Source organism: Streptomyces turgidiscabies Car8, assembly GCF_000331005.1.
Classification (GTDB): Bacteria; Actinomycetota; Actinomycetes; order Streptomycetales; family Streptomycetaceae; genus Streptomyces; species Streptomyces turgidiscabies.
This window is the reverse complement of sequence record NZ_AEJB01000016.1, coordinates 1-57671: the sequence shown is the minus strand read 5'-3', so window position 1 is coordinate 57671 and position 57671 is coordinate 1. Positions and strand designations below refer to the sequence as shown.

The window sequence follows — 57671 nt, the reverse complement described above, 5'->3', positions numbered from 1 at the left end:
TGGACGACGAACGGCCCGATGTGCTGCTGACCGGGCTGCTCTTCTTCGACCTCGTCCTCACCGGCCTGGGTCAGCCCCCGACGCCCGGCGAGGAGATCTGGACGTCGGGGATGGGCACCAGCCCCGGCGGGATCGCGAACCTCGCCGTGGCCGCCGCCCGGTACGGTCTGAAGACCTCCCTGGCCACCGTCTTCGGGGACGACGCGTACGGCGCCCACTGCCGTGGCGTCCTCGCCGGCCAGGAGGGCGTCGACCTCTCGCTCTCGCGCACCGCGGACGACTGGCACACCCCCGTCACCGTCTCGCTCGCCTACGACGGCGACCGCGCACTGATCACCCACGGGCAGCCGCCCCCGTACTCGCAGGAGACCCTGCTGGGCGACCCGCCCGAGGCACGCACCGCGCTGGTGCACCTGGAGGCCGAGCCCCACCGGTGGCTGGCCAAGGCGGCGGCGAACGGCACGCACATCTACGCGGACGTCGGCTGGGACCCCACCCAGGTGTGGTCCTCCGACCTGCTCGACCAGCTCGCCCTGTGCCACGCCTTCCTCCCCAACGAGACCGAGGCGATGGCGTACACCCGCACGGACACCGCGGTCGCCGCGCTGGGCACACTCAGCGAGCTGGTCCCGGTGGCCGTCGTCACCCGGGGCGGTGACGGCGCGATCGCCGTGGACCAGACGACCGGCGAGTACGCGGAGGCGCCGGCCCTGCCCGTGGACGTCGTGGACTCCACGGGCGCCGGTGATGTGTTCGGCGCCAGTTTCGTCGCCGCCTCGCTCGGCGGCTGGCCGCTGGAGGAACGGCTGCGGTTCGCCGTACTGGCCGCCTCCCTGTCCGTACGGCACCACGGCGGGGCGCTCGCCGCACCCGGCTGGTACCACATCCACCGCTGGTGGCACACGCTCCGCGACCCCGAGCTGCGGCGGACCTACGGCTTCCTGGCCGACCGGCTGCCGGCCGATCCGGGGCCGCCGGTGCGGTTCGCACCCGTCACCCCCTGAAATCGGTCACCCCCCGAGACCCGTCACCCCCCGAGACCCGCCTCCCCCACTGCCCTGTCCCTCACGCGCCCCCCACTGGCGTTTCCCCTTACGCACGCACCGAACATCCGAAAGGCGGTGGGAGCTGTGCAGCTCTCACGAAGAGGCCTGCTGCGCGCGGGTCTGGCCGGCACGGCCGCCACAGCGCTCGGCGGCCTGGCGAGCGGCTGCGCCGTTCCGACCGGCTCCACCGGGCGCAACATGGTCCTGTGGTACTGGAGCGGCGGTCTGAGCGACACGGTCGTCAAGAACGCGAAGGCCCGGTACGACAGCTCCGTCGACCTCCGGGCCATCCAGATCGGCGGCCAGTACCGCTCCAAGCTCATCACCACCATCACCGGCCAGGCCCACATCCCCGACATCGCGGGGCTCAAGGGCGAGGACATGGCCGCCTACCTTCCGAACGCGGACCAGTTCATCGATCTACGGACGCTGGGCGCGGAGAAGTACAAGAGCCAGTACCTGCCCTGGAAGTGGGACCAGGGCATCGCCGACGACGGCACGATGGTCGGCTTCCCGATCGACTGCGGACCGGTCGGGCACTTCTACCAGTACGAGATCTTCCGCAAGGCGGGGCTGCCGTACGAGCCGGACGACGTGTCCCAGCAGCTGAACACATGGGAGAACTACTTCGCCGCGGGTGAGCAGCTCAAGAAGCGGATCCCGGGGACCATGCTCCTCACCGACGTCAACTCCGTGTTCGAGAACGTCGTACAGCAGGGTTCCAAGCGGTACGTCGACAAGGAGCGCCACTTCATCGGTGACCAGGAGCACGTACGCGATGCCTGGGCGCTCGCCGTGGAGGCCAAGCGCCGCGGGATCGTCTCCGACCTCGTCAGCGGCACCCCGGACCAGTTGTCGGCCAAGCAGGACGGCAAGCTGCCCAGTGAACTGGGCGCCTCCTGGGCGGCCTTCGACATCAAGAACGGTGTTCCGAAGGCCAAGGGCAGGTACCGGGTCGCCCAGATGCCGGTGCGGCCCGCCAACAACGGCGGATCGTTCCTGGCGATCACCAAGGCGTGCCGGGAGCCCGAGCGGGCCTTCGAGATCATCACCTGGATTCTCGACGCCTCCAACCAGGCGCAGGGTTACGTGGACGCGGGCCTCTTCCCCTCCACGCCCGCCTCGTACGGCCTGAAGCAGATGCGGGAGCCCGATCCGTACTTCGGCGGCCAGGTCACCACCGACATCTTCGGGCCCGCCGCGCAGAAGATCGTGGTCGCCTACAACAGCCCGTTCGACATCGCGCTCGGGACGCCCATCAAGGACGAGATCAAGAACGTCGGTGTCCTCGGCAAGGACCCGAAGAAGGCATGGAGTGACGCCATGAGCAAGTGCCGTCGCATCGCGAAGCACCTGGGGGTGAGCTACTGATGGCTGTCATCGAACAGACCCCGTCCGTGGTGACCCGGCCCGCACCGGTGGGGCCCAAGAAGGGCCTGCGCAAGTACTGGCACCTCTACGCCGCCATCTCCCCCTTCTATCTGATCTTCCTCGGCTTCGGCCTGTTCCCGGTCGGCTTCTCGCTCTATCTGTCCTTCCACCGCTGGGACGGCCTCGGCTCGATGGAGTGGGCCGGACTCTCGCAGTACCAGTACCTGCTGAGCGACAGCGACTTCTGGAACTCGATCGGCAACACGATCATCATCTGGGCGCTGGCCACCTTCCCGATGATCATCCTGGCGATGGTCACGGCCGTGATGCTCAACTCGGCGGTCCGGTTCAAGAGCCTGTACCGCGTCGCGTACTTCCTGCCGAACGTCACCTCTGTCGTCGCCATCGCGATCGTCTTCGGCTCGATCTTCTCCACCAACGCCGGCATGGTGAACGCCGTCCTGCACTGGGTGGGGATCGACCAGGTGGCGTGGCTGAACACACCGTGGGGCATCAAGGTCACCATCGCGGCCCTGATGACCTGGCAGTGGACCGGCTACAACGCCATCATCTTCCTCGCCGGGCTCCAGACCGTCCCGAGCGAGCTGTACGAGGCGGCGCGCATGGACGGCGCCGGCCCCGTCCAGACCTTCTTCCGCATCACGCTGCCGCTGCTGCGGCCGACGCTGCTGTTCGTGCTCGTCGTCTCGACGGTCACCGGCCTGCAGAGCTTCTCCGAACCACAGGTCCTGCTGCAGACCTCGTCGAACGACTCGACGTTCGCGGGCGGGCCGGGCCACTCGGGCCAGACGATGGTCCTCTACTTCTTCCAGCAGACCTTCGACAACAACGACTTCGGGTACGGAGCCGCGGTGGCGTGGGGCATCTTCCTCGTCGTCGTCCTCTTCTCGATCATCAACTGGCGCCTCGTGCAGCGCCGGGGCGACTAGGAAGGGCGCGCATCATGGCATCCATCAAGGGGTCCCGCCGCAGAGGGATCGCGCTGCACCTCCCGCTGATCGTCGGCACGCTGATCTCGGCCTTCCCGTTCTACTGGGCCGTCATCATGTCGACGCACAGCTCGACGGAGATCTTCTCGTACCCGCCGAAGCTGCTGCCGGGCACACACTTCCTGGAGAACGTCCGCAACCTGTTCGACGCCATCGACTTCTTCGGGTCGATGTGGAACTCGCTGCTGGTCGCGGTGTCGGTGACCTTCCTGGTCCTGCTCTTCGACTCGCTCGCCGCCTTCGTCTTCGCCAAGTTCGAGTTCCCCGGCAAGGGGCTGCTGTTCGGGCTGCTCATGGTGATCTTCATGGTCCCGGCGCAGCTGTCGGTCATCCCGCAGTTCGTCGTCATGGCGAAGATCGGCTGGATCGGCTCGATGACCGCGCTGATCGTGCCGGCCGCCGCCAACGCCTTCGGCATCTTCTGGATGCGCCAGTACATGAAGACGGCGATCCACGACGAACTGCTCGACGCCTCCAAGCTCGACGGCGCGAACTTCCTGCGCCAGTACTGGCACGTGGCGCTGCCGGTGGTCCGCCCCGGTCTCGCGTTCCTCGGCATCTTCACCTTCATGGGCCAGTGGAACGACTTCGCCTGGCCCCTGATCTCCCTCACCAACCCCGACAACGTGACCCTCCAGGTCGCGCTGTCCCAGCTCAACGGCACCCACGGCACCACCGACTACGGCATCGTGATGACCGGCGCCCTGCTCGCCCTCGTCCCCCTGCTGATCGTGTTCGCGATCGGCGCCAAGCAGATCATCGGCGACCTCGCGAAGGGGGCCGTCCGCGGATGACCATCGATCCGCTGCTGGCACTGCGCCCCTGGGAGTCACCCGAGGTGACCTCCTGGGGGCGGCTGCCCATGAACGCCGTCGACCGGCGTGCCCAGGCCCGCTCCCTGGACGGCGACTGGCGCTTCCAACTGCTCCCCACGCCGACCGCCGAGGTGGGCGACGACTGGTCCTCGGCCCGGGTCCCCGGCGCCTGGACCCTCCAGGGCACCGACGACCTGCCCTGGTACACCAACGTCCAGATGCCGTGGGCCGACTTCCCGCCCGGCTCCCCCGTGGCCAACCCGACGGGCGTGTACGAGCGTGAGTTCGACATTCCGGCCGAGTGGGCGGGCCGGCGGATCGTGCTGCAGTCGGCGCCGCCGAGAGCGTGCTGCTCGTGCACGTCGACGGGCGGCCGGTCGGCATCTCCAAGGACTCCCATCTGGCGGCCGAGTTCGACCTCTCCGACCTCGTCTGGCCCGGCGGGTCCGCGACGCTGCGGCTGACGTCGTCAAGTGGTCCGACGCGACCCACATCGAGGACCAGGACCAGTGGTGGCACGGCGGTATCACCCGCTCGGTGCTGCTGTACGCGACGGACCCGCTGTATCTGGCGGACGTCACCGTGCGGGCGCCGGCTCCGGTGAGCTGCGGGTCGACTGCCGGGTCCGGGACGCGGGCGGCGCGCTGCCCGAGGGGTGGTACGTCACCGGCGAGATCGACGGCCAACTCCTCCTCCAGGACGCCGAGTTCGACCGCGTCAACACCGAGGACGACCGCGTCTCCGACTTCCTCGGCGAGCCCCGGCTGGGCGCGCGGGTGACCGACGTCCGCACCTGGACCGCCGAGACACCCGAGCTCTACGGCCTGACCGTCCGGCTGCACCGCGCCGACGGAACGGTCACCGACACCGCGTACCAGCGCGTCGGTTTCCGGGACGTCGAGATCGTCGGGCGGGACCTGCTGGTCAACGGCGAGCGGATCTACGTCCGGGGCGTCAACCGGCACGACTTCCATCCGCTGACCGGGCGGACCGTGTCGTACGACGACCAGCGCGCCGATCTCGTCCTGCTGAAGCGGTTCGGGTTCAACGCGATACGCACCGCGCACTATCCGAACGACCCGGCGCTGTACGACCTCGCGGACGAGCTGGGTTTCTACGTGGTCGACGAGGCGGACATCGAGTCGCACGACCACGCGCACGAGATCGCGGACGACCCGCGCTATCTGAACGCCTTCGTGGACCGGGTCTCGCGGATGGTCCTGCGGGACAAGAACCACCCGTCGGTCATCATCTGGTCGCTGGGCAACGAGTCCGACTACGGGGCGAACCACGACGCGGCGGCGGGCTGGCTGCGCCGGCACGACCCGACCCGGCCGCTCCAGTACGAGGGCGCCGCCAAACTCGGCTGGGCCGATCCGGCGGTCGCCTCCGACATCGCGTGTCCGATGTACGCGCCGCTGGAGGACTGTGTCGCGCACGCGCTGTCCGGCGAGCAGACCAAGCCGCTCATCCAGTGCGAGTACTCGCACGCCATGGGCAACAGCAACGGCACGCTCGCGGACCACTGGGCCGCCATCGAGTCCACGCCGGGACTTCAGGGCGGGTTCATCTGGGAGTTCTGGGACCACGGAATTCTTCAGTGCGTGAACAGCGGCAGACCTGCCGGGCGCGCGGGCGCCGGGCTCTATGACAACGGTGTCGCCGCCCCCGGCATGCGCTGGGCGTACGGCGGCGACTTCGGCGAGACGATCCACGACGGCGCCTTCATCGCCGACGGAGTCGTCTTCCCCGACCGCACCCCCAAGCCCGTCATGTACGAACACCGGGAGATCGCGGCTCCGGTGCGCCTGGAGGCGTTCCGGCACGAAGGGCTCGTGGTCGCCAACCACCAGTGCTTCCGGGGCCTGGACTGGCTCACGGGCACCTGGGAACTGGCGCTCGCGGACGGCCGTACGCTCACAACGCCCGCCGAACTGCCGGATCTGCGACCGGGTGAGACGGCGGCCGTGCCGCTGCCCTTCGAGCTGCCGGCGGACGGCGGCGAGGCCTGGCTGACCCTGCGGGTGACGACGGCCGGCGACGAGCCGTGGGCCCCGCGCGGCACCGAGATCTGCGTGCCCCAGCTGCTGCTGCGGCCGGCCGACGAGATGCCGGAGACGGTGGTCGCGGGACCGCGGGTCCGGGTCGACGGTGACGGACTGCTGATCCATCCGCTGCTGAGGTCGGCGCCGGTGCTGTCCCTGTGGCGGGCTCCGACCGACAACGACGAGCTGGGCGGTATGGCGGCCCGCTGGCAGGACTGGGGCCTCGACACCCTCGTCCGCAAGGCCGTCGACGTGCGGCGCGACGGCGGGAGCGTCACCGTGCTCGCCGAGTACGCCGCGAACGCGGGCGTGATCCGCCATGAGCAGGTGTTCACTCCGGTACAGGGCGGCATCCGCGTCGAGGAGACCGTCGAACTGCCGGACGCGTACACCGATGTGGCGCGGGTCGGTTCCGTGTTCGAGACGGTGTCCGGGCTCGACCTGCTGGAGTGGTACGGGCAGGGCCCCTGGGAGTCCTATCCGGACCGCTCCGCCGGAGCACCCGTGGGGCATCACTCGGCGCCCGTGGACTCCCTGTTCACCCCTTATCTGCGACCGCAGGAGAGCGGCGGACGGCACGGTGTACGGCGGTTCACGCTGTCGGCGCCGGACGCCACCGGTCTCTCGGTCGTGCTGGACCGGCCGCGCCAGGTCTCCGTGACCCGGTACCGGGCCGAGGAGCTGGCCGCCGCCACACACCACGACCAGCTGCGGCCACGGCTCGGCTGCGTGGTGCACATCGACGCGGCCCACCGCGGGCTCGGCACGGCGTCGTGCGGTCCCGACACCTTCCCCTCCTATCTCCTGCAGCCGGGCACCCATCGCTGGGCCTGGACCCTTCGCACGCTCTGACGAAAGCCCCTCCCCCACACACCTCCTCTCACCTCACAGAACCTCATACGGAGTCAGTTGTGTGCACCTCGCACGGATCCGGGCACGAGCCTGCCCTCGAAGCACCCCAGGCGGGCGCCGGTCGGCGTACCTTCCTGCGGGCGACCGCGCTGATCGGGGCGGCGGCGACCACGTCCGTCGCCCTGCCGACGACCGCCGAGGCCGTGCCGGACACGGCACGTTCGTCGTGGCGGCCCGACACCGACAGCCGCCGGTTCACGCTCGCCGTGATGCCCGACACCCAGTACCTCTTCGACGGGCCGAGCATCGACAAGGCGCCCGTCGAGGCGTCCCTGCGCTATCTGCTGGAGCACGGGCGGGACGAGAACATCGTGTTCCTGTCCCACCTGGGTGACCTCACCCAGAACGGCGCCGCGCCGGAGGTCGCCGCGATCGGCGAGGCGTTCCGGCTCCTGGACCGGCGGGGCGTCGGCTACAGCGTCCTCGCTGGCAACCACGACGTGAGGTCCTCCACCACCGACCAGCGGGGCGCCTCCCCGTACCTCGACGTGTTCGGGCCCGACCGGTTCAAGGGGAAGCGGACCTTCGGCGGAGCCTCGGCCGACGGCTACAACACCTTCCATGTGTTCCGGGCGGCCGGGCGGGAGTGGCTGGTCCTCGCGCTGGACTGGCGGCTGTCGGACCAGGGGTACGCGTGGGCGAAGGACGTCCTGGCGAAGCATCCGGCTCTGCCGGTGATCCTCACGACGCACGAACTGGTCGTCGAGGACGACTCCCTGTCCGACTACGGGCAGCAGTTGTGGGACCGCCTGATCGCCGACCACGACCAGATCTTCCTCACTCTCAACGGGCACTACTGGCCCGCCGGGCGCGCGACCCGCAAGAACGCGGCCGGACATGACGTCGAGCTGCATCTGACGAACTACCAGAACCGGTACTTCGGCGGTGCGGCGATGATCCGCCTCTACCGTTTCGACCTCGACCGGAACACCATCGACGTGGAGACGGTCTCCCCGTGGATCCTCGGCCGGGCCGGGAAGGGCCTCAACGAACTGGAGCGGCAGGAGATCGAACTGAGCGGCGACGCCGACCGGTTCTCCGTCGACATCGACTTCGCCGAGCGCTTCGCCGGGTTCGCCCCGGTGCCCGCGCGGCCCGCCCGCCCGGCGTCGAAGATGGTGATCCCGGGCACGGTGGCGTACTGGCGGTTCGACGGACAGCCGGACGGGGCCGCCCTCACCGGCACGGTCCGCGACCGGTCCGGCCGGGGCAACGACCTCACCCTGGTGTCGGTGGGCGGCGCCACGCTGAACTGGTCCAGCGACCACCACCCGGACCAGCCCGGTCACGGCAGCCTGGACGTCAACGGCTTCAAGTCACCGCTGAAGGGCGCCTATCTGCGTACCGTCGACGGCGCACCCCTCAACTCGGCGACTTTCAGGGCCGGTTACACCATCGAGGCGTTCTACCGGCTGCCCGCCGACTGGGACCCCGACCATCATGCCTGGGCCGGAGTGGTCAGCCGTACCGGCACGGGCGGCGCCGCGGGCAAGACCGGCGACGACCCGGACGAGCCGCTCGCCACGCTGTCCCTCTCCAACGACCGCGAGCCCCAGTGGGCCATGCGGCCGCTCAACCAGCAGGGCATCGCCACCAACTGGGGCCAGGAGACACCGCTGGAGACCTGGTGGCACCTCGCGGTCGTCAACGACGGCCATCACACCACGCTGTACGTCCAGGGCTGCCCGGTGGTCCGCAACCCGACGGCGACCTCGACCGGCATCACCTCGGTCGGGCTGCCGTGGCTGCTCGGCGGCTACGAGTACGCGGGGAAGATCGACCAGATCCTGCACGCCCGCCTCGGCGACGTACGGATCGTCGAACGGGCGCTGCCCGTCAGCTCGTTCATGAACCACTGACCCACACCGTCTGGCTCCGCCAAGCCTCCTGGGCTCCACCCCTCTCCAGATCGCAAGGAACTCACAGACATGACAGAACAGCAGCTGCCTGCCTGGGCCGACCCCGCCGTCTCCCCCGCCGGGCTCGACGCCCAGGGCGTCTCCCGACGTCAACTCCTGCACCGGGCGGGCCTGTTCGGTGCCGTCTTCGCCGCCGGGTCACTGGCGACACCCGCCGCCGCGGCGTCCGGTCCGCGCCGGCTGGGCGGCAGCGACCCGCGGCTCGCCTACCTCGTCGGCGACCATCACATCCACACCGTGTACAGCCACGACGCCAAGTACACGTTCTCCCAACTGGCCGCCGCCGGTGAGAAGTTCGGCCTCGACTGGATGGTGTTCACCGAGCACTCCAACTTCGGGCACGCCCAGTACGGTGCCCCGCTGGAGCACGCCGAGATCCTCAAGGCACGGGCGGAGAACCCGCGTCAGCTGATCTTCCAGGGCCTGGAGTGGTACATCCCGGGCGCCGAGCACTGCACGGTCTTCTCGCCGCCCGGGCGCCACGAGGTCGATCTCCTCACCAGGTTCGAGAGCGCCTACGACGGCAAGCTGCTCGGCTACACCGAGGGCTCGGCCGGCGCGACGGACACCGCCCGCAACGAGGCACACGCCGTCAAGGCGATTCGGTGGCTGGCGGAGCAGCGCCGCACCGGGTACGTCGACGACGTCCTGGTCCTCGCCAACCACCCGATGCGCCTGGGCATCGACTCCCCGCACGAGATGCGGGGCTGGCGGGACGCGGCCCCCGAGATCATGATCGGCATGGAGGGCGCGCCCGGCGCCCAGGGTGCGGCCATCCCCGGCTGGCGCGGGGCCACCTCGATCCGCGGCGAGTACGAGAACAAGCCGACGGCGCAGTCCTGGCAGGGCTATCCGGCGGACGGGTATCTGACGTACGGCGGTTTCGACTGGGCGACCGCGACGGTCGGCGGTCTGTGGGACTCGATGCTGGCCGAAGGCAGCCTGTTCTCGATCACCACGAACTCCGACGCGCACCGGATCGTCTTCGACACCTGGAAGAACGGTGACTGGCCGGCCGGGCAGAACTTCGACAACACCGGCAAGCTGCCAGACCCGGTGAACACCGACACCCCGCAGCCCGGCAGCGACTTCTGGCCCGGCCAGTTCAGCCGCACCCACGTGGGCGTCACGCGCTACGGGTACCGCGCGGTGATGGACGGTATGCGCGCGGGCCGGGTCTGGCTGGACCACGGCCATCTGCTGGACGGCCTCGACGTGCGGCTGACGCGTGACTGCGAGTTCGGCCGGGGTGTCACGCTGGGCGGCCGGATCCGGGTCCGCAGGGGCGACAAGCTCACGCTGAACATCACAGTGACCACCGCCTCCCGTCTCAACCCGCAGGGAATCCTGCCCGAGTTGGCGCACGTCGACGTGATCCGGGGCGCGGTGCGCGGTCCGGTCGCCGACCGGGACACCTGGAGGGCGCCGGACACGAAGGTCGTGAAGTCGAAGGACGTGACAGGGCGCACGGGGACGTACACCCTCCGCGTGCCGCTGACCGCCGGTGACGAGTCGTTCTACGTCCGGCTGCGTGGCAGCGACGGCAACCGGCACGGCGCCGGTTACCTCGGCGCGTCGGTCGACCCGCACGGGCCGATCGTCCACGAGCCCGGAAACGGTGACCCGTGGGCCGATACGTGGTTCTATTCGAACCCCGTGTTCGTCGACGTCGTAGGTGGCTGACTGATGAAGCGTCAACTCCTGTCCCTGGCCGCGTTATCAGTCCTTTCCGGAGCGCTCGCGCTCGGTGGTGGTGGAACAGCTTCCGCCGCCGACGCGCAGTGGACGGAGACGGGCTCCGCCCAGGTCGACTCCCTGGGCAGCGGTCAGGGGCTGGCCTCCCGCGCGGACGGCACGCTGCTGTACCGCGGGCTCACGTCGATCCCGCTGGACCTGCGTATCGCCGGCTGGAACCACATCGGTGACCCGGACATCGCGGGCGGGTACGTGTTCGACGCCTACCAGGGCTCGGACACGGCCACGTCCAAGATGTTCGCGGTCACCACCCCGGCGGGGCAGCGGTACCAGTACGTCCACCAGCTCGACTCCGGCGAGAAGCTGAACAACTCCTTCGCCGCGGTCTCGCCCGACAACCAGTGGCTGGTGTCGGGCGAGTGGGGCGACCAGGGGCGTCTCCAGGTGTTCCCGGCCCCGCTCCTCAACGCGTCCACCCCCGCCACGGGCGGCGCGCTGGCACAGGCGGGCCAGATCACCCTGGACAGGACCGTCCGGGACATCCAGGGCTGCGACTTCGTCACCGCGACCCGGCTGCTGTGCGCCTCGGACGACGACTCGGGCACCCTGTTCCCGGAGGTCCGCCCGGTGCTCCAGGTGGACCTGTCACGCGCGGTGGACGGCAAGCCGGTCACCGGGCACGTGACGAGCCTGTTCGCCCTCCCGCAGCGCAGCACCTGCACGGGGACGGCGTACGAGGCGGAGGGCGTCGACTACGACACGAACACCGGCACCCTGCGCGCCCAGGTCGTCCAGCCGGGCGTCTGCGCACTGGCGACCACTGTCTACTCGTACCGGCAGGTCACGGGCTGACGGAACACCGACGTGTTCGCGCGGGCCGGCGGTGTCGGTGAACCGGGGATCCGTTCGACGCCGGCCCGGACGGTGCGCCGCGCTCTGCCGCGCCGGCGGCACGACGGCCTCCGGATCTGGTTCGGGCAGACCAGGGGCGTTCGGCCGGCGGACGGCGCGTCCGGCGCACCGGCGCGGTCAACCGGCCGGAACCGGAGGGATCAGGCGTAGAAGCGGGACAGGCTCTGCAGGACGGCCGCCGGCTTCGGGGCGCCCTCGATCTCGATCGTGCCGTCGACGGTGATCTGCACCCCGCCCGGTACGTCCTCGACCTCGGCCAGCCTGCCGACGAGGCGGATCTTCGAACCGACCTTCACCGGTGAGGGGAAACGCACCTTGTTGAGGCCGTAGTTGACCTTCGTGGTGACGCCCTGGACGTCCAGCAGCTCGGTGAAGAGCGGGATGAAGAGGGAGAGGGTGAGGTAGCCGTGGGCGATCGGGGCGCCGAAGGGGCCCGCCGCCGCCTTCTCCGGGTCGACGTGGATCCACTGGTGGTCGCCGGTCGCGTCGGCGAAGGTGTTGATGCGCTCCTGCGTGACCTCGATCCACTCACTGGTGCCGAGGTCGCTGCCGGCGAGCTTCTTGAGTTCGTCGATGCCGTTGACCGTGATGCTCATGTCGTGTTCCTTCAGTGGGAGTTGAGCCGGAAGTGGTGGTGGACGCCGGTGCGGGCTACGAACCGGCGCCGAAGGCCTTGCGCACCCGGGCCTTGAGGAGCTTTCCGGAGGCGGTGCGCGGGAGTTCGTCCGCGATGACGACCGACTTCGGGATCTTGTACTTGGCGAGCCGCCCGGACAGCGAGGCGAGCACCTCGTCGGCGTCCAGGGCCGCGCCCTCGCGGGGTACGACGACCGCGCGCGGCACCTCGCCCCACTTCTCGTCGGCGACGCCGATGACCGCGCACTCGACGATGTCGGGGTGGGCCAGGAGAAGGTCCTCGATCTCGGCGGGGTAGATGTTCTCCCCACCCGAGATGATCATGTCCTTGATGCGGTCGACGACGAAGACGTAGCCGTCCTCGTCGATCCGGGCGGCGTCCCCGCTGCGGAACCAGCCGTCCGTGAAGGAGGCGGCCGTCTCCTCGGGCAGCCCCCAGTAACCCGGCATGACGTGCGGTCCGCGGACCACGATCTCGCCGGGCTCGCCGACCTCTGCCGGCGTCAGGTCGGGCCGTACCACCCGTACGTCGCTGAAGAAGTGCGGTACGCCCGCCGAGCCGGCCTTGCTGACCGCGTGCTCGGCGTCCAGGAACAGGGTCCCGGGCGAGGCCTCGGTCATGCCGTAGCCCTGGAGGAAGGTGAGCCCGCGCTCCTGGAACCGGGCGATGAGCGGGGTCGGCACCGGTGAGCCGCCGCAGGAGAGCATGCGCAGCGACGACAGGTCGGCGTCGGCCCAGCGCGGATGTCTGGCCACCTGGTCGAACATGGTCGGCACCCCGAACATGAAGGTGATCCTGTGCCGTTCGATCAGGTCGAAGGTGTCGTCCGGGGCGAAGGCCTCGACCAGGACGCAGGTGCCGCCCTTGAGGAGCACGGGCAGGGTGAGCATGTTCAGCCCGGCCGTGTGGAACAACGGGGCGGAGACCAGGGCGCGTTCGTCGGTGACGACGTCCTGGTCGACGAGCACGTTGACGGCGTTCCAGGTGAGGTTGCCGTGCGTGAGCATGGCGCCCTTGGGCCGGCCCGTCGTGCCCGAGGTGTACATGATGATGCAGGTGTCGTCGGCCGTGACCGGTGCGTCGACCGGTTCGGCGGAGGCACCGGTGAGCGCGTCCTCGTACTCGGCGCCGACCTCGACGTACGTCCGCACGTCCGTGTTGCCGGGCAGTCCGGCGACGAGGCCCGCGTGCGAGGGGCCGTAGACGAGGGCCTTGGTGCCGGAGTCGGCGAGCTGGTAGGCGATCTCCGGGCCGGCGAGGCGGGTGTTGAGCGGTACGAAGACCGCGCCGAGTGTGCCCGCCGCGAAGAGTGTCTCCAGGTAGGAGGGGTGGTTCGGGCCGAGGTAGGCGATCCGGTCGCCGCGGCGCACTCCCCGGTCGCGCAGGGCGTGCGCGAGCCGGGTGGTGCGTTCGTACAGCTGTCCGTAGGAGAACGTGGTGTCGCCGTGGATCAGGGCGGTGCGTTGGGGGGTCTTGCGGGCCCGGCGGGCGGGCCAAGACCCCAGTCCCTCGTTGCGCATCGTTGCGCCCCTCTACGAGTAACGAGACATGGGTTACGGAGTCAGGGCTTCGTGAGTCCGAGCAGCCGGGCCGCGTTCTCCTTGAGGATCTTCGGCCTGACCTCGTCCTTGATCGGCAGCTTCTCGAAGTCGGCGAGCCAGCGGTCCGGGGTGAGGACCGGGTAGTCCGAGCCGAAGAGGACCTTGTCCTTGAGCAGCGTGTTGGCGTACTGCACCAGCTGCGGCGGGAAGTACTTCGGTGACCAGCCGGACAGGTCGATGTGCACGCCCGGCTTGTGTGTGGCGACGGCGAGCGCCTCGTCCTGCCAGGGGAACGACGGATGCGCCAGGATGATCTTCATCTCGGGGAAGTCGGCGGACACGTCGTCGATGTGCAGCGGGTTGGAGTACTTGAGCCTGATCCCGCCGCCACCGGGGACGCCCGCGCCGATGCCCGTCTGGCCGGTGTGGAAGAGCGCGATCGTGCCGGTCTCCTCGATCACCTCGTACAGCTCGTACGCGACCGAGCGGTCGTTGGGGAAGAAGCCCTGGATGCTGGGGTGGAACTTGAAGCCCCTGACCCCGTACTCCTCGACCAGGCGGCGGGCCTGCTTGACGCCCGCCCTGCCCCGGAAGGGGTCGATGGAGGCGAAGGGGATCAGCACGTCCGGGTTGGCCGCGGCGGCCTCGGCGACCTCCTCGTTCGGGACGGGCGCGGTGCCGGTCGCGGACTCGGCGTCCACCGTGAAGATGACGGCGGCCATCTTCCGCTCGCGGTAGTACGCGGCGGTCTCCTCCAGGGTCGGCTTCCGCTTGCCCTCGACCTTGAAGTAGGCCGACGAGGCGTCGTGGAGGTCGTCGGCCAGGGACGAGGTGCCCTTGGAGGAGATCTCGGCGTGGGTGTGGACGTCGATCGCGACGAGTTCCTCGACATTGAGGTTCGCCATGGTTACGCCTCCGGGAACTTGGGGGCGGGGATGCCCACCGACTGGAGCTCGGCGCCGACCGAGGTGGACCAGGCGTCGGCCAGGGCCTCGGGGGTCCAGCCACCGTCGGCATACGCGGTCTTGATCTCCTGCGGATGCGACCAGAGTGCCACCTTGTCGCCGCCGATGCCGATGGCCTGGCCGGTGATGCCCCGGGCGGCCTCGGAGGCGAGGAAGGGGACGAGGCCCGCGCAGTCCTCGGGGGTGCCGAAGCCCTCGCCCTTGCGCAGGAAGGCCGGGAACGGCTCGCCGTTCTTCAGCGCCTCGACGTAGGGGGCGAAGGCGGGGATGGTCTCGGTCATGGCGGTGGCGGCCACCGGCACGATCGCGTTCACGGTGATGTTCGCGCGGCCCAGCTCCATCGACCAGGTGCGGGCGAAGGCGGCGATGCCCGCCTTGGCGGCCGCGTAGTTCGTCTGGCCGAAGTTGCCGCGCTGGCCGGCCGGGGAGCCGACCAGGATCAGCGTGCCGCCCTCGCCCTGCTCACGCATGCGTACGGCGGCGGCGCGGGCGCAGGTGAAGGTGCCCTTGAGGTGGGTGGTGATCACCGCGTCGAAGTCGTCGTCGGTCATCTTCCACAGCACCTTGTCGCGCAGGATGCCCGCGTTGGTGACCAGGATGTCGAGCCGGCCGAACTCCTCGACCGCACGGTTCACCAGCCGCTCGGCGGCCTCGGTCGTACCGACCGGGACCACCTCGGCGACGGCGGTGCCGCCCGCCGCGGTGATGGACTTCACGGCCTGCTCGGCCACGTTCTCGTCGACGTCGTTGACGACCACGGAGGCGCCGGCGGCGGCGAGAGCGTGCGCGTAGGCGAGGCCGAGGCCACGGCCGCTGCCGGTGACGACGGCGACCTTGCCGGTCAGATCGATGCTGGGCACGAGGGAGGTCCCTTCACAAGACGACTGCGTGAGATCGAAGCTAAGAGCAATAATTGTTGACGTCAATAGTTGTTGCCGTCAGATGTGTGAGCCATGCTGGAATCTGTACATGGAGCCGCCCCGCCCGGGGCCACGACGAGGGAGCCCGCCATCGCCCGCCAGCAGGACGTCCATAACCCCGCCCCGATCGACGCGCACGAGCCCTGGATGCGCGGCCTGCACGCGGACACCGGCTACCTGCTGTACCGGCTGGGCCTGCGCTCCGGCCAGTTGTTCAACACCTTCCTCCAGGAGTCGGGGCTACGGCTGCGCCACTACGCGGTGGTCCGTTTCCTGGCCACCTCGACGGGTGCGCTCCAGCGCGAGCTGAGCACCGCGCTCGGATACGACCCGAGCGCGATCGTCGGCCTGGTGGACGACCTGGAGAAGCTGGGCTTCGCCGAACGCCGCCCCTCCCCCGACGACCGCCGCAGCCGGATCGTCGCCCTCACCGAGAACGGCCGCGCCTTCCTCCGCGACACCGACGAGGCCGGCCAGCGCGTGACCAACGAACTGCTGAGCCCGCTCGACCCGGCGGAACGGGAGTCCCTGCACACCCTGCTCCAGCGGATCACAGAGGACGGACCCCACTGACGTGGGATGTTGTGCAGCTTCTTGACTGCCGCGCGATTGATGCCTAACTTCACCCAGGCACCGGTACGGTCCCCCACCGGTGACGTCCCCCCACGGCATCGGCATCAGGGAGTCTCCCGTGCGGCCAACCCGCTCGTCCTCCGGCTCATCCTCCGGCCCTTCCCCCCAACTCGCCTCAGACACAAGGGAGTTGCGCCGCGTCGCGCTCTCCGGACTGCTCGGCACCACTGTCGAGTTCTATGACTTCCTCGTGTACGGCACACTCGCCGCGCTCGTCTTCGGCGACCTGTTCTTCCCCCAGGCCGACCCCACGGTCGGCACCATCGCCGCCTTCGGCACCTTCGCCGCCGGCTATGTCGCCCGGCCGCTCGGCGGCATCGTCTTCGGCCACTTCGGCGACCGGCTCGGCCGCAAGTCGATGATGCTGCTGACGATGACCCTGATGGGCTGCGGCAGCTTCCTCATCGGGCTGCTGCCGACGTACGACGCGATCGGCGTCTGGGCCCCGGTCCTGCTGGTCGCCCTCCGGGTCGTCCAGGGCCTCGCGATCGGCGGGGAGTGGGGCGGCGCGACCCTGATGGTCGTCGAGCACGCCGAACGCACCCAGGGTTCCCGGCGCGGCCTGTGGTCCAGTTTCACCCAGCTGGGCGCCCCGCTCGGTTCCGTGCTCTCCGCCGGAGTGGTCACCCTCGTCTCCACGCTCCCCGACGACCAGTTCCGCTCCTGGGGCTGGCGCATACCGTTCCTGCTCAGCTTCGTCCTGCTCGGCGTGGGGCTGTTCGTCCGGCTGCGGATCGCGGAGAGCCCACTGTTCACCGAGGTCAAGCGGGAGACCTCCGCCAAGCCGCCGATCTTCGAGGTGCTGCGCCGCCCGAAGCCGGTGCTGCTCGCCGCTTGCGTCGGCATCGGCGCCTTCACCGCCCAGTCACTGCTGACCGGCTTCATGATCTCCTACGCCACCGACAACGATTACAGCCGTCCCCAGGTGCTCACCGCCGTGACCATCGCCTCCTGCGTGGCGCTGGTCGTCCTGCCCGCCGCCTCCGCGCTCACCGACCGCGTCGGCCGCCGCCCGGTGGTCCTCGCCGGCGCCGTCGCCTCGGCCGCGCTCGCCTTCCCCGTGCTGTGGCTGGTCGACTCCGGTTCGCCCGGCCTGCTGATCCTCGCCCTCGTCCTCGGTCACGGCATCGCCCAGTCCACGATGTACGGGCCGCTGGGTGCCCTCTTCTCCGAGATGTTCGGCACGAAGGTGCGCTACACCGGCGCCTCGCTCGGCTACCAGGCGGCGACCCTGGTCGGCGCCGGGTTCTCGCCGCTGATCGCGACCAGCCTGCTCGCCTCGAACGGCGGTGGCAGTACGCCCGTGTCGCTGCTGCTGTGCGGCGGCGCGCTGATCACCGCGGTCACCGTGTGGCGGATGCCCGAGACCCACACCGACACGCTCGGCTCCCCCGTCGCCCTCCCGCGACAGACCACCCCCGCCGAAGGGATTCGCCCGTGAACCCCCGCACTCCCGCGCCGGACACGGGCACCGGCCGCTCGCGGCGGCGCACCGGTCCTCGGTATACAAGGACGTGACGTCGACACTCCGGGGAGCTGCCCGCCCATGACCACCCGCTCGGCGCCCGACCGGCTCCTGTCCGTGCTCAGCGCCTTCGACCACGAGCATCCGGCGCTGACCCTCACGGACATCAGCCGTCGGGCCGGGCTGACCCTCACCACCACGCACCGCCTCGTGGGCGCCCTCACCCAGTGGGGCGCGCTGGAGCGGGACGAGACGGGCGTCTACCACGTCGGCCTCAGACTCTGGGAGGTCGCGGCGCTCGCCCCGCGCGGACTGGCGCTGCGGCAGATCGCGCTGCCGTATCTGGAGGACCTGTACGAAGCGACGCACGAGAACGTGCAGTTGGCGGTACGGGACGGCGGCGAGGTCGTCTACATCGAGTGGCTCTCGGGCCGCTCGGCGGTCGGGGTGCACATCCGGGTCGGCGCCCGCTGGCCCCTGCACGCCACGGGTGTCGGCCTGGCCCTGCTCGCCCACAGCGACCCGGCGCTCCAACAGGATTACTGCGAGGGCCCGTTGGCCGCCTTCACCCCGCACACGATCATCGACCCGGCCACCCTCCGCCGCGTCCTGGCCGAAGTCCGGCGCACCGGCGTGGCGGTGAGCAGCCGTCAGGTCACCGACGACGCCCTGTCGGTGGCTGCCCCGGTGCACGGTCCTGGCGGCGCGGTGATCGCCGCGGTCTCGGTCGTGGTGCCCCAAGCCGACGCCCAGGTACCGGTGTTGGTACCCGCGGTACGACTGGCGGCGCGCGGCATCTCACGGGCCCTGGGGTGGCAGCCGGGCGGGGGCTGAGCGGCGGCTCGGCGAAGTACCGTACGGCTCGACACTGCCCCGAACGATCCGGGGCGCGAGCCGGCGGGGACGGAACCCGGAGCCCCGCACCCGTGACCGGCCACCTGCCCGGCTCGGCGGCACCGCGTCGTCGACGCCGGACAGCCCGACGAGGAAGGCCGCGCGCCCCGGCAGCAGTGGCGCGCCAGGGACGCCGGGTCCGGTGACGCAGCCGGAGCCGGAGCCCTCGGGACGATCAACGCCCGCGTGCCGCCCGAGAAGGGCTCCCTGACAGGCCACCCCTGGCATCCTCACCGGAATCTCAGACACCAGACCCCCGTTTCAAAGAACAAACCCAGGCAGAAGGCGCACGATGCACGCGCATCATCGATCGTTCCTGGTCGTTCCAGAAAGGCGTGCCGTGGGTGTTCCGCACATATCCAACCCGTCCGAGCAGGGGCGGGGGCAGCAGTCCCCGGGGTGGTCCCGGCGGGGGATCCTCGCCGCGCTCGGGGCTGTCCCGGCCGCCGTACTGACCGGTTGCGGCAGCTCGGCGGACGCCTCGGCGGCGACGACCGGGGCGAAGGCGAGCGCGAGCGCGTCCGTGGAGGCCGCCAGGAACGCCGTCGTCACCGTCACGCCCGCCGACGGAACCCAGCACGCCGGTTTCGCCACCCCCGTCGAGGTCACCGTCACCGACGGCACCCTCGCCGGCGTCACGGTCACCGGTGACGGCGCCACGCTGGCCGGGACCCTCAACGATGCCCGTACGAAGTGGACCTCGACCGGGAACCCGTACTCCGGGACGACGTACACGGTGTCGGCGCGGGTCACCGGGGGCGTCGCGCGGACGGCGACCTTCACCACCGCCTCACCGTCCGCGACCTTCGTCGGGTACTTCACGCCGGAGGCGGACTCCACCTCCGGCGTGGGAATGCCGGTGTCGATCAACTTCACGGAGGCGGTCACCGACCGGGCCGCGGTCCAGACGGCGATCACCGTGACCGCCGAGCCGGCCGTGGAGGTGGTCGGGCACTGGTTCAGCGACACCCGGCTCGACTTCCGGCCGGAGACCTACTGGGCCGCCGGCACGAAGATCACCCTCGGGCTGCGGCTCAAGGACGTACAGGGCGCGGACGGGGTCTACGGCACCCAGTCCAAGGACGTCACCTTCCACATCGGCCGCGAGCAGATCAGCACCGTCGACCTGGCGGCGAAGACCATGACCGTACGGCGGGCCGGTGCGACCACGGCCACCTATCCCGTGTCCGGCGGCGACGCCGACCACACCACCTGGTCCGGGATCATGGTCATCAGCGAGCGGTTCAAGCAGACGCGGATGGAGTCCTCGACGGTCGGGCTCGGCGACGAGTACGACATCTCCGACGTCCCGCACGCCCAGCGCCTGACCACCTCCGGCACCTTCGTTCACGGCAACTACTGGGCCTCGACCTCGGTGTTCGGCGCCAGCAACACCAGTCACGGCTGCGTGGGCCTCCACGACACGAAGGGCGCGAACGACACCTCCGTACCGGGCTACAAGTTCTACGACAGCTCCATGCTCGGGGACGTGGTGATCGTCAGGAACTCGGGCGAGGTGACGGTGGACCCGGCCAACGGGCTCAACGGCTGGAACCTGTCATGGGCCGACTGGAAGGCCGACAGCGCGGTCTAGGACCTGCCCGGCCAGGACCGCGCCCCCTTCCGGGGCGCGGGGAACCGCGCGGCCGGCCACAGCGGAGCTTCAGTGCTCGGCATCGCCCAGCCGGCGGAGCGCCTAGCACATTCATGTCTTCATCGGGTGAACTCACCTGCGACGAAAGGAAATTCTGGGTTTCACCTCTTGACGGCCGGAGCCACCGGGAGCACATTGGGCCCACTTTGAGAGCGCTCTCACACTCTCTCGAAGGCACCCCCGCATCCCCACCCCGTACCCGAAGAGGCACCCATGAGGGACACTTCAGGCACTTCGCCCACTCCGCTCACTTCAGGCCCACCCGCCACACGCGGCCCGCTCCGGCGCGTGCTCGTCGCCGTCGGCGCCGTCCTCAGCCTCGCGGCAGCCGCCGTGTCGGTGGCACAGGCGGACGCGCCGACACCGCCGACCGGCTGGACACAGGTCTTCCTCGACGACTTCAACGGCACCGCCGGGACCGGCGTCAACACCGCCAACTGGCAGTACGCGACCGGAACCTCGTATCCCGGCGGCCCCGCCAACTGGGGAACCGGCGAGATCGAGACGATGACGAACAGCACGAACAACGTCTCGCTCGACGGCAGCGGCAACCTCCGGATCACCCCGCTGCGCAACTCCGCCGGCGCGTGGACCTCGGGCCGCGTCGAGACCAACCGCACCGACTTCCAGCCCCCGGCGGGCGGAAAACTGCGCGTCGAGGCCCGCCTCCAGGTACCGAACGTCACCGGCGCCGGCGCCCTCGGCTACTGGCCCGCGTTCTGGATGCTCGGGGCGCCCTACCGGGGCAACTACCAGAACTGGCCGAGCGTCGGCGAGCTGGACATCATGGAGAACACCCAGGGTCTCAACACCATCTGGGGCACCATGCACTGCGGCACCAGCCCGGGCGGCGCCTGCAACGAGACGACCGGCATAGGCGGCACCACCAGCTGCGCCGGCACCACCTGCCAGGCCGGCTTCCACACGTACCGCATGGAGTGGGACCGCTCGGTGAGCCCGGAGGCGATCCGCTTCTACGTCGACGGCACCAACTACCACACGGTGACCGCGAACCAGGTCGACGCGACGACCTGGGCCAACGCCACCAACCACGGCTTCTTCATCATCCTGAACGTGGCGATGGGCGGCGCCTTCCCGGCCGCGTTCGGCGGCGGCCCGGACGCGAACACGGTCTCCGGACGCCCGATGGTCGTCGACTACGTGCAGGTACTCCAGTCGACCACCGGCGGCGGCACGACCACACCGCCGCCGACCGGGACCCGGGACGCGTACAGCGCCGTCCAGGCCGAGTCCTACAACAGCCAGTCGGGCACCAGCACGGAGACCACCACCGACACCGGCGGCGGACAGAACATCGGCTCGCTCGCCAACGGCGACTGGGCGCTCTACCAGAACGTCAACTTCGGCTCCACGGCCGCCACCCAGTTCGTCGGCAGGGTCGCGAGCGGGGCCGGCTTGGGGGTGAGCGGGCTGGTCGAGGTGCGCCTCGACAGCCGTACGAGCACACCGGTCGGCAGTTTCTCGATCGGCAACACGGGCGGCTGGCAGAGCTGGCGCACGGTTCCGGCGAACATCAGTTCCGTCACCGGCACCCATGACGTCTATCTGACCTTCACCAGCGGCCAGGCGCAGGACTTCGTGAACGTGAACTGGTTCAACTTCGGTCACTGACACCGGCGTTGCCGATGCCCCGCGAGACCTCCGGGCCTCGCGGGGCGTCGGCGCGCGCGGGCACCGGCCGCTCGGCACCGTTCCGGTCGTCTCGGAGTTCCTCCGCAGGTCCGCCCCGAGTGACCTCAGCTCAGTTCCGCCCGGAACGCCACCGGTGTCGCGCCCGTGTGCAGGTGGAAGAACTTGGAGAAGTTCGCCGCGTCGGGGAAGCCGACGGCCGCGCCGACGCGGCCGATCGGCAGGGTGGTGTGGGCCAGCAGCCGCTTGGCCTCCAGGATCACCCGCTTGTCGATGAAACCCTTGGGCGTCTCACCGGTCGCCGCGCGCACCGCGCGGACGAGGGTGCGGCGGGAGTAACCGAGGGCGTCGGCGTAGGCGCTGACGCTGTGATTGGTGGCGAAGCCCTTCTCCACCGCGTCCCTGAAGAGGGTGAACGTGGTGTCGGCCTGCCCGCGCGCCGCCTCCGCCGAACTCGTGGCGAGGTGGGACAGCCGCAGCAGGAACGCCGTGAGCGAGTGGCGCAGTACGGAGGTGTGCAGGCCGATCGGGAGGGTGGCCGTGTCCTCGTACTCGCGGCCCAGCTGGGCCAGGGCCGCCCGCAGGCCCGCGAGTTGGGGCCCGTCCGGGCGCAGCAGCGGGGGCAGGCCGTAGTGGTAGAGGCCGGTCGCCTCGACCGTGGGCCGGGGCAGGAAACCGGGTTGCATGGTGAGGACGGTGCCGCGGTACTCGCTGGTGCGTGAGAAACGGTGAACCTGACCCGGGCGGATCCACAGCAGGTCGCCCGCTGCCGCCTCGTACTCGGCAAAGTCGATCATGTGGGTGACGGGGCCGTCGTCGAACAGCAGCACGACGTGGAAGTCGATGCGGTGGACGCGCTCCAGGGGTGCTTCGTCGTGCCAGGTGCGGTCGGGTGACATCGGCCCGACCTGCATACCGACGCCCAGGACGCTCAGATCGACCGGGAAGGGAAACGTCCTGATGGCGTCTCCGCTTTGGACGGCACCCTGGATGCCGTCTTGGATGGTTCTGTCCGTCATGTCCTTCTCTTGCCGTCCGGGCCCCGCCGTCCGTGTCCCACTTTCACCAAAGGGTGACACACAGGCACCTGGCCCCGTAAAAGTCAGACTTTTAAGTTTGAACACGTCAGAGCAGTTCCTCCACCTCTACCGAGGACTTCTTGAAGATGAGTACGCAGACATCCGACAGCCTCCAGTGGACCGATCTCGACCAGCGTGCCGTCGACACGGCGCGGATACTCGCGGCCGATGCCGTGCAGAAGGTCGGCAACGGGCACCCCGGCACCGCGATGAGCCTGGCGCCCGCCGCGTACACGATCTTTCAGAAGGTGATGAGGCACGACCCCGCGGACCCCGAGTGGACGGGCCGTGACCGCTTCGTCCTCTCCCCCGGCCACACCTCGCTGACCCTCTACACCCAGCTGTTCCTCTCCGGGTACGAACTGGATCTGGACGACCTCAAGGCGTTCCGCACGCACGGCTCGAAGACTCCGGGGCACCCCGAGTACGGTCACACGGCCGGCGTCGAGACCACCACCGGCCCGCTCGGCCAGGGTGTCGCCAACGCGGTCGGCATGGCGATGGCCGCCCGTTACGAGCGCGGCCTCTTCGACCCCGAGGCGCCCGAGGGCGAGTCGCCCTTCGACCACACCGTCTGGGCGATCGTCTCCGACGGCGACCTGGAGGAGGGCATCTCCGCCGAGGCCTCCTCACTGGCCGGTCACCAGAAGCTCGGCAACCTCGTCTTCGTCTACGACGACAACCACATCTCCATCGAGGGCGACACGGCGACGGCGTTCTCCGAGGACGTGCTGAAGCGGTACGAGGCGTACGGCTGGCACGTGCGGCGCATCGAGCCCGAACTCGGCGGAGACATCGACGTCCGCGCGCTGTACACGGCGCTCAGGGAGGCGCAGGCCGAGACCGCGCGCCCCTCCATCATCGCCATGCGCACGATCATCGCCTGGCTCGCCCCGAACGCCCAGAACACCGAGGCGGCCCACGGCTCGGCGCTCGGCGCCGACGAGATCGCGGCCACCAAGCGCGTCCTCGGCTTCGACCCGGAGCAGACCTTCGAGGTCGCCGACGAGGTTCTCGCGCACGCCCGCCAGGCCCTCGACCGGGGTGCGGAGGCGCACGCCGCCTGGGACAAGCGGCTCACCGAGTGGCGTACCGCGCAGCCCGAGCGGGCGAAGCTGTTCGACCGGGTCGTGGCAGGTCAGCTGCCCGAGGGCTGGGAGGACGCGCTGCCGGTGTTCGAGGAGGGCGCCTCCGTCGCCACCCGCGCGGCCTCCGGCAAGGTGCTCCAGGCCCTGGGCCCGGTCCTGCCCGAGCTGTGGGGCGGTTCCGCCGACCTGGCCGGCTCGAACAACACGACCATCGACAAGACGTCCTCCTTCCTCCCGAAGGGCAACCCGCTCCCCGAGGCGAACCCGTACGGCCGTACCGTCCACTTCGGCATCCGTGAACACTCGATGGCCGCCGAGATGAACGGCATCGCGCTGCACGGCAACACCCGTATCTACGGGGGCACCTTCCTCGTCTTCTCCGACTACATGCGTAACGCCGTACGGCTGGCGGCGCTGATGCAGCTGCCGGTGACGTACGTCTGGACGCACGACTCCATCGGCCTCGGCGAGGACGGCCCCACCCACCAGCCCGTCGAACACCTGGCCTCCCTGCGCGCCATCCCGGGTCTGAACGTCGTCCGCCCGGCCGACGCCAACGAGACGGCCGTCGCCTGGGCCGAGATCCTCAAGCGGCACGCCACGAACCCGGCCCCGCACGGACTGGCGCTCACCCGGCAGGGTGTACCGGCGTACGCCCGCGACGAGAACGCCGCGAAGGGCGGGTACGTGCTGCGGGAGTCCTCCACGGGCACCCCGGACGTCGTCCTGATCGCCACCGGCTCCGAGGTCCAGCTCGCCGTCGCCGCGCGCGAGGCGCTGGAGTCGGAGGGTGTGGGTACGCGAGTGGTGTCGATGCCGTCCGTGGAGTGGTTCGAGGAGCAGACGGCCGAGTACCGCGCGAGTGTCCTTCCGCCGACGGTGAAGGCGCGCGTGGCGGTCGAGGCGGGCATCGGTCTGACCTGGTACCGCTACGTCGGTGACGCAGGACGCATCGTCTCCCTCGAACACTTCGGCGCCTCCGCCGATGCCGACACCCTGTTCGCCGAGTACGGCTTCACCGCCGAGAACGTCGCCCGGGCCGCGCGGGAATCTCTCGCAGCCTCCCGCGGTTGATCCGCCCGCCAGAAGGAAGATGATCACAGTGAGCACCGAAACAGCCCGCACCGCGGGAACACTCAAGCGCCTCTCCGACGAGGGCGTCTCGATCTGGCTGGACGACCTGTCGCGGGGGCGGATCACCTCCGGCAACCTCGCCGGACTCATCGACACCCATCATGTGGTCGGCGTGACCACCAACCCGTCGATCTTCCAGGCCGCCATCGGCTCCGGCGAGGGGTACGAGGAGCAGCTCGCCGATTTGGCCGTGCGCGGCGTCACGGTCGAAGAGGCCGTACGGATGATGACCACCGCCGACGTACGCGCCGCCGCCGACATCCTGCGCCCGGTGTACGACGCGACGGCCGGCCGGGACGGTCGCGTCTCGATCGAGGTCGACCCGCGACTCGCCCACGAGACGGCGGCGACGATCGCCGAGGCCAAGCAGCTGGCCTGGCTGGTCGACCGGCCCAACGTGATGATCAAAATCCCGGCGACGAAGGCGGGCCTGCCGGCGATCACCGAGGTCATCGGCCTCGGGATCAGCGTCAACGTCACGCTGATCTTCTCCCTGGAGCGCTACCGCGAGGTCATGGCCGCCTATCTGGCCGGCCTGGAGAAGGCGCAGGCCGCGGGCATCGACCTGGCGACCATCCACTCCGTCGCCTCCTTCTTCGTCTCCCGCGTCGACTCCGAGATCGACAAGCGGCTGACGCTGCTGGGCACGGACGCGGCCCTCGCCCTCAAGGGCCGGGCGGCGCTGGCCAACGCACGGCTCGCGTACGAGGCGTACGAGCAGGTCTTCGAGAGTGCGCGCTGGACCGCCCTGGGCGGCGCCCGCGCCAACCGGCAGCGCCCGCTGTGGGCGTCCACCGGCGTCAAGGACCCCGCGTACAAGGACACCCTGTACGTCGACGAGTTGGTCGCGCCCGGCACCGTCAACACGATGCCGGAGGCCACCCTCGACGCCACCGCCGACCACGGCGACATCCACGGCGACTCGGTGACCGGCGGCTACGCCCAGGCCCGCGCCGATCTCGCGGCCGTCGAGGGGCTCGGGATCTCGTACGACGAGGTCGTGAAGCTTCTGGAGGACGAGGGCGTCGCGAAGTTCGCGACCGCCTGGAACGACCTGTTGGACGCCGTCACCAAGTCGCTGAACAGCAAGGGAGTTGACGGGGAATGACTGACGAATCGACTCTGCCCGAACCCGAAGTCGCGACCGCAGCTGTCACCGCGTCCGAACCGGACCTCGGCGGCGACTCCGCGACGGAGTGGGAGAACCCGCTGCGTGACGCCGGCGACCGCCGGCTGCCGATGGTCGCGGGCCCGTCCGGGCTGGTCATCTTCGGGGTGACCGGTGACCTGTCCCGCAAGAAGCTGATGCCGGCCGTCTACGACCTCGCCAACCGCGGTCTGCTCCCGCCGGGCTTCTCGCTCGTCGGTTTCGCCCGCCGGGACTGGGAGGACGAGGACTTCGCCCAGATCGTCCACGACTCGGTGCGCGACCACGCCCGTACGGAGTTCCGCGAGGAGGTCTGGCAGCAGCTCGCCGAGGGCATGCGGTTCATCCCGGGCGACTTCGACGACGACGAGGCGTTCAAGCAGCTGCGCGCGGCCGTCGACGAGCTGGACGCGTCCCGGGGGACGAGCGGCAACTACGCCTTCTACCTCTCCGTACCGCCGAAGTTCTTCCCGAAGGTCGTCCAGCAGCTGAAGAAGCACGGGCTGGCGAACGCGCCGGAAGGTTCCTGGCGGCGCGGGGTGATCGAGAAGCCGTTCGGACACAACCTGAAGAGCGCCCGTGAGCTGAACCGGGTCCTGCACGACGTGTTCGACCCGGAGCAGGTCTTCCGGATCGACCACTACCTCGGCAAGGAGACCGTCCAGAACATTCTGGCGCTCCGCTTCGCCAACCAGATGTACGAGCCCATCTGGAACCGGTCGTACGTCGACCACGTCCAGATCACGATGGCCGAGGACATCGGCATCGGTGGCCGGGCCGGTTACTACGACGGCATCGGCTCGGCGCGTGACGTGATCCAGAACCACCTGCTCCAGCTGATGGCCCTGACGGCCATGGAGGAGCCCATCGCCTTCGACGCCGAGTCGCTGCTGACCGAGAAGCTCAAGGTCCTCAAGTCCGTGAAGCTGCCCGAACACCTGGGCGAGCACACTGTGCGCGGGCAGTACGCGGCGGGCTGGCAGGGCGGCGAGCAGGTCAGCGGCTACCTCGAAGAGGACGGCATCGACCCGCAGTCCAGCACCGACACCTACGCGGCCGTCAAGCTGGAGATCGACAACCGCCGCTGGGCGGGCGTCCCCTTCTATCTGCGCACCGGCAAGCGGCTCGGGCGGCGCGTCACGGAGATCGCGGTCGTCTTCCAGCGTGCCCCGCACTCCCCGTTCGACTCGACGGCCACCGAGGAACTCGGCGCGAACGCGATCGTCATCCGCGTCCAGCCCGACGAGGGCATGACCGTGCGCTTCGGTTCCAAGGTCCCGGGTACCTCGATGGAGATCAGGGACGTCACGATGGACTTCGCCTACGGCGAGTCCTTCACGGAGTCCAGCCCGGAGGCGTACGAACGGCTCATCCTGGACGTCCTGCTCGGCGACGCCAATTTGTTCCCCCGTCACCAGGAAGTGGAAGAGTCCTGGAAGATCCTCGACCCGATCGAGGAGTACTGGGGCACGCACGGCAGGCCCGCGCAGTACTCCTCGGGCAGTTGGGGCCCGGAAGAAGCCGACGAGATGCTCGCACGAGACGGACGGAGCTGGCGCAGGCCATGAAAATCGACCTCACCGACACCACGGCAAGCAAGATCAACAAAGCACTGGTGAAGGGGCGGCGCGCCATCGGCACCCCTGCCGTGGGCATGGTCCTGACGATGGTGATCGTCACGGACGAGGAGAACGCCTACGACTCGATCAAGGCGGCCGAGGACGCCTCGCACGAGCACCCCGCCCGCACCCTGGTCGTCATCAAGCGGCACGCCCGCAGCCCGCGCGACCGCACCAAGTCCCACCTCGACGCCGAGGTACGGGTGGGCGCGGACGCCGGTACCGGCGAGACGGTCATCCTGCGGACGTACGGCGAGGTGTCCGACCACGCCGACTCCGTCGTCCTGCCGCTGCTGCTGCCGGACGCCCCGGTCGTCGTCTGGTGGCCGGTCAACGCCCCCGAGGTGCCCGCCAAGGACCCGCTGGGCGCGCTGGCCCAGCGCAGGATCACCGACATGTACGCGGTCGAGCAGCCGCTGACCGCCCTGGAGGCGCGGGTGCGTTCGTACGCGCCCGGCGACACCGACCTGGCGTGGACGCGGCTCACCCCGTGGCGCTCGATGCTGGCGGCGGCCCTCGACCAGGCCCGTACGAAGATCATCTCGGCGGCCGTCGAGAGCGAGGCCGAGAACCCGAGCGCCGAACTGCTGGCCCGCTGGCTGGGCGCCCGCCTGGACGTGCAGGTCGACCGCGTCGTCACTGCGGGCCCGGTCGTCACGGCCGTCCGCCTCGGCACCGACAAGGGCGAGATCGTCATCGACCGCCCCGAGGGCCCGCTCGCCACGCTCACCCTGCCCGGCCAGCCCTCCCGCACCCTCGCGCTGAAGGTGCGCCCCACCTCCGAACTCATCGCCGAGGAACTGCGGCGCCTCGACGCCGACGAGATGTACGCGATCGCCCTGCGGGGCGACGGCACCAAGGAGACCCCCCGTGTCTGACTCCCCCAGGCTCAACCGGCGCCCCGAGTGGACGGCGCTGGAGGACCACCGCGCCGGTGCGCTCGCCGCACCGCGACTGCGTGAGCTGTTCGCCGCCGATCCCGGCCGCGCGGAGCGGTACGTCGTACAGGTCGGCGACCTGCACATCGACTACTCCAAGCACCTCGTCACCGACGAGACCCTCGCCCTTCTCCAGGAACTGGCCGCGGCGACGGGTGTGTTCGGGCTGCGGGATGCCATGTTCCGGGGCGAGAAGATCAACATCACCGAGGACCGGGCGGTGCTGCACACGGCGCTGCGGGCGCCGCGTGGCGCGGTGGTCGAGGTCGACAGTGAGAACGTGGTGCCGGCGGTGCACACGGTGCTGGACCGGATGGCCGCTTTCGCGGAGCGGGTGCGGTCGGGTGAGTGGACCGGTCACACGGGCCGCCGTATCCGGAATGTCGTCAACATCGGTATCGGTGGCTCGGATCTGGGTCCGGCGATGGCGTACGACGCGTTGCGGGCGTTCACCGCACGGGAGTTGACGTTCCGGTTCGTGTCGAACGTGGACGGCGCGGACCTGCACGAGGCGGTGCGGGACCTGGATCCGGCGGAGACGCTGTTCATCGTGGCGTCGAAGACGTTCACGACGATCGAGACGATCACGAATGCGACGTCGGCGCGGTCGTGGCTGCTGGCGGGGCTCGGTGGTGACGAGAAGGCGGTCGCCCGGCATTTCGTGGCGTTGTCGACGAACTCGGGGAAGGTCGCCGACTTCGGGATCGACACGGCGAACATGTTCGAGTTCTGGGACTGGGTCGGCGGCCGGTACTCGTACGACTCGGCGATCGGGCTGTCGCTGATGATCGCGATCGGGCCGGAGCGGTTCCGGGAGATGCTGGACGGGTTCGCGCTGGTCGACGAGCACTTCCGGACGGCTCCGGCGGAAAGCAACGCACCTTTGCTGCTGGGGTTGTTGGGTGTCTGGTACGGCAACTTCTTCGGGGCGCAGTCGCATGCGGTGCTGCCGTACTCGCACTATCTGTCCAAGTTCACGGCGTACCTGCAGCAGCTGGACATGGAGTCCAACGGCAAGTCGGTCGACCGTGACGGGCTGCCGGTGGAGTGGGAGACCGGACCGGTGGTGTGGGGGACGCCCGGTACCAACGGGCAGCACGCCTACTACCAGTTGATCCATCAGGGGACGAAGGTCATCCCGGCGGACTTCATCGGCTTCGCCGAGCCGGTGGCGGAGCTGAGCGACGAACTCAAGGGCCAGCACGACCTGTTGATGGCCAACTTCTTCGCACAGACCCAGGCGCTGGCCTTCGGGAAGACCCCGGACGAGGTGCGGGCGGAGGGGGTGCCGGAGGAACTCGTCGCCCACAAGACGTTCCAGGGCAACCACCCGACGACCACTGTCCTCGCGCGCGAACTCACCCCCTCCGTCCTCGGCCAGCTGATCGCGCTCTACGAGCACAAGGTGTTCGTCCAGGGCGCGATCTGGAACATCGACTCCTTCGACCAGTGGGGAGTCGAGCTGGGCAAGGTCCTCGCCAAGCGCATCGAGCCCGCGCTCACCACGGGGGCCGACGTCCCCGGCCTCGACTCCTCCACCGCCGCCCTCGTGGCCACGTACCGCACCCTTCGTGACGCTCAGGAAGTGAACTGACATGCAGATTGGTCTGATCGGTCTCGGCAAGATGGGCGGCAACATGCGCGAGCGCATCCGCCGCGCCGGCCACACCGTCATCGGCTACGACCGCAACCCCGAGGTCTCCGACGTGAGCAGCCTCGCCGAACTGGTCGAGAAGCTCGAAGCGCCGCGTGTGGTCTGGTCGATGGTCCCGGCCGGTGCCATCACCCAGTCCGTCGTCGACGAACTCGGCGGCCTGCTGTCCGCCGGTGACACGGTCGTCGACGGCGGCAACTCCCGCTGGACGGACGACGAGAAGCACGCCGAGGAACTGGGCGCCAAGGGCATCGGTTTCGTCGACGCCGGTGTCTCCGGCGGTGTGTGGGGCCTGCAGAACGGCTACGCCCTGATGGTCGGCGGCGACAAGGAGCACGTCGAGCGGCTCCAGCCGATCTTCGAGGCACTGAAGCCGGAGGGCCCGTACGGCTACGTCCACGCGGGCAAGGTGGGCGCCGGGCACTTCTCGAAGATGGTCCACAACGGCATCGAGTACGCCATGATGCAGGCCTACGCCGAGGGCTGGGAGCTGCTGGAGAAGGTCGACTCCGTCACGGACGTGCGCGAGGTCTACCGGTCCTGGCAGGACGGCACCGTCATCCGCTCCTGGCTCCTCGACCTGGCGGTCAACGCCCTCGACGAGGACGAACACCTGGAGCGGCTGCGCGGGTTCGCGCAGGACTCCGGCGAGGGCCGGTGGACGGTCGAGGCGGCCGTCGACAACTCCGTGCCGCTGCCCGCGATCACGGCCTCCCTCTTCGCCCGGTTCGCGTCCCGGCAGGACGACTCCCCGCAGATGAAGATGATCGCTGCGCTGCGCAACCAGTTCGGCGGCCACGCCGTCGAGTCCAAGGAGTAGAAAACCGTGGGTGACCTTCTGCTGGTCCGCCACGGCGAGACGGAGTGGAGCGCGTCGGGACAGCACACCAGCTGGACCGACCTGCCCCTCACCGCGCACGGCGAGGAACAGGCCAAGTCCCTCGTTCCGCTCCTCGCCGGACGGACCTTCGCCCGAGTACTGACCAGCCCTCTCACCCGCGCGGTCCGCACCGCCGAACTCGCGGGCCTGTCCCGGGCGTTGACCGACCCGGACCTGCACGAGTGGGACTACGGCGGCTACGAGGGCGTGACGACCCCCGAGATCCAGCGCACCCGGCCCGACTGGTTCCTGTTCACGGACGGGGTGGTGCCCGGCCCGGACGGGCACCCGGGCGAGTCGCCGGACGAGGTGGGCCGGCGTGCGGACCGCGTGCTGGCCCGCATCGAGGACGCCCTCGGGGAGGGCGACGTGATCCTGGTGGCGCACGGGCACTTCCTGCGTGTGCTGACGGCCCGTTACCTCGGGCTGCCGGCCACCGACGGACGGCTGTTCCAGCTCGCGACGGGCACGGTCAGCAGGCTCTCCACGGAGCACGACCGCCCCGTGATCACGGAGTGGAACTCCCGCTGGCAGACAGTGAGTTGAGCCGCCTGCTGCAACAGGGAGACTGAAATGCCGATCGGGTCCGGGGCTTTGTCCCCGGACCCGATTGACATGTGTGCCGACGGCGCGTCAGAGTCGCCCCGGTGGAGATCAACGAACTGACGCCGGCCGAAGCACGGGTGTGGCGGGCCTTCCCCAAGGGCGAACCCGTGGACTTCCGCGAGGAAGACGACGAGGACGCGGCCGACGGCTACGACTGGGGGCCGGAGAGGACCGTCCGCGCCTCAGTGCTGCGGGCCCTGCTGCTCAGTCCCCCGCAGGACGCCGAGATCCCCAGACTCAGACTCTCGGGCGCCCGTGTCACCGGGCATCTGAACCTGATGTACGCGATCGTGGACCACCCGCTCCATCTGCGGTACTGCCACTTCGACGAGTCGCCCGACCTCTACGGCACCCGGCTGCGCCAGCTGAACCTGCGCGGCTCGGCGCTGCCCGCCATCAACCTCGCGAGTGCGCGGATCGACGGGCCCCTGCGCATGACCGACTGCCGGGTGTGGGGGCCGGTGCGGCTGGCCGGTGCGGAGATAGCCGGCGCCCTCTTCATGGACGGCGCCGAAGTCACCACGTCAGACCCGTCCGTGCCCGTGCTCCAGCTCCATCAGTGCGTGTTCGGCGACGGCTTCGCGGCCCCCGGACTGCGGGTACGGGGCGAGACGCTCCTCGACGGCGCCACGGTGGGCGGGTCGGTCAATCTGGAGGGCGCCGAGCTGAGCAATCCCGGCGGCCACGCCCTGCGCGCGCAGTCACTCGAAGTACGGGCCGACGTCCGGGCGCGGAGGCTGCGCACCGAGGGTGGGTTCGATCTGCGCGGCGCCCGGATCCCGGGGCGGCTCGACCTCATTCGGTCGCGCCTGTCGAACCCGGGCGGTATGGCGCTGCGGGCCAGCAGCTGTGTCATCGGCGAGCTGTGGCTGTTCCTCAGCGAGCCCCTCGACGGCACGCTCCACCTGCGCCGCTCCAGGATCGACGTCCTGGGCTTCGAGCCGGAGGTCGCACCGGGCGAGGTGCTCTTCAACAACCTCGCCTACACGACACTCACCCCGTACGAGCCCGCCGAGCGCCGGCTCCCCCTACTGGAACACGACGGCGACGGCTATGTCTCCCACTCCTACGAACAGTTGGCCGCCGCCTACCGGTATGTCGGCGACGAGTCGGCGGCCCGCAAGGTCCAACTCGCCAAGCTGCGCCGCCACCGGAGGACCCTGCCGTGGCTCGGCCGGGTGTGGGGCCACCTCCAGGACCTCGGCGTCGGCTACGGTTTCCGTCCGCTGCGCGCCGCCGTCTGGCTGCTGTCGCTGCTGGCGGCCGGTTCGACCGTGTACGCCCTGCACCACCCGCACCCGCTCAAGGCCGACGAGACCCCGGAGTTCAACCCGGTCTTCTACACCCTCGACCTGCTCCTCCCGGTGATCTCCTTCGGCCAGGAGGGGGCGTTCGCACCGACGGGCGGGTACCAGTACCTCTCTTACGTCCTCATCCTGACCGGCTGGATACTGGCGACGACCGTCATCGCCGGTGTGAGCAGGAGCGTGACCCGGTGAGCGAATCCGGCTCGCAGTAGATCCTCCGCAGTAACTCCCTTTCAGTGAAGGGGTTGTTGCGCGTGCTGGGCAGCGAGCCGTACCGGCGCGTTCTGGGCGCCGTAACCCCGGTAGCCACCGTCGCGCTGGACCAGTTCGAAGAAGACGCGGCCCACGGTCCGTGTGTAGCAGTGCCTGAACCCGCCCTGTGCGTCACGGTCGTAGAGGATGCCGAGTTCGCGGTACGTCGCCAACTCGCCCTCGCCGAACTCGTAGCGGGCGGCGAGGTCGTCGTAGTAGTTCGCGGGCATGGGGAGCAGGCTGCCGCCGGCCGCCCGGAAGGGCCGGGCGGCGGCGATCACGTCGTCGGTGGCCAGCGCGATGTGCTGGGCGCGGGGCTCGTCCTCGGTGGGCGCGGGACCGACGGCGAGCGCGATACGTACACTGCCACCGGGGTTGGTGACGGCGCGGCTGCGGAAGAGCCCGTACGGGTCGGCGACGTCGACGCTCTCCCGCCCCTGCAGCCCGAGGACGCTGCGATGGAAGAGGGCGGCCTCGTCGAAGTGGTGCCAGGGCTGGGTGAGAGCCAGATGGTCGATGCGCTTCACACCCTCCGTGGCAATCGGTGGCTCAGCGGCCTCGGCGGGCTCGAAGTCGGCGCGCCAGTCGGGGAGTTCGGGGCGGTCCGTGCCGCAGAAGAAGAGTTCCGTGCCGTCGGGGGCTGCCACCGCGTCGAGCGGGGTGTCCTCAAGGGCGCGGCGGCGGGGCAGGACCGGGGCCAGGAGTGCCTCGGCCCGGCGGGCGGCGCCCGCCGGGTCCGGGGACTCCAGGCCGACGGCGGCGAGTCCGGTGCCCTCACGGCGGGCGGCCGGTCCGGTGTTGACGAGGATGCGGGCCTCACCGCACTCCCAGAGGTCCACGGGCTTGCTGCGGTGGCGTGCGGTGCGGGCGAGGCCGAGCGCCCCGAGGATCGCCGCGACGGGTTCGGCGTCGGGGGTGACGAGTTCGGCGAAGGCGATACCGGTGGGGACCACGGGCTCGGGCAGCGCGGCGAGGCCGATGCCCTCCTGGAGGACGAGGAGTGAGCGCCGGGCGTCGACGGCTGTGGGACCGGCCTCGGCCTGCCGGAACACGTCGTTGAAGACCTCCAGGGACAGTGGACCGTCGTATCCGGCCCGGACGACGTGCCGCAGAAGGCCCGCGATGTCGAAGCCGCCCTGTCCCGGGAAGCAGCGGTAGTGACGGCTCCACTGCAGCACGTCCATGGCGAGCAGCGGGGCGTCTGCCAGCTGGAGGAAGAAGATCTTCTCGCCGGGGATGTCCTCGATGCCCTTGGGGTCCGAACCCCGGGACAGGATGTGGAAGCTGTCGAGGCAGGTGCCGAGCGCGGGGTGGTCGGCCGCCTCGACGATGCTCCAGGCGTGGTCGTACGTACTGACGTGCCGTCCCCACGCGAGCGCCTCGTAGGCGACGCGGACACCGAAGTCCTGTGCCAGGTCGGCCAGTTCCCTCAATTGGGCGGCGGCGAGGGCATCGTCGTCGAGGGCGAGCGGGGAGACGCTGGAGCAGACGAGGACGGTGTCGGTGCCGAGGCGGCGCATCAGCTCGAACTTGTGCCGGGCGCGGCGCAGGTTGCGGGCGAACTCGTCGTCGGGCACGGCCTCGATGTCACGCATCGGCTGGTAGAGGTCGATGGTGAGGCCGAGGTCGGCGCAGCGGGCGCGGATCTCCTCGGGGGTGAGGGGGCTGGCGAGCAGGTCGTTCTCGAAGATCTCGACCCCGTCGAAACCGGCCCGGGAGGCGGCCGTGAGTCTCTCGGTCAGGGTGCCGCTGAGCGACACGGTGGCGATGGACGTACGCACGTCGGTACCTCTGCCTTCTCTCTGCTTCTGCTTCTGCTTCCGCTGTCGCTGTCGGCTTCTACCGCTTCCGGCATCCATCGCCTCCGGCTGCTACTTGGGGGCCGGTAGCGCGCCCGCCAGTTCCGCGATGTCGGCCAGCATGCGTGCGGTGTCGGGTTCGCGGCCGGTGACGAGACGGAACGCGTCCGCGGCCTGGAAGGCGGCCATGCCACCACCGTCGAGCGTGGCGCAGCCCACCGCGCGGGCCGTGCGCAGCAGCTCGGTCTCCAGCGGGCGATAGACGACCTCGGCGACCCAGAGACCGGGGTGCAGCAGTTCGGCGGGGAAGGGCAGACCGGGGTGGGCGGCCATACCGGTGGGTGTCGCGTGCACCAGGCCATCGACACCAACGCCAGCATCGCCCCCGCCGGACCGGCCGATCAGCGCCGCCAGCCGGTCGGGGGTCGTGGCGGTCGCCCGGCCCTCGCCGAAGTGCCGGTTGAGGGAGGCGGCGAGGTCGGCGGCCCGGTCGGGCAGCGCGTCGACGACGGTGACCTGACCGGCGCCGAGGGTGAGGATGGCGTGTGCGACCGCGGCCCCGGCGCCACCGGCCCCGAGCTGCACGACCCGGTCCAGCGGGGCGTCGGGCAGGCCGCGTGCGAAGGACGCGGCGAAACCGGTCACGTCCGTGTTGTGGCCGACGGCTCGGCCGTCCTCGAAAACCACGGTGTTGACGGCGCCGAGCGCCTCGGCCTGCGGATCGAGGCCGTCGAGGTGTTCGATGACGAGCTGCTTGCACGGATGCGTGATGTTCAGCCCGTCGAACCCGAGGTCGCGGGCGGCTCGTACGAGATCTCCCACCGCGTGTGCCTCGACGCCCAGCGTGTCGATGTCGATCAGCCGGTACAGATACCGCAGCCCCTGGCGGTCGGCCTCCCGCTCGTGCAGCGCGGGGCTCAGCGACGGCCCGATGCCGGAGCCGACGAGCCCGACGAGAAACGAGTCCTTGGCCACGACGGGACCTCCTGTGCGACTGCGGCTCACCATTAATGTACGAACTAGTACGTTAGCTATATCAGCATGGCCGGCCACAGGGAAGCCCCCGGTGACGCTTCGGCGGAGCTTCTAGAATCACGGGACTGGCCCCTCGCCCGAAGGAACCCGATGACCAGCGTCGAAGAACCGGTACACACAGGCGGGCGCATCCGCGACGCCGCCCGGACCAGGGCCGAGATTCTCGACGTGGCCACCAAGGAGTTCGCCCGGGCCGGTCTGGCGGGGGCCCGCGTGGACGAGATCGCCGCGCTCACCCGTACCACCAAGCGGATGATCTACTACTACTTCGGCGGCAAGGAACAGCTGTTCACAGCCGTCCTGGAGCACGCGTACTCGGTGATCCGGCAGGCCGAACAGGACCTCGACGTCGAGCATCTGGACCCGGTCGCGGCGATCCGGCGGCTGGCGGAGCTCACCTTCGACCACCACGAGGCGCACCCCGACTTCATCCGCCTGGTGAGCATCGAGAACATCCACGAGGCCGAGCACATCGCCGCCTCCGAGCAGCTGGGGAAGATCGGTTCGCCCGCGCTGGAGGTGATCCGCCGGATCCTGGCGTCGGGCCGCGCGTCGGGCCTGTTCACCGCCGAGGTGGACGCCGTGGACCTGCACGCGATGATCAGCTCCTTCTGCTTCTTCCGAGTGGCCAACCGGCACACCTTCGGCGCCCTGTTCGGCCGCGACCTGACGGCTCCGGACCAGCGGGAGCACTACCGGGCGATGCTCGGCGACATGGTCATCGCCTATCTGACGGCGGACCGTACGGCCTGACGAGGAGGCCGCGCGCGGGCCGGCGCGGGGGCCGCAGTGCCCGCGCGGGGCCGCACCGGGACCGCGCGCGCACCGCTCGGACACCGCGCCGGACAAGATCCTTCACCGCGACCTCTTGACACCCGGGAAACGTCGGCGCAACATCCGTAGCCACCACTACTAACTATCCAGTGGGTTAATTAGCCGGGTCGCTCCCGGCGCGGCCGTCCCGTCACCCCAGGGGTCCGGCGCCTCCCCCTCCCTCCCCTCCGCTCACTCCACCTAGGGTGGAGTTCCCCCGAAGGAGCATGCCGTGGCGGATTCCGTCGCACCCCGCGACCCCGCAGCACCCCTGGACGCCCCAGCGGGCGGCCAGCCGAAGAAGGCCGCCACGGCCGCCTGGATCGGCAGCGCCCTGGAGTACTACGACTTCTTCATCTACGGCAGCGCCGCCGCCCTGATCTTCCCCAAGGTCTTCTTCGACGAGTCCGACCCGGCCACCGCGACCCTGCTGTCGCTGGCCACCTTCGGTGTCGCGTACGCCGCCCGCCCGGTCGGCGCGCTCTTCCTCGGCCACTTCGGCGACCGGGTCGGCCGCAAGAAGATCATGGTCTTCACGCTGATCCTGATGGGCGTGCCGACGTTCCTCATCGGCTGTCTGCCCACCCGGGACCAGGTCGGCACCCTCGCCCCGGTCCTGCTCGTGCTCTGCCGGGTCCTCCAGGGCATCTCGGCGGCCGGTGAGCAGGCGAGCGCCAACTCCATGACGCTCGAACACGCCCCGCCGGGCAGGCGCGGCTTCTTCACCAGTTTCACGCTGAGCGGCACCCAGGGCGGCCAGCTCCTCGCCACGCTGGTCTTCATCCCGATCGCCGCGATGCCCGAGGACCAGTTGCTGTCCTGGGGCTGGCGGGTGCCGTTCTGGCTGAGCATCGCGGTCGCCGTGGTCGGCTACGTCATCCGCCGCAAGCTGGAGGAGACTCCGGCCTTCGCCCAGCAGACCGCTACCGAGGGCGTCGTCAAGATGCCGTTGCTGATCCTGCTGCGCGAGCACTGGGCGGACGTCCTGCGGGTCGTCGCGGGCGCGCTGGTCGCCTCGGTCTCCACGATCTTCACGGTGTGGGCGCTGGCGTACGCGACCAGCGACGCGGTCGGCATGGACCGCACGTCCATGCTGTGGGTGGCCGCGCTCGCCAACGTGGTCGCGCTGGCGGCGATCCCGCTCTGGGCCACGCTGTCCGACCGCATCGGCCGCCGCCCGGTGTTCCTGGTGGGCGCCGCCGGCAGCGCGGTCATGATGTTCCTCTACCTGTGGGCGATCTCCACGGGCTCGTACCCGCTGATCATGGGCCTCGGCATCGTCACCTTCGGCGTGGTCTACAGCGCCGCGAACGGCACGTGGCCCTCCTTCTACGGTGAGATGTTCTCGACCCGGGTGCGGCTGTCGGGCATGGCGATCGGTACGCAGATCGGCTTCGCTGTCGCCGGTTTCGCGGTCACCTTCGCCGCGCAGATCGCCGGTCCCGACGGGGACGACTGGTCCTCCGTCGCCCTGTTCACGGCCGCTCTGTGCATCCCGCCGGTGCTGGCCGCGATCACGGCGCGCGAGACACACCGGGTGCCCACCGAGCGACTCGGCGAGCGCGACGCCGAGAACACGGCGAAGCGCGAGACCGTTTCGGCCTGAGCGTCGCGCCCGCGCTTTCCACGCCCAAGTCCCCGACAGCGATGGGCTGTTCGGGGACCTGGGCTTTCACGGCCGGGTCGGCGGGGAATCCTCGGCCCCGTGGATCAGGGGGTGGCCCGCCGGGACCGGCCGCCACCCCCGCCGCTCACTGCCCGTACGCGACCAGCAGGCTGGTGGCCGGAACCACCACGAGTCCGCCGCCCGCACCGAGGCCGGTCAGCGGCTGGGACACGTTGTGCTCGTCGGGCTCCTCGATCGGGGCGCCGACGTCGGTGGACCAGACGGACTGACCGGTGGCGCCGTTGAGCGCCCACAGCTGACCGCTTCGCGAGCCGACGTAGACGTATCCGTTGACGACGATCGGCGCTGTGCTGATCTGTCCGTCGCCCTCGAACGTCCAGCGACTGGCCAGCGTGCGGCTGTGCCGCTCCCGAAGGACACCGTTGTCGACGAAGTAGCCCTGGCGGCCGTCGAAGGCCGGTGCCGGTGACCAGCCCGGGGCCTCGTACGTGCCGCGGACCTTCCCGTCGGCGGCGTTCAGGACCGTGGGGGTCATCCCGGCGTCGTCGCGGACCCAGACACCGCCGTCGGCGACAACGGGGGTGCGGCCCCCGCCGCCGGAGCACTCGGTGTCGTGGTGCCACAACGGGTCGCCCGACTTGGGGGCGAAGGCGTACGTCTGCTCGCACGCGTACGAGACGTAGACCCCGTTGGCCGTGACGGCGGGCGAGCTGTTGTCGCCGTTCGCGACCGGCTGGGTCCAGAGCACCGCGCCGCTGGCCGCGTTCACCGCGTACAAGGTGCCGCCGGAACCGGCGCCGCCCGTGTACACCACGCCGCCGGCGAAAGTGGGCGGAGAGGTGAACGAGTACTGCCCGGGCAGCGCGACGCTCCAGAGCTTCTTCCCGTTGGCCGGGTTGAACGCCGTCAGTTCGCCGTCGTAGTTCTGGGCGTAGAGTCGACCGCCCCCGTAGGCGAGCGCGGACCACCAGTAGGTCCCGCCGAGATCGACGGGCACCCAGGCGTCCTTGCCCGTCGCCGCGTCGACGGCGTAGAGGACGGTGCCGTACCCGTTGGGCGAGGAAGCGGTGGCGAAGACGCGCCCGCCGGCCACAACGGGATAGGAGACGTCCCCACCCAGGTCGCGGGACCACTTCTGACTGAGCGGTGGTGCGCCCACAGCGGTGTCGACGAGACTGCCGTCGTGCCGTGCGTTGATCTGGTAGGTGGTCGTGGCGCCGGTCGTGATCGATTGGGCGCCGGCCGGTGTCACGAACCCGAGAACCGACAGCGCCACACCTAACAGGACAGCGATAGTTCTTCGCAGATTCAACTCAGACATCCCTCATCCTCCGGCATCGCCGCAGCGATGCGCGCGGGTGGACCAACTTCGGGTGCGGTTGCCCGCTTCCGGGTCTCATAGTCCTGCAAGGACATCCCAACCGCTTTCTATTTTCGTGCAGTTGGAGAGCGTCGCGGATTCGCGAGACGATCGGAGCCTTACCAGTAGACACTGTCTACGAGGTGCTGGTAGACAGTGTCTATGAGTGACTCCCTGCGGACCCGGCTCATCGACGCCGGTGTCGACCTGGTGACCTCGGAAGGTGTCCACGCGCTCAGCCTCCGGGAGATCGCCCGGCGGGCCGGCGTCTCGCACGGCGCCCCGCGCCGGTACTTCCCGACCCATCTGGAGCTGCTGTCCGCCATCGCGCGCCGTGGGTTCACCGAGCTGGCGGCCAGGGGCTCGGCGGCGATCGAGGAGAGCGGGCCGGTTGCGGCGAATCCCCGGGAGCAGCTCTCGACGCTCGGGCGTGTGTACCTCGACTTCGCGCTCGACAACCGGGGCATGCACGAGCTGATGTTCCGTCACGACCTGCTGGAGAGCGGCACGTTGGGGCTGCGCGAGGCCAGTCTGCCCGTCTTCGACCTGCTGGTGGGGCTCGTCGGGCGGGCCCGGCCGGACGCCGACGCCCGGCTCCTCGCCGGGTCGCTGCTGGCGAACCTCTACGGCATCGCCCAGCTCTGGACCTGGGGCAGCCTCCAACTCACCACGGGCGCGGACGACTTCGCCCCTCTGTTGCGTACGGCCCTCGACGCGCACCTCGGGCCGGAGGAGCGGTGAGCGCTCATCGGCGGGTGGCCTTGGCCAGCAGTGTGATCGGGGCGGTGGTCGTCGCTCTCGACGGGACCGTGCTGACCATCGCGCAGCCCACCCTGCAACGGGACCTGCACGCCTCCTTCGCCGAGGTCCAGTGGACGAGCACCGGGTATCTCATCGCGGTGGCCGGTCTGCTCGTGTTCGCCGGGCGGCTCGGCGACCGGTACGGGCACCAACGGCTGTTCGCCATCGGGGTGTTGGGCTTCGGGGCGGCGTCGGCGGGCATCGGGTTCGCGTCCGGGGTGCGGTGGGTGATCGCGCTGCGGGTCGTCCAGGGGGTCTTCGGCGCGCTGCTGCAGCCCGCCACGCTCGGGATGCTGCGGGCCGCGTTCCCACCCGACCGACTGGGGATGCCCATCGCGCTGCGGACCAGTGCGATCGGGCTGGCAGCGGCGGCCGGCCCGCTGGTGGGAGGCGTCCTGGTGACCCAGCTGGGCTGGCGGGCGGTGTTCTTCCTCAATGTCGTACCGGCGCTGGTGCTGGGCGTACTCGCGTCGGTCGTCCGCACTCCCCGTCCGGGTCCGTCGCCCTCATCCGGACCTGCGCGGCTCGACCTCCCCGGTGCCGCGCTGCTCGCGGTGGCCCTCGCCTGTCTCGTGCACACGCTCGTCGGTGTCCCCGAGCACGGCTGGAGTCCGTCAGCCGTCCTCGGGCTGCTCACGGCGGTGGGCGCGGGCCTCGTCCTCGTACGCCACGAACGGCGTACCGCTGACCCGCTGCTGCCGCCCGACGTGCTCGGTTCGACGGTCGTGGGTGCCGCGCTGGGCATTCTCGTGCTCGCGTCGGCTGCGATGTTCGGCACACTCTTCGTATCCAGTTACGTGCTCCAGGGTGAGCTGGGCATGGACCCGTTGCACACCGCTCTGGCCGCGCTGCCGGGCGGGGCCGCGATGGTGCTGGGAGCGCCGTGGGCCGCCGTACTGCTGCGTCGGTACGGGGCTCGGCGGACGACCGCGGCCGGCCTGGTCCTGCTCGCGCTCGGGGTGTCCGTGCTGTTCCGGGCAGCCGGAACTGTGCCGGTCGGCGGTGGATTCCTGCTGCTCGGAGCCGGTTTCGGCACCGTGATGGTGACCGCGACGGCCGTCGTCGTACGGCATGCCCCGGCCGGGTCGGCCGGGGTGGCGGGCGGGTTGCAGCAGACGGCGATGAACGTCGGACCGGTCCTCGGGGTGGCCACGGCGGCGACACTCGCGACCGTCACCGACGGGCTGCGGACCGCGCTGCCCGTGCTCGCGGGTGCGGCCCTCGTGGGTGTGCTGGCCGCGCTGAGGATGCCGGACTCGGGTGAACGGAGGGCGACGCCTGCCGGGTCCCTGCGTCACCATGGGGGGTCGTAGGCCTGAGGTGATCCTTTCGGGGTATGACAGCACGGCACTTCGAACGACCGGAGGGGAACGATGGCACAGCTGCGACAAGAGGTCGAGCCGAGCGAGGCGGGACTGGACGCGAAGGCGCTGGACCGCCTCGACCAGCACTTCGCCCGCGTGGTCGACGAGGGACACCTTCCCGGCTTCCTCGTGTCCGTGGCCCGCGCCGGCCGCGTCGCACACCTCACCACGTACGGCCGGCGCGACATGGCGGCCGGGCTGCCGGTCGAGGCCGACACGTTGTGGCGGATCTACTCCATGAGCAAACCGGTCACCTCGGTGGCCGCGCTGATACTGCTGGAGGAGGGCCGGCTCTCCCTCACCGACCCCGTCTCCCGCTTCCTGCCGGAGTTCGCCGACCCGCAGGTGTACGTGAGCGGTTCCGGGAGCGACCTCTGCACCCGTCCCGCCCAACCCCTTCTGCTCCGGCATCTGTTGACACACACGGCGGGCCTCACCTTCGCCTTCTACCACTCGCACCCCGTCGACGCCCTCTACCGCGCCGCCAACCTGGAGTCGTCGGTGGTGCCGGGCTCGACCCTGGCGGAGACCTGCTCGGTGTACGCGAGTCTGCCGCTCCAGTTCGAGCCGGGTACCCAGTGGAACTACTCGGTCGCCACGAACGTCCTGGGCCGGGTCATCGAGGTGGCGTCCGGGCAGCCGCTGGACGAGTTCGTCGCCGACCGGGTCCTCGGCCCGCTCGGGATGACGGACGCCGGTTTCTGTGTGACCGGTGAACAGGCGGACCGGCTGGCCGAGTTGTACGGGGAGACGGAGGACGGCGGCATCGAGCCGACCCTCGGCCTGCCCCTGAAGGGCCGCCCCCGGTTCCTGTCCGGCAGCGGTGGTCTGGTCGCCACCGCCCACGACTACCACCGGTTCATGGAGATGCTGCGCCGGGGCGGCGAACTCGACGGCGTCCGTGTCCTGTCGGCCGACACCGTGGCCCTGATGACCTCCAACCACCTGCCGGGCGGCGCCGATCTGCGCGCCTTCGGCGCCCGACCGCACGACGAACCCGGCAACGCGGGTGTCGGATTCGGCCTCGGGGTCTCGGTGGTGATCGACCCGGACCGCACCCTGGCCCCGGCCGGCCTCGGCACGTACGGCTGGAGCGGGGTGGCGACGACGACGTTCTGGGTCGACCCGGGCCGTGATCTGACAGTGCAGTTCATGACCCAGGTGCGACACAGGACGAGCCGGCCGTACTGGCAGGACCTCAAGCGTCTGGTGCACGAGGCGGTCGTCACCGGATAGACGACCGCGGACAGTTGCCCACAGGCGGGGAGTGAGCCGCCGTCAGCCGACGGTGAGCCTGAACTCCAGTCCCTCCCCGCCGAGTTCACCCAGCCACTCGTCCGAACGCCGTGCCGTCTCGGCGGCGCGGCTCAGGCCCGGCGGCAGCGAACCGTCGAGGATGTGCCCGACGCCCAGGGCCAGCGTGCGGGAGACACAGCGGGCCATCGCGCTCTCGGCCGCGTCGCCCTCCAGGTCCAGCAGATAGCGGCCGGACCAGCTCCGGCGCCGCCCGGAACCGCCGCCCCCGTCCCCCGCCTTCCCCTCCGCGTGGTCGGCCGCGTCCACCTCCAGGGACACGGCGAGGACCACGCGGTCGCGGTCGGCGTCGGTCGTCGGGTAGCGCGCCGCCAACTCCCTTGCCAGGGCGCCGATCCGCTCGTCGTCGCCGCCCTTCAGCTCCTCGAAGACGCTGTCCCAGGCGGTGAGCCAGCCGTCCAGGCGCAGGGTGCCCCGGACGAAGGCCTGCGCCTTCCAGGCCGCCGGAAGCTCGTACTGTTCGACGAACGGCACGCTGTCCCGGTTCGGGTACACCTCGAAGGTCTCCCCGTCGATCACATGCGGACGCGTGACCTCCCAGGGCCGGTCGGCGACCGTCTCGGCGCCGTCCTCGATATAACGGGCGGGCGAGCGAAGGGCGTTGAGGACTCCGGCGGGCGCCCAGCTGAACCGGTACCTGAAGTCGTTGGGCACCGCGGGGATGCCTCCGCAGTACGACGTGAGGCGGTACGAGGCCGGCGTGCCGGCGCCGATGGCGTGCTCGGCGCGGGTGACCAGGCTGTGCGCGAAGAGGTGGTCGATGCCCGGGTCGAGCCCGCACTCGGTGAGGACGACAAGACCGGCCGCCTCGGCCGCCGGAACCTGTTCGAGTACCGCTTCCGACACATAGCTCGAACACGCGAAGTGGGCGCCGCCCCGCACGCAGGCCGCCAGCAGCGCGGCGTGCTCGGGCGCCGGGAGCATGGAGACGACCACGTCTCCGGCGGTCAGTTCGGAGGTGAGCGCGGCGAGGGTGTAGGCGCGGGGTTCGGCGCGGCCGGTGAGCCCCAGGTGGTCGAGGGCCTCGGCCGCGCGTTCCTCGGTGCGGTGCCACACCCGTACCTGTCGCACGGCGTCGCTGTCGCACAGGGCGGCCAGTCCGCCGCCCGTGGACAGACCCGCGCCGATCCAGTGGACGGTGCCGCTCGCGGGAACAACCTTGTCCGTCATACGCCCGCTCCCCTGTCGTTTGCCGACTCGCCCTTGACCAGGCCGAGTTCACGGCACGTCTCGTCGAACCGTTCCAGACAGCGCCCCCAGGGACCGCCCACCTCGAAGTCGAGCAGCTGGGGCGCCAGGGCGGCCGAGAAGTCCGCGCTGGCCTCGCGGGGCAGCAGGGAGGGCAGGTTGTCGATGGCGATCAGGTCGAGCGGCGGCTCGTCCCGCAGCCTGCGCACCGGTTCGTCCCAGGTGGTGGCGGTGTCGTACACCGGGAGGAGGTTCATGGGCGAGCCGACGTCGACGGTGACGTCGGAGAGGGTACGCAGGCGGCGGCCTGGGCTGTCCAGATCCTCGTCCGTCAGGAACGGCGGCACCGGGCTGGTGGTGAGGACGGTGTTGACCAGCAACTCGTGGGCCAGCAGGGCCGGTCGGTCCAGGTTCCGGGTCTCGGCCAGGTCCCAGCAGGTCGGCTCGACGCCGGCCTCGGCGAGCGCGACACGCGCCCCGCGTCCGCTGCGGCCCAGGGCGCCGATAACCAGCGCACTCAACTCATCCGCACCGGCACGGAGTTCGGCGGCCAACTCCTCCTGGCTGGTCGGTCGCAACGGAGCCGCCAGCCTGCCCCGGTGCTGGAGCACGGCGAGGGCCGCCCCCAGATATCCGGCCCAGTAGCCGAAGGCGGCCAGCCTGCGCCCCTGGTCGTCCGCCAGGTACTCCAGGTCCAACAGCGCCCCGCCCCCGGCGACGAAGCGTTGCAGCAGCTCGGCCGCGCCCGGCTGGCCCTTGTAGGCGTGGCCGAAGAAGATGTGCCGGTGACGCAACTCGCCCGGCTCGTCGGGGAGTTCCTTGAGGCCGACGATCACCGCGTCCGAGGGTGCGGAGACCCAGGACCCGGCGTCGGCGGTGGCGCAGCCGACAGCCTCGTACTCCTCGGCCGGGAAGATCCGCTGCGGTGACTCCTCGACCGTCAGGCGCACCCCCTGCTCGACGAGCCGGCGGGCGTCGGACGGGACGACGGGTGTGCGGCGTTCGGTCGTGCGGGTCTCGTGGCGCAGCCACAAGTGGAGCTCGGTCATACGAGGTTGACCTCCGGGCGCAGGGCATCGGCCGCGAAACGGCCGGCGTTCAAGGGGCTGATGTCGACGAAGGGTACGCGGCCGAGGAAGAGGTCACGGACCACCTCGCCGACCGCCGGCCCCTGGAGGAAACCGTGGCCGGAGAACCCGGTCGCGTAGAGGAACCGGGAGGGTGAACTCGCCTCACCAATAAGGGCGTTGTGGTCCGGCGTGATCTCGTACAGGCCCGCCCAGCCGCCCGTGCGGCGCAGGTCGAGCAGGGCGGGCGCCCGGTGTTCCATCGCCTCGTACAGGCGCGGGATCCAGCGGTCGTGGGTGTCGGTGGCGAAGCCGGTCGTCTCGTCGGGGTCGGACATGCCGAGGAGCAGGCCGGGTCCCTCGCTGTGGAAGTAGAGGCTGCTGCTGAAGTCGATGGTCATGGGGAGCGTGGGCGGCAGTCCGGGGACCGGTTCGGTGACCGCGATCTGGCGCCGCAGGGGGTCGACGGGCAGGTCGACACCCGCCATCGTGCCGACCGCCCTCGACCAGGCGCCGGCCGCGCAGATCACGGTCTCGGTGGCGATCCTGCCCTTGTCCGTGACCACGGCCGTGAGGGTGTCGCCGTCACGTTCGATGCCGGTGACCTCGGTGTGGCACAGGACGGTCGCTCCGTGGCGGCGGGCAGCGGCGGCGTAGCCGTGGACCACCGCCTCCGGCGTGCAGTGGCCGTCGTCGGGCGAGTAGGCCGCCGCCAGCAGGCCGTCGGTGGTGATGAGCGGCGACAGCCGCTGCGCCTCGGCGGGGGTGAGCATCCGGCTGGGCACGCCCAGGCCGTTCTGCAGCGCGACCCCCGCCTCGAAGGACGCGACGTCCTCCGGTGTGGAGAGGAGGAACAGATAGCCGACCCGGTGCAGTCCGATGTCGTGCCCGGTCTCCTCCCCGAACCGTCCGAACGCCTCCAGGCTGCGCGCCCCGAGCTGGATGTTGAGCTCGTCGGAGAACTGCGCCCGGACCCCGCCCGCGGCGCGCGAGGTGGACCCGGAAGCCAGCTCGTCACGCTCGACGAGAACGACGTCCCGTACGCCCGCCCGGGCCAGGTGGTAGGCGATGCTCGTACCCATCACCCCACCGCCGATCACGACCACTTCGGCCCGCTCCGGGGCGCTCATCGCCCCTCTCCCCGTGCCGCGTGGACACTGCTGTGGCAGCCGATGCCGTCGGGGCCGGTACGGACGCCCGCGCCGGTCTCCCCGACGCCGATGACGTCCACATCCACATCACCATCCACAGCCACATCCGCCGATGTCACGCTCAACGCCCCGCTCCCCTCGCCGCGTGAATGACGGCCCAGGCGGCCGCCGCGTCCTGTACGCCCAGGCCGACGCTGTTGTAGAAGACGATGTCGTCGGGGCCGGTGCGGGCGGTCCGTGCACCCGTGAGGACCTCCCCGAGCCCGATCAGGTCCTCGCGGGCCAGCAGGCGGTCCCGGAGCGCGTCGACCACCGGCCCGGCGTGTTCCGCCGCGGTCGCCGGGTCGTCGACGACGACGGCCGCAGCCCGCCGGACGACCCCCGCGTCGACCTCACTGCGGCTCGGCTCGAACGAGCCCACGCTGACCACCGTGCACCCGGGCGCGAGCCACGCGCCGCGCACGACGGGGGTGGCGCTGAGGGTGCAGGCCGCGACCAGGGACGCCCCGGTCACCGCGTCCCGGGGTGTGCCGGTCGCCTCGGCGGCGACGCCGAGTTCGGCCGCGAGCAGCTCCGCCGCCCGCGCGCGCCGCTCCGGGTCCGGGCTCCACACCCGTACGGCTTTCAGGTCCCGTACCCGGGAGACGGCCCGGGCGTGGGCGAGTGCCTGGGTGCCCGAGCCGATGAGGGCCAGTTCGGCGCTGTCGGCGGTGGACAGCGCGTCGAAGGCCACGGCGCTGGCGGCGGCCGTACGCAGGGTCGTGACGGCCGTGCCGTCCATGACAGCGGCGAGTTCGCCCGTCACCGGGTCGAGGGCGGTGATGACGGCGTGCACGGTCGGCAGGCCGGCCGCCGCGTTGCCGGGATTGACACTGCCGAACTTCGCCACGGCGCCGGTGTCCCGGGACAGCCGGGAGACGTACGCGAAGACCACACTGTCGTCGAAGCGGCTGGGATGCATGATCTTCCCGGGCAGATCGGGCTGCCGTGCGCCACCCGCGCCCAGCGCGCCGAACGCCGCGCGCTGCGAGGCGATCGCCGTGTCGGCGTCGAGGAGGGCCGTCACCCGGTCCCGGGAGAGGAAGAGGACGTCGTCGGTCATTCCCTCTTCCTTTCCGGAATCGGGGCTTCTGGCACCCCCCGCGCGCATACGAATGACGCGCGCCCCCTGATCGGGGCTCCCGGTCGGCTCTCCCGGTCAGGTCAGGACCAGTGCGCCACCGCGTCCAGGTGCGGCAGGACGTGGTCGAGACGCTCGCGCTTGGTCCGCAGGTAGGTGATGTTGTTCTCGCACGGCGGGATCAGCAGCGGTACGTCTTCGGCGATCTTGATGCCGTGGCGGACCAACGCCTCGCGCTTGCGCGGGTTGTTGGACATCAGGCGCACCGAACGGACCCCGAGGTCGTGGAGGATCTCCGCCGCGACGCCGTAGTCACGGGAGTCCACCGGCAGTCCCTGCGCGAGGTTCGCCTCGACGGTGTCCAGGCCCTCCGACTGCAGCTGCATCGCGCGCAGCTTGGCGAGCAGACCGATACCCCGGCCCTCGTGCCCTCTGAGGTAGACGAGAATGCCGCTTCCCTCGGCGACTATCGCGCGCAGCGCCGAGTCGAGCTGGTCCCCGCATTCGCAGTGCTGGGAGCCGAAGGCGTCACCGGTCAGGCATTCGGAATGCAGCCTGGTGAGAACGTCGTCCTCGGCTATCTCGCCGTAGACCAGCGCCACTTGCTCGTCACCGCGATCGTGGTCCATGTATCCGACCGCCTGGAAATCGCCGTACACGGTGGGCAACGGCGCATTCACCACGCGTTCCACTCCCGAGGCCTGGGAGGCTTTGCCGAGTACGCCAAGTTTTTCTGTCATGATCTGGTTCCTAAGCAGAGACGAAAGGCCGGGAGAACATGGATGAATCGGGAATACGGTCGACGGCGTCCGTAGCGTTGCCGACCGGCGGCCTGTTGCCGGTGGACACTACGGAAGACGTACGGACACGAGCCGCCGGCGTCTCAACGCAGGTCGCCGTTCTTCCGGTCGGGAGCTTCGAACAGCATGGCCCCTTCCTTCCGTTGACGACCGACACCCTGGTCGCCTGTGCCATTGCCCGGGAGATCGCATCCGCATACCCGGTGCACCTCCTTCCTCCGGTGACCATCGCCTGCTCGCACGAACACGCCAAGTGGCCGGGAACCGTCAGCATCTCCTCCGTGACCCTTCACGCGGTAGTACGGGACATCGCCGATTCGCTGCGCCGCTCGGGCGTCGAAGCCCTGGTGGTCGTCAACGGACACGGCGGAAACTACGTACTGGGCAACGTCGTTCAGGAATCCTCCGCGCGAGGTGAGCGGATGGCGCTGTTCCCGGCCGGGGAGGACTGGGAGACGGCGCGCGAGCGGGCCGGAGTGGTGACCTCGCTGCTCACGGACATGCACGCGGGGGAAATCGAGACCTCCGTCCTTCTGCACGCTCATCCCGAATTGCTCCGTCCCGGTTATGAAACCTCTGACTTCGTCGCCGACGACCGCCGGCATCTCCTCACCCTCGGCATGGCCGGTTACACCGATTCCGGTGTCATCGGACGCCCTTCACTGGGTTCCGCCGAAAAGGGGAAGGCGTTGCTGGCGAGCTTCGCCGAGTCCTTCGGGGCGTATTTCTCGATGCTCACCGATGCAGATGCAGGTGCCGGTGCGGGTGCTGATGCCGCCGGTTCCGCGGACTCGGCGGGCTCGGCCGGCGACCAGAAGTAGCGGACGACCAGGACGACCGCGCCGGGCAGGGCGGCCACGAAGCTCAGCACGCCGTACACGACAGCGACGCTCAGCCCCATGCTTGCGCCCAGCCCCGCCGCCCCGAACGCCCAGGCGGTGACGCCCTCGCGGGGTCCCCAGCCGCCGACGTTCAGCGGCAGGCCCATCGCCAGCAGCGCCAGTACGGCGATCGGCAGCAACTCGGCGACAGAGGCCGAGGATCCGGCGACCCGGGCGGCGACCACGAACATCCCGAGGTGTCCGGAGAGGACGATCAGGGAGGAGAGCGCCACGCCCGGCAGGTTCTCGCGGGAGAACAGGGCGCCGCGGGCCTCGGTGAGCACGGCTCGCAGGGCTCGGGCCCTGCGGGCGGCGGCGCTCGGGGCGCGGTTCATCCGGACGGCGACAAGGACGGCGACGGCGCCCGCGGCGGCGAAGGCCGCCATCAGGGCGATCCGGCGGGCCTCGGCGAGCACCGGGGACGGCAGCGTGAGCAGCACCGCTCCGCCGACGGTGATCAGGGCGATCTGTCCGGCGACGCGTTCCAGGACGACCGCACGGACCCCGCGCTTGACGTCACCGGTGCTCTGCCCGTGCCGTACCGCGCGGTGCACGTCACCGAGGACGCCGCCGGGGAGGGCCGCGTTCAGGAACAGTGAGCGGTAGTAGTCGGCGATCGCGGGCACAAGGGGCAGCCTGAGCTGCAGGCGCCGGGCGACCAGTGCCCAGCGCCAGGCGCTGAACCCTGTGGTGAGCAGCCCGATTCCGAGGCCCACCAGCAGTGTTGTCGCGTCGATGCGCCGGAGCCCGTCGAGGAAGACACCGGTGCCGAGGCGCCAGAGCAGCACGCCGAGAATCGTCACTCCGGCGAGGGTGCCGAGGTGCGGGCGCAGGGCACGCGTCGCGCGGCGCAGCCGGCTCGGGGTGGCGGCCCGCGGGGCGGTGTCCCGGGGCCCGACGAAGCCGATGACCCCGGCGCGGCCCGCTGCGGCGGAGCGCGCCCGGGCGGGCGCGGATCGTTCGACGCGGGACGGCGGCAGCCGGTCGAGCCCCGTGGCGGAGCCGCTGACCGACACGGTCCCGTGCCCGACGTCACCGAGGCCGCTGAGCACGACCTCCGCCGCGTCCACCGTCTGGACGGTCATGACGTCGTCCCGCCCGTCGGCCTGGCCAGGGCCAGGAGGTCGCTGTGATGGACCTCGACCCGCAGTTCGCCGGCCGCGCAGGCCTCCAGGCGCTCGGCGAGGTACTTGTCGGCGCGGTCCCGCAGCGCCGGGCGTTCCTCCACCGCTGCCGCGACCCAGCCGCGCAGCCACTCGGCGGTGAGGGGGGCCTCCACGGGGCCGAGGTGCCAGGCACTGGGGTGGACGCGGACCGTGGCGCCCCGCTGGTCGAAGGCCTCGCAGGCCGCCGTGACCGCGTCGGGGCCGAGCATTCCCGAGCGCCGCTGGTGGGCGTTGAACGCGTCGGCGAGGTCCCCGTCCAGCGGGTCGGGGGTGGCGAACTGGACGCGGCCGGCCACGGACAGGGTCAGCAGGGCCGGGCAGCCGGCGCCCGCGCAGGCGGTGGCGAGGGCGTCGACCTCCTCACGGGTGAGGACGTCCAGCAGGGCGGAGGCGGTGACCAGGGAGGCGCCGGACAGCGCGTCGGAGGTCAGCCGGGCGACGTCGCCGCGCCGCGTCTCGACCGTCACGCGGCTGCCGTCGGCGGCGGCGCGCGGCGAGGCCACGGCGGCGAAGTGCAGCAGGTAGGGGTCGCGGTCGTGCAGGACCCAGTGCTGGGCGCCGTCGAGCCGGGGCGCGAGCCAGCGGCCCATGGAGCCGGTGCCGCAGCCCAGGTCGTGGATGACGAGCCCGCCCGGCTTTCCCGGCAGGTTGGCCAGCCGGATGCGCAGCGGGTCGAGCAGTTCGACGGCGCGTGCGGCGGCGTCGGGGCCCTCGCGCAGCTCCAGCCAGTCGGGCGCGTACCGGGGCGGGTCGTCGGGACCGGCCTCGCGCAGCCGGATCGTGCCCCGCTCCCCCGGGCCCACCGGCCCGGCGCCGGCCTTCACGTCCCGGTGCGTCGGCTGGGCCGGAATCCCGGCGGCGTGCTCGGCGTTCGCGTCCACCGGAGTCACCGGTCCTCGTCGCTGGATCTCGGACGCCGCCGAAGTCGTGATGGTCGTCGTCTTCTTCATGCCGCGCTCCTTGCGTCCCGGGAGGTTCGCCCCGGCGTTCCCACGAGACTCCGCAGCGCGGCCGCCCGACGGCCGGGCTCCGATCCGGCCCGAGCCGGGGACGTCGTCGCCTTGTCCGTGCCGTCGTCCACACCGTCCTTCGGGGTTCCGGAGGGTATCCGCCCCCGTACCCCGACGGCACCGCGCAGCGCGGCCACCCGAAGTCCCCGGGCGGAGACCGACCCGGCCGAAGCCGCGTTCGTGCTCGCCGTCCTCATGCCACCCTCCGGGGTTCCCAGGGGATCCGGCCCAGGACTCCGGCCAGGCTCCGTGCCGTGGCCGCCCAGCCGTCCAGGGCTGCCCGGCGGCCCCGGGCCGCCGCCTTGAGGCGTCGGCGGACGTCCGCCTCGCCGAACCAGCCGCGCAGTTCGGCCGCGAGCGCCGCCGGGTTCTCCGGCGGTACGAGGATGCCGGGGACCCCGCCGTCGGGCGCGCGCCCGACCGCCTCGGGCAGGCCGCCGACGTCCGTGGCCAGGACGGGGATGCCGCGTGCGAGGGCCTCGGTGACCGCCATGCCGTACGTCTCCGCGTAGGAGGTGAGGACCATCAGGTCGGCGGCGGCGTAGCTGGCGTCGAGCTGGGCGCCCACCTGCGGGCCGGCCAGGTGCAGCCGGTCCTCCAGGCCGTGCCGCGCGATCAGGGCGCGCAGGTCGGCGACGTACTCGGGATCCTGTTCGAGCCCGCCGACGCAGACGCAGCTCCACGGCAGGTCGGTCACCGCGGCCAGCGCCTCCACCAGCCGGTGCTGACCCTTGCGGGGGGTCACGGCGGCCACGCAGAGGAGGCGGGAGACGCCGTCGGTACCGGAGGCGAGGGGGGCGATGTCGGCGCCGGGGGCCGCCATGTGCACGCGGTCCGGGGCGAGTCCGTGGTGGGAGACGAGGCGCCGTACGGCCCAGTCACTGGTCGCGATCACCGACGGCACCGCCCTCAGGGTGGTCCGCTCCAGGGCGTCCAGCTCCGCCGCGACGACCGGGTCGAGGCCGGTCTCGTCGCCCAGCGGGAGGTGCACCAGCACGGCGAGGCGCAGGCGTTCGGCCTCGGGGACGATGATCTCGGGGACCCCGCAGGCCACCAGGCCGTCCAGCATGACGACCGTGCCGTCCGGCAGCTCGCGCAGCGTCCGCGTCAGTTCCGCGCGGGCGTCGGCGCCGGGCCGGGGCCAGTCACCCGCGACGGCGTGCTTGTGGACCTGCCAGCCGAAGCCGGGCAGGTCGAGGCTGATCCGCCGGTCGTAGGCGTTGCCGCCGCTCGGCCTGGCCGGGTCGTCGACGCCGCCAGGCATCACGAAGTGCACGGAGCGCAGGGACATGGGGATGATCGCCGCGTTCTTGAGGGCCGCGTTCTGCACGGGCACGTAGTCGAGCGTGGTCACGTGAGCCTGTACCTGTACCTGCGCCGGGGCGGCCGAAGGGGCCACCGGGGAAAGGGGAACCGGACGGTCGATGGTCGTGTCGGTCACAGGGCACGCTCGTAGCTCGCCCAGGCGACGTGCGACTCGTGCAGGGTGACCGTGAGGCCCGCCAGACCTCGGGCTCCCTCACCCAGGGCGCCCTTCTCGATCCGCGCGGCGAGCCGGTCGGCGATGATCTTGGCCAGGAACTCCGTGGAGGTGTTGATGCCCGCGAAGTCCGGCTCGTTGTCGAGGTTGCGGTAGTTCAACTCGCTCACCACGGCGCCGAGCTCCTGGGTGGCCAGACCGATGTCGACGACGATGTTGTCGTCGTCCAGCTGTTCGCGGCGGAACGTGGCGTCGACGAGGAACGTCGCTCCGTGCAGACGCTGCGCGGGCCCGAAGACCTCGCCGCTGAAGCTGTGGGCGATCATGATGTGATCGCGAACGGTGATGCTGAACAACGGACGACCCTCCAGGTGCGGCGCGTCTTGCCCCGTGCTGATCGCTGCCGGGGCATGCCGACTAGTACGGCTACCCACGGCGGCTTGTTCAACGACTTGTTCATGTGCCCGATCCTCTTTTCGGAGACCGGGCACATTCGTCACCCCGCGTCCGGATAGCGGACGCGGTGGCAGAGCGCCGGCGTCTCGCCCGAGGCGAGTTTCGGCAGCACGTCCGGGAGCTCCTCGAAGGCGCACTCACCGGTGACGAGCGCGTCGAGCGCCGGGTCGGCCAGCAGGTCGAGGGCCAGGGCGAGCCGGTCGGCGTAGGAGCGGCCGGGCCGCGCGGCCGGGGACACCGTCCCCACCTGGCTGCTGCGGACGGTGAGCCGCCGGGAGTGGAACGCCTCACCCAGCGGCAGACTGACGCGCCGGTCGCCGTACCAGCTCAGCTCGACGACCGTGCCCTCGGCGGCGAGGAGTTCGAGCGAGCGGGCCAGTCCCGCCTCCGTGGCACTGGCGTGGACGACCAGGTCGCACTCCCCCAGCGCGTCCCCAGGAAGCGCGAAGTCGACGCCGAGCGCCTCCGCGGTCTTCGCCCGCCCGGGATCGGCGTCCACCAACTGGACGCGCACACCGGGGAACCGGGCGATCAGGGCGGCCACCGAGCAGCCGACCATCCCGCCGCCGACCACCGCGATCCGGTCGCCGGCCAGCGGCGCCGCGTCCCACAGGGCGTTCACGGCGGTCTCCACCGTCCCGGCGAGCACCGCGCGTTCGGCGGGCACCGAGTCCGGCACCGGCGTCACCGCGTCCACCGGGACGACGTACCGCGTCTGGTGCGGGTAGAGGCAGAAGACCGTACGGCCGACCAGCGCCTCCGGGCCCTCCTCCACCACGCCGACGTTGAGGTAGCCGTACTTGACCGGACCGGGGAAGTCGCCCTCCTGGAACGGCGCCCGCATGGCCGCGTACTGGCTGACCGGGACCCCTCCCCGGAAGACGAGCGTCTCCGTGCCCCGGCTCACCCCGGACCACAGGGTGCGGACCAGTACCTCGCCCTCGCCGGGCGCCGGCAGCTCGACGTCACGGATCTCTCCGTGGTCCGGCGAAGCGAGCCAGAACGCTCGTGCGGCGAGCTTCATCGGAGTTCCTCCTGAACGCTTGGGAAGTTGTTCACGTACTGCGATGTGCACAGTCCGCGCACAGTACGCGGCATGATCCACTCTGTACATACGGCGGAGGACTCGCGGTGGCCCTGAACAACACGTACGAAGCGAGGCTGGTTCAGCAGGAGACCGCGCTGGGGGCGGGCCTGCAGGTCCTGTTGCTGGCCCTGATCGGCTCCGCGATCGGTCTGGGCCCGGCGGGCTGGCTGACGGGGCTGGCGTTCGCGATCGCGACCTGGGCCGTACTGTCCCGCGCGCTGCACCGGTCCGGGTCGAAGTCGTTCGGCCCGGCCAACCGGGTCACTCTCGGCCGGGCGACGCTGGTCGGCGGGGTGACGGCCCTGGTCGCCGACTCCTTCGTGAGCTCGCCGCCCGTCACGCTGTTCGTCGGCCTGACGGCCGTGGCCCTGCTCCTCGACGGCGTGGACGGCAAGGTCGCCCGGCGCACGGGCACCTGCTCGACACTGGGGGCGCGTTTCGACATGGAGGTCGACGCGTTCCTCATCCTGGTGCTCAGCGTGTACGTGTCGATGTCGCTGGGCCCGTGGGTCCTGCTGATCGGCGGCATGCGCTACGCCTTCGTCGCCGCCGCCCGCGTTCTGCCGTGGCTGAACGCCCCGCTCCCCCCGAGCACCGCCCGCAAGACCGTGGCCGCCCTCCAGGGCATCCTGCTGCTGCTCGGCGCCTCCGGCTACCTGCCCCACACGGCGACGCAGGCCGTGGTCGCGCTGGCCCTGGGGACGCTGGTCTGGTCGTTCGGCCGGGACATCCTGTGGCTGTACCGCACGTCCCGGCCCCGTACGACGGCGCCCGTCGCGTCGATCACCTCGGTCGAGCGCCAGCTGCGAACCCTGGTCCCCGAGTCCCTGTCCCGCTGAGCTGCGGCCCGCCCGGCGTGGCGCGGACCGCGGCTCACGGCGACTGCCGTGCTTCCTCCGGCTGCTGTGCTACGAACGTGAGGTGCGGGTCCTGACCAGCGTGAACGCCGCCGCGGCCAGGCCCAGTACGCCCACGATCAGCCCGGCGGTCCCCAGCCCGCGAGCCGTCGAGTCACTGGCCGACACGGAGTCCGTAGCGGCTTCGCTCTTCGGGGAGGCAGCTGCGGGAGCCGCCGCCGAGGGACTCGCGGCAGCGCCATCCTCCGCCGCTGCCGCCGTCAGCTTCAGCGTCGGTGCCGGGTTCTCCGGCTCGTCCTGCCCCGCCTCAGCCGTCTCGATCCAGCGGACGACGTTGCCGTCGGAGTACGTCTGCAGGGTCTTGAAGGCCAGCTGGTCGGTGTCGTCGGGGAGTTGACCGAACGCGACGTCGAAGTCCTCGTACTCCCCCTGCCGGATCCGGCCGCCTGACCAGGTGATCTCCGAGACGGCGTCGGTGATCGTCCCGTCGTCCGTCTTGATCGCCGTCTTCAGCTTGGTGGTCGTCACCTTCGCCGTCCAGCCCGCCTCCGGGGTGACGAGCACGCCGAGGACGGGGTGGTCGGTGGGCAGGAAGACCTGGACCTTCGTGGTGCTCGCGGTGTCCTCCTCGTTGGGGACCCGGAAGCTCAGGACGCCGTCCGTGGCGCCCTTCGCGTAGCTCTCGGGGTGCACGGTGACGTGCGCGAAGGCGGAACCCGCCGCGGCGAGGACTCCGGCGGCGGTGAGACCGGTGACGACGCCGGCGCGGCGCAGGGTGATGCGTGTCGGGAACATGGCGGAACTCCGTACTGGTGACTGGTACTGGTGGTGGCTGTCGAGGAACTTCAGGGCGTGTACGGAATCCCTGTCGGCGGTCCTCGACCGCTCACCGCGTACCGCAGGAGAAGCCGGCCCGGCCGGACGTCCGGCGACGACATGCGCCCCGGGGCCGAACGGGGCACTCCGAGCGGCGCGTCCCGCCACCAGGCGGCGAGGCCCGGCACGAGGGCGACCGCCCAGCGCAGCAGCGACCACAGCGCGGCCTCACCCCGCCGCAGACACCAGGAGGCGACCAGTGCGGCCACGACGTGCGCGGGGATCGCGTGGCCGCTCATGGCGTTCATCGTGGTCGTGGTGCCCAGATGGGCGTGGGGCATCCGCATGCCGTGCATGCCCTGCGTCCCTGGGTGATGCGCGTGTGACATCGCGCGCACCCGCACCGCCCCGAACGCGCCGAACGCGGTGTGCAGCCCCGCCTGGGTGACGAGCATCAGGGCGCCGATCCCCGGCAGCGACCGCTCCCGGCCGCCGAGCAGCCACCCGGCGACGAACACGGCCGCGAGCCCGGCACCCGCCACCCCGGCCGACGGCGTACCGCCGGTCGCGAGTCCGTGCGCGGCGGCGGCCAGCAGCACACACACCGCGGCGAACATCACCGCGCGCAGACTCCGTACCGCCGGGGAAGCGCTCATCGTGCCGGGATCCTCCCACGGCCGGCCCCCGGCGC

Annotated in this window: 47 protein-coding genes and 2 pseudogenes (1 of these 49 running past the window's edge); 28 read left to right on the top strand and 21 right to left on the bottom strand. The window is 70.7% G+C overall.

Features of this window, described 5'->3' with window-relative positions; translation table 11 throughout:
- The 8 genes and pseudogenes from STRTUCAR8_RS01160 to STRTUCAR8_RS01125 all read left to right on the top strand — a co-directional run.
- Positions 1–1004, top strand: the 3' portion of a protein-coding gene (locus tag STRTUCAR8_RS01160; RefSeq protein ID WP_006373501.1) for a carbohydrate kinase family protein. It extends 1 nt beyond the left edge of the window; only the last 1004 of its 1005 coding nucleotides appear in the window; its start codon straddles the left edge of the window (only 2 of its three bases are visible, at positions 1–2); its stop codon occupies positions 1002–1004.
- Positions 1005–1130: 126 nt separating this feature from the next.
- Positions 1131–2417 carry an ABC transporter substrate-binding protein gene (locus tag STRTUCAR8_RS01155; protein WP_006373497.1) on the top strand — a complete coding sequence of 429 codons (1287 nt, stop codon included), beginning with the start codon at positions 1131–1133 and terminating at the stop codon, positions 2415–2417.
- The gene (locus tag STRTUCAR8_RS01150) at positions 2417–3367 is read left to right on the top strand and encodes a carbohydrate ABC transporter permease (protein WP_006373509.1); all 951 of its coding nucleotides are present in this window, start codon (positions 2417–2419) and stop codon (positions 3365–3367) included. The genes STRTUCAR8_RS01155 and STRTUCAR8_RS01150 overlap by 1 nt, the downstream gene beginning before the upstream one ends.
- 14 nt (positions 3368–3381) lie before the next feature.
- Positions 3382–4221, top strand: coding sequence for a carbohydrate ABC transporter permease (locus STRTUCAR8_RS01145; protein ID WP_006373521.1), 840 nt, complete (start codon positions 3382–3384; stop codon positions 4219–4221).
- Positions 4218–7139, top strand: a pseudogene (locus tag STRTUCAR8_RS01140) (glycoside hydrolase family 2 TIM barrel-domain containing protein). Before STRTUCAR8_RS01145 ends, STRTUCAR8_RS01140 begins: the two are co-directional and overlap by 4 nt.
- 59 nt (positions 7140–7198) lie before the next feature.
- Positions 7199–9058 carry a LamG-like jellyroll fold domain-containing protein gene (locus STRTUCAR8_RS01135; RefSeq protein ID WP_006373495.1) on the top strand — a complete coding sequence of 620 codons (1860 nt, stop codon included), beginning with the start codon at positions 7199–7201 and terminating at the stop codon, positions 9056–9058.
- Between the two features lie 69 nt (positions 9059–9127).
- On the top strand, positions 9128–10801 hold the full coding sequence (locus STRTUCAR8_RS01130) for a PHP domain-containing protein (protein ID WP_006373478.1): 1674 nt from the start codon (positions 9128–9130) through the stop codon (positions 10799–10801).
- 3 nt (positions 10802–10804) lie between these two features.
- Positions 10805–11665, top strand: coding sequence for a hypothetical protein (locus STRTUCAR8_RS01125; RefSeq protein WP_006373525.1), 861 nt, complete (start codon positions 10805–10807; stop codon positions 11663–11665).
- A 200-nt stretch (positions 11666–11865) separates the two neighbouring features.
- On the opposite strand, the gene STRTUCAR8_RS01115 is transcribed toward STRTUCAR8_RS01125, so the two are convergent.
- Genes STRTUCAR8_RS01115 through STRTUCAR8_RS01100 form a run of 4 tightly spaced genes read right to left on the bottom strand, consistent with a single transcriptional unit; the run spans position 11866 to position 15728 of the window.
- On the bottom strand, positions 11866–12321 hold the full coding sequence (locus STRTUCAR8_RS01115; protein WP_006373487.1) for a MaoC family dehydratase: 456 nt from the start codon (positions 12319–12321) through the stop codon (positions 11866–11868).
- A 55-nt stretch (positions 12322–12376) separates the two neighbouring features.
- On the bottom strand, positions 12377–13882 hold the full coding sequence (gene menE / locus STRTUCAR8_RS01110; RefSeq protein ID WP_006373499.1) for an o-succinylbenzoate--CoA ligase: 1506 nt from the start codon (positions 13880–13882) through the stop codon (positions 12377–12379).
- A 41-nt stretch (positions 13883–13923) separates the two neighbouring features.
- Entirely contained in the window at positions 13924–14808 is an 885-nt protein-coding gene (locus tag STRTUCAR8_RS01105; protein ID WP_006373516.1) for a 4-hydroxyphenyl-beta-ketoacyl-CoA hydrolase, read from the bottom strand.
- Between the two features lie 2 nt (positions 14809–14810).
- A complete protein-coding gene (locus tag STRTUCAR8_RS01100) occupies positions 14811–15728 on the bottom strand; it encodes an SDR family oxidoreductase (RefSeq protein WP_006373522.1) in 918 nt (305 codons plus the stop codon).
- Positions 15729–15821: 93 nt separating this feature from the next.
- Here STRTUCAR8_RS01100 and STRTUCAR8_RS01095 point away from each other — a divergent pair, with 93 nt between their 5' ends.
- The 5 genes from STRTUCAR8_RS01095 to STRTUCAR8_RS01075 all read left to right on the top strand — a co-directional run bounded on the left by STRTUCAR8_RS01095 (position 15822) and on the right by STRTUCAR8_RS01075 (position 22066).
- Positions 15822–16361: a MarR family winged helix-turn-helix transcriptional regulator gene (locus STRTUCAR8_RS01095; RefSeq protein ID WP_006373526.1), complete on the top strand. Its 540-nt coding sequence runs from the start codon at positions 15822–15824 to the stop codon at positions 16359–16361.
- A 190-nt stretch (positions 16362–16551) separates the two neighbouring features.
- On the top strand, positions 16552–17862 hold the full coding sequence (locus STRTUCAR8_RS01090) for an MFS transporter (RefSeq protein WP_100247466.1): 1311 nt from the start codon (positions 16552–16554) through the stop codon (positions 17860–17862).
- Between the two features lie 105 nt (positions 17863–17967).
- Entirely contained in the window at positions 17968–18720 is a 753-nt protein-coding gene (locus STRTUCAR8_RS01085) for an IclR family transcriptional regulator (protein WP_006373488.1), read from the top strand.
- A 400-nt stretch (positions 18721–19120) separates the two neighbouring features.
- Complete coding sequence (locus STRTUCAR8_RS01080; RefSeq protein ID WP_044471425.1) at positions 19121–20374, top strand: L,D-transpeptidase; 1254 nt, start codon at positions 19121–19123, stop codon at positions 20372–20374.
- Between the two features lie 273 nt (positions 20375–20647).
- Entirely contained in the window at positions 20648–22066 is a 1419-nt protein-coding gene (locus tag STRTUCAR8_RS01075) for a glycoside hydrolase family 16 protein (protein WP_044471424.1), read from the top strand.
- Between the two features lie 125 nt (positions 22067–22191).
- On the opposite strand, the gene STRTUCAR8_RS01070 is transcribed toward STRTUCAR8_RS01075, so the two are convergent.
- Entirely contained in the window at positions 22192–23103 is a 912-nt protein-coding gene (locus STRTUCAR8_RS01070; RefSeq protein WP_044471423.1) for a helix-turn-helix domain-containing protein, read from the bottom strand.
- Between the two features lie 146 nt (positions 23104–23249).
- On the opposite strand from STRTUCAR8_RS01070, the gene tkt reads away from it, so the two are divergent.
- The 8 genes from tkt to STRTUCAR8_RS01030 all read left to right on the top strand — a co-directional run bounded on the left by tkt (position 23250) and on the right by STRTUCAR8_RS01030 (position 33728).
- Entirely contained in the window at positions 23250–25325 is a 2076-nt protein-coding gene (tkt, locus tag STRTUCAR8_RS01065) for a transketolase (RefSeq protein WP_006373496.1), read from the top strand.
- Between the two features lie 19 nt (positions 25326–25344).
- Entirely contained in the window at positions 25345–26493 is a 1149-nt protein-coding gene (gene tal, locus STRTUCAR8_RS01060) for a transaldolase (protein ID WP_044471422.1), read from the top strand.
- A 131-nt stretch (positions 26494–26624) separates the two neighbouring features.
- Complete coding sequence (zwf, locus tag STRTUCAR8_RS01055) at positions 26625–28100, top strand: glucose-6-phosphate dehydrogenase (protein ID WP_044471433.1); 1476 nt, start codon at positions 26625–26627, stop codon at positions 28098–28100.
- Entirely contained in the window at positions 28097–29029 is a 933-nt protein-coding gene (gene opcA / locus STRTUCAR8_RS01050) for a glucose-6-phosphate dehydrogenase assembly protein OpcA (protein WP_006373482.1), read from the top strand. Before zwf ends, opcA begins: the two co-directional genes overlap by 4 nt.
- Positions 29022–30683, top strand: coding sequence for a glucose-6-phosphate isomerase (gene pgi, locus STRTUCAR8_RS01045; protein WP_006373518.1), 1662 nt, complete (start codon positions 29022–29024; stop codon positions 30681–30683). Before opcA ends, pgi begins: the two co-directional genes overlap by 8 nt.
- Position 30684: 1 nt before the next feature.
- Positions 30685–31563, top strand: a complete 879-nt coding sequence (gene gnd, locus STRTUCAR8_RS01040) for a phosphogluconate dehydrogenase (NAD(+)-dependent, decarboxylating) (RefSeq protein WP_006373479.1) — start codon at positions 30685–30687, stop codon at positions 31561–31563.
- Between the two features lie 6 nt (positions 31564–31569).
- Entirely contained in the window at positions 31570–32169 is a 600-nt protein-coding gene (locus STRTUCAR8_RS01035; RefSeq protein WP_006373489.1) for a histidine phosphatase family protein, read from the top strand.
- A gap of 101 nt (positions 32170–32270) precedes the next feature.
- On the top strand, positions 32271–33728 hold the full coding sequence (locus tag STRTUCAR8_RS01030; RefSeq protein WP_006373530.1) for a hypothetical protein: 1458 nt from the start codon (positions 32271–32273) through the stop codon (positions 33726–33728).
- 41 nt (positions 33729–33769) lie between these two features.
- On the opposite strand, the gene STRTUCAR8_RS01025 is transcribed toward STRTUCAR8_RS01030, so the two are convergent.
- Entirely contained in the window at positions 33770–35569 is a 1800-nt protein-coding gene (locus tag STRTUCAR8_RS01025) for a bifunctional sugar phosphate isomerase/epimerase/4-hydroxyphenylpyruvate dioxygenase family protein (RefSeq protein ID WP_044471421.1), read from the bottom strand.
- 90 nt (positions 35570–35659) lie between these two features.
- The gene (locus STRTUCAR8_RS01020) at positions 35660–36562 is read right to left on the bottom strand and encodes a shikimate dehydrogenase (RefSeq protein WP_006373490.1); all 903 of its coding nucleotides are present in this window, start codon (positions 36560–36562) and stop codon (positions 35660–35662) included.
- A 150-nt stretch (positions 36563–36712) separates the two neighbouring features.
- Here STRTUCAR8_RS01020 and STRTUCAR8_RS01015 point away from each other — a divergent pair, with 150 nt between their 5' ends.
- Positions 36713–37375 carry a TetR/AcrR family transcriptional regulator gene (locus tag STRTUCAR8_RS01015; protein ID WP_006373511.1) on the top strand — a complete coding sequence of 221 codons (663 nt, stop codon included), beginning with the start codon at positions 36713–36715 and terminating at the stop codon, positions 37373–37375.
- 292 nt (positions 37376–37667) lie between these two features.
- A complete protein-coding gene (locus STRTUCAR8_RS01010; protein WP_006373507.1) occupies positions 37668–39041 on the top strand; it encodes an MFS transporter in 1374 nt (457 codons plus the stop codon).
- Between the two features lie 145 nt (positions 39042–39186).
- On the opposite strand, the gene STRTUCAR8_RS01005 is transcribed toward STRTUCAR8_RS01010, so the two are convergent.
- The gene (locus STRTUCAR8_RS01005; protein ID WP_234372759.1) at positions 39187–40338 is read right to left on the bottom strand and encodes an outer membrane protein assembly factor BamB family protein; all 1152 of its coding nucleotides are present in this window, start codon (positions 40336–40338) and stop codon (positions 39187–39189) included.
- Positions 40339–40584: 246 nt separating this feature from the next.
- Between STRTUCAR8_RS01005 and STRTUCAR8_RS01000 the strand changes: the two genes are divergently transcribed.
- Genes STRTUCAR8_RS01000 through STRTUCAR8_RS00990 form a run of 3 tightly spaced genes read left to right on the top strand, consistent with a single transcriptional unit; the run spans position 40585 to position 43823 of the window.
- Positions 40585–41163 (top strand): TetR/AcrR family transcriptional regulator, encoded by a 579-nt coding sequence (locus STRTUCAR8_RS01000; protein ID WP_044471419.1) that lies wholly within the window; start codon positions 40585–40587, stop codon positions 41161–41163.
- Positions 41160–42536, top strand: coding sequence for an MFS transporter (locus STRTUCAR8_RS00995; RefSeq protein ID WP_006373504.1), 1377 nt, complete (start codon positions 41160–41162; stop codon positions 42534–42536). Before STRTUCAR8_RS01000 ends, STRTUCAR8_RS00995 begins: the two co-directional genes overlap by 4 nt.
- Before the next feature lie 60 nt (positions 42537–42596).
- Entirely contained in the window at positions 42597–43823 is a 1227-nt protein-coding gene (locus STRTUCAR8_RS00990; protein WP_006373524.1) for a serine hydrolase domain-containing protein, read from the top strand.
- A 42-nt stretch (positions 43824–43865) separates the two neighbouring features.
- Here STRTUCAR8_RS00990 and STRTUCAR8_RS00985 read toward each other — a convergent pair whose 3' ends face one another.
- The 6 genes from STRTUCAR8_RS00985 to ribA all read right to left on the bottom strand — a co-directional run bounded on the left by STRTUCAR8_RS00985 (position 43866) and on the right by ribA (position 49167).
- Complete coding sequence (locus STRTUCAR8_RS00985) at positions 43866–45071, bottom strand: saccharopine dehydrogenase family protein (protein WP_006373513.1); 1206 nt, start codon at positions 45069–45071, stop codon at positions 43866–43868.
- The gene (locus STRTUCAR8_RS00980; protein WP_006373520.1) at positions 45068–46138 is read right to left on the bottom strand and encodes a saccharopine dehydrogenase; all 1071 of its coding nucleotides are present in this window, start codon (positions 46136–46138) and stop codon (positions 45068–45070) included. The genes STRTUCAR8_RS00985 and STRTUCAR8_RS00980 overlap by 4 nt, the downstream gene beginning before the upstream one ends.
- Entirely contained in the window at positions 46135–47286 is a 1152-nt protein-coding gene (locus STRTUCAR8_RS00975) for an NAD(P)/FAD-dependent oxidoreductase (RefSeq protein ID WP_006373506.1), read from the bottom strand. The genes STRTUCAR8_RS00980 and STRTUCAR8_RS00975 overlap by 4 nt, the downstream gene beginning before the upstream one ends.
- Positions 47283–47432 (bottom strand): hypothetical protein, encoded by a 150-nt coding sequence (locus tag STRTUCAR8_RS52220; protein WP_158697375.1) that lies wholly within the window; start codon positions 47430–47432, stop codon positions 47283–47285. The genes STRTUCAR8_RS00975 and STRTUCAR8_RS52220 overlap by 4 nt, the downstream gene beginning before the upstream one ends.
- A complete protein-coding gene (locus STRTUCAR8_RS00970; RefSeq protein ID WP_006373510.1) occupies positions 47429–48409 on the bottom strand; it encodes an ornithine cyclodeaminase family protein in 981 nt (326 codons plus the stop codon). The genes STRTUCAR8_RS52220 and STRTUCAR8_RS00970 overlap by 4 nt, the downstream gene beginning before the upstream one ends.
- A gap of 101 nt (positions 48410–48510) precedes the next feature.
- Positions 48511–49167 (bottom strand): GTP cyclohydrolase II, encoded by a 657-nt coding sequence (gene ribA, locus STRTUCAR8_RS00965; protein ID WP_006373503.1) that lies wholly within the window; start codon positions 49165–49167, stop codon positions 48511–48513.
- Between the two features lie 38 nt (positions 49168–49205).
- Here ribA and STRTUCAR8_RS49105 point away from each other — a divergent pair, with 38 nt between their 5' ends.
- Positions 49206–50048 carry a creatininase family protein gene (locus tag STRTUCAR8_RS49105; protein WP_078507080.1) on the top strand — a complete coding sequence of 281 codons (843 nt, stop codon included), beginning with the start codon at positions 49206–49208 and terminating at the stop codon, positions 50046–50048.
- 83 nt (positions 50049–50131) lie between these two features.
- Here the strand turns inward: STRTUCAR8_RS49105 and STRTUCAR8_RS53780 are convergent.
- The 5 genes and pseudogenes from STRTUCAR8_RS53780 to STRTUCAR8_RS00940 all read right to left on the bottom strand — a co-directional run.
- Positions 50132–51193: pseudogene (locus STRTUCAR8_RS53780) on the bottom strand (lysylphosphatidylglycerol synthase transmembrane domain-containing protein); the annotation flags it as partial.
- Entirely contained in the window at positions 51190–52224 is a 1035-nt protein-coding gene (locus STRTUCAR8_RS00955; RefSeq protein ID WP_006373515.1) for a hypothetical protein, read from the bottom strand. The gene STRTUCAR8_RS00955 and the pseudogene STRTUCAR8_RS53780, both read right to left, overlap by 4 nt.
- 253 nt (positions 52225–52477) lie before the next feature.
- Positions 52478–53683 (bottom strand): glycosyltransferase family 4 protein, encoded by a 1206-nt coding sequence (locus STRTUCAR8_RS00950; RefSeq protein WP_044471429.1) that lies wholly within the window; start codon positions 53681–53683, stop codon positions 52478–52480.
- A 38-nt stretch (positions 53684–53721) separates the two neighbouring features.
- Complete coding sequence (locus tag STRTUCAR8_RS00945; protein ID WP_006373493.1) at positions 53722–54120, bottom strand: 6-pyruvoyl trahydropterin synthase family protein; 399 nt, start codon at positions 54118–54120, stop codon at positions 53722–53724.
- Between the two features lie 140 nt (positions 54121–54260).
- Positions 54261–55244 (bottom strand): hypothetical protein, encoded by a 984-nt coding sequence (locus tag STRTUCAR8_RS00940; protein ID WP_006373529.1) that lies wholly within the window; start codon positions 55242–55244, stop codon positions 54261–54263.
- A 107-nt stretch (positions 55245–55351) separates the two neighbouring features.
- Here STRTUCAR8_RS00940 and STRTUCAR8_RS00935 point away from each other — a divergent pair, with 107 nt between their 5' ends.
- Positions 55352–56146, top strand: a complete 795-nt coding sequence (locus STRTUCAR8_RS00935) for a CDP-alcohol phosphatidyltransferase family protein (protein ID WP_006373500.1) — start codon at positions 55352–55354, stop codon at positions 56144–56146.
- A gap of 69 nt (positions 56147–56215) precedes the next feature.
- On the opposite strand, the gene STRTUCAR8_RS00930 is transcribed toward STRTUCAR8_RS00935, so the two are convergent.
- Complete coding sequence (locus STRTUCAR8_RS00930; RefSeq protein ID WP_006373485.1) at positions 56216–56959, bottom strand: YcnI family copper-binding membrane protein; 744 nt, start codon at positions 56957–56959, stop codon at positions 56216–56218.
- Between the two features lie 50 nt (positions 56960–57009).
- The coding region (locus STRTUCAR8_RS00925) for a hypothetical protein (protein ID WP_006373492.1) at positions 57010–57671 on the bottom strand (662 nt) is incomplete at its 5' end.

Coding starts and splice junctions, on each gene's coding strand:
- STRTUCAR8_RS01115 (WP_006373487.1), bottom strand. CDS start 12,321: ATGAGCATCACGGTCAACGGCATCGACGAACTCAAGAAGCTCGCCGGC.
- STRTUCAR8_RS01000 (WP_044471419.1), top strand. CDS start 40,585: ATGAGTGACTCCCTGCGGACCCGGCTCATCGACGCCGGTGTCGACCTG.
- tkt (WP_006373496.1), top strand. CDS start 23,250: ATGAGTACGCAGACATCCGACAGCCTCCAGTGGACCGATCTCGACCAG.
- STRTUCAR8_RS00975 (WP_006373506.1), bottom strand. CDS start 47,286: ATGAGCGCCCCGGAGCGGGCCGAAGTGGTCGTGATCGGCGGTGGGGTG.
- zwf (WP_044471433.1), top strand. CDS start 26,625: ATGGTCGCGGGCCCGTCCGGGCTGGTCATCTTCGGGGTGACCGGTGAC.
- STRTUCAR8_RS00980 (WP_006373520.1), bottom strand. CDS start 46,138: ATGACCGAGCTCCACTTGTGGCTGCGCCACGAGACCCGCACGACCGAA.
- STRTUCAR8_RS01085 (WP_006373488.1), top strand. CDS start 17,968: ATGACCACCCGCTCGGCGCCCGACCGGCTCCTGTCCGTGCTCAGCGCC.
- STRTUCAR8_RS01130 (WP_006373478.1), top strand. CDS start 9,128: ATGACAGAACAGCAGCTGCCTGCCTGGGCCGACCCCGCCGTCTCCCCC.
- STRTUCAR8_RS01015 (WP_006373511.1), top strand. CDS start 36,713: ATGACCAGCGTCGAAGAACCGGTACACACAGGCGGGCGCATCCGCGAC.
- STRTUCAR8_RS00940 (WP_006373529.1), bottom strand. CDS start 55,244: ATGAAGCTCGCCGCACGAGCGTTCTGGCTCGCTTCGCCGGACCACGGA.
- STRTUCAR8_RS01105 (WP_006373516.1), bottom strand. CDS start 14,808: ATGGCGAACCTCAATGTCGAGGAACTCGTCGCGATCGACGTCCACACC.
- STRTUCAR8_RS01125 (WP_006373525.1), top strand. CDS start 10,805: ATGAAGCGTCAACTCCTGTCCCTGGCCGCGTTATCAGTCCTTTCCGGA.
- STRTUCAR8_RS01095 (WP_006373526.1), top strand. CDS start 15,822: ATGCTGGAATCTGTACATGGAGCCGCCCCGCCCGGGGCCACGACGAGG.
- STRTUCAR8_RS00985 (WP_006373513.1), bottom strand. CDS start 45,071: ATGACGGACAAGGTTGTTCCCGCGAGCGGCACCGTCCACTGGATCGGC.
- opcA (WP_006373482.1), top strand. CDS start 28,097: ATGAAAATCGACCTCACCGACACCACGGCAAGCAAGATCAACAAAGCA.
- ribA (WP_006373503.1), bottom strand. CDS start 49,167: ATGACAGAAAAACTTGGCGTACTCGGCAAAGCCTCCCAGGCCTCGGGA.
- STRTUCAR8_RS49105 (WP_078507080.1), top strand. CDS start 49,206: ATGGATGAATCGGGAATACGGTCGACGGCGTCCGTAGCGTTGCCGACC.
- STRTUCAR8_RS01150 (WP_006373509.1), top strand. CDS start 2,417: ATGGCTGTCATCGAACAGACCCCGTCCGTGGTGACCCGGCCCGCACCG.
- STRTUCAR8_RS00955 (WP_006373515.1), bottom strand. CDS start 52,224: ATGAAGAAGACGACGACCATCACGACTTCGGCGGCGTCCGAGATCCAG.
- STRTUCAR8_RS00930 (WP_006373485.1), bottom strand. CDS start 56,959: ATGTTCCCGACACGCATCACCCTGCGCCGCGCCGGCGTCGTCACCGGT.
- STRTUCAR8_RS00990 (WP_006373524.1), top strand. CDS start 42,597: ATGGCACAGCTGCGACAAGAGGTCGAGCCGAGCGAGGCGGGACTGGAC.
- STRTUCAR8_RS01070 (WP_044471423.1), bottom strand. CDS start 23,103: ATGACGGACAGAACCATCCAAGACGGCATCCAGGGTGCCGTCCAAAGC.
- tal (WP_044471422.1), top strand. CDS start 25,345: ATGATCACAGTGAGCACCGAAACAGCCCGCACCGCGGGAACACTCAAG.
- gnd (WP_006373479.1), top strand. CDS start 30,685: ATGCAGATTGGTCTGATCGGTCTCGGCAAGATGGGCGGCAACATGCGC.
- STRTUCAR8_RS01145 (WP_006373521.1), top strand. CDS start 3,382: ATGGCATCCATCAAGGGGTCCCGCCGCAGAGGGATCGCGCTGCACCTC.
- menE (WP_006373499.1), bottom strand. CDS start 13,882: ATGCGCAACGAGGGACTGGGGTCTTGGCCCGCCCGCCGGGCCCGCAAG.
- STRTUCAR8_RS01075 (WP_044471424.1), top strand. CDS start 20,648: ATGAGGGACACTTCAGGCACTTCGCCCACTCCGCTCACTTCAGGCCCA.
- STRTUCAR8_RS00970 (WP_006373510.1), bottom strand. CDS start 48,409: ATGACCGACGACGTCCTCTTCCTCTCCCGGGACCGGGTGACGGCCCTC.